Source organism: Micromonospora sp. NPDC023737 (genome assembly GCF_040639715.1).
Taxonomy (GTDB): Bacteria; Actinomycetota; Actinomycetes; order Mycobacteriales; family Micromonosporaceae; genus Micromonospora.
Window position 1 is genome coordinate 113,602 of the sequence record NZ_JBFAAL010000006.1, and the last position, 57,671, is coordinate 171,272.

The 57,671-nt window shown below is 70.4% G+C and carries 29 protein-coding genes and 1 pseudogene (2 of these 30 only partly in view); 14 read left to right on the top strand and 16 right to left on the bottom strand.

What is annotated here, in order from left to right; all coding sequences use genetic code 11:
* The 3 genes from AB0F98_RS15960 to AB0F98_RS15970 all read left to right on the top strand — a co-directional run.
* Positions 1-777, top strand: partial view of a DEAD/DEAH box helicase gene (locus AB0F98_RS15960; RefSeq protein ID WP_357735099.1) — the 3' portion only. The gene continues 651 nt to the left of window position 1, outside the view; the window shows 777 of its 1,428 coding nt (coding positions 652-1,428); its start codon lies beyond the left edge, outside the window; the stop codon is at positions 775-777.
* Between the two features lie 183 nt (positions 778-960).
* Positions 961-1,164 carry a cold-shock protein gene (locus AB0F98_RS15965; protein ID WP_189047677.1) on the top strand — a complete coding sequence of 68 codons (204 nt, stop codon included), beginning with the start codon at positions 961-963 and terminating at the stop codon, positions 1,162-1,164.
* Positions 1,164-2,030: a 50S ribosomal protein L11 methyltransferase gene (locus AB0F98_RS15970; RefSeq protein ID WP_357735104.1), complete on the top strand. Its 867-nt coding sequence runs from the start codon at positions 1,164-1,166 to the stop codon at positions 2,028-2,030. The genes AB0F98_RS15965 and AB0F98_RS15970 overlap by 1 nt, the downstream gene beginning before the upstream one ends.
* A 166-nt stretch (positions 2,031-2,196) precedes the next feature.
* On the opposite strand, the gene AB0F98_RS15975 is transcribed toward AB0F98_RS15970, so the two are convergent.
* From AB0F98_RS15975 to AB0F98_RS15990, 4 genes are all read right to left on the bottom strand, one after another.
* Complete coding sequence (locus AB0F98_RS15975) at positions 2,197-3,051, bottom strand: NAD(P)H-binding protein (protein WP_357735698.1); 855 nt, start codon at positions 3,049-3,051, stop codon at positions 2,197-2,199.
* A 351-nt stretch (positions 3,052-3,402) separates the two neighbouring features.
* Positions 3,403-3,738, bottom strand: coding sequence for a hypothetical protein (locus AB0F98_RS15980; RefSeq protein WP_357735107.1), 336 nt, complete (start codon positions 3,736-3,738; stop codon positions 3,403-3,405).
* A 14-nt stretch (positions 3,739-3,752) separates the two neighbouring features.
* Entirely contained in the window at positions 3,753-5,873 is a 2,121-nt protein-coding gene (locus tag AB0F98_RS15985; protein WP_357735110.1) for a UvrD-helicase domain-containing protein, read from the bottom strand.
* Positions 5,874-6,548: 675 nt separating this feature from the next.
* Complete coding sequence (locus AB0F98_RS15990) at positions 6,549-7,007, bottom strand: VOC family protein (protein ID WP_357735113.1); 459 nt, start codon at positions 7,005-7,007, stop codon at positions 6,549-6,551.
* A gap of 279 nt (positions 7,008-7,286) precedes the next feature.
* Here AB0F98_RS15990 and AB0F98_RS15995 point away from each other — a divergent pair, with 279 nt between their 5' ends.
* The 3 genes from AB0F98_RS15995 (at position 7,287) to AB0F98_RS16005 (ending at position 11,615) form a co-directional block, all read left to right on the top strand.
* On the top strand, positions 7,287-9,134 hold the full coding sequence (locus AB0F98_RS15995) for a glycoside hydrolase family 15 protein (protein WP_357735116.1): 1,848 nt from the start codon (positions 7,287-7,289) through the stop codon (positions 9,132-9,134).
* 306 nt (positions 9,135-9,440) lie between these two features.
* On the top strand, positions 9,441-10,148 hold the full coding sequence (locus AB0F98_RS16000) for a VOC family protein (protein WP_357735119.1): 708 nt from the start codon (positions 9,441-9,443) through the stop codon (positions 10,146-10,148).
* Positions 10,149-10,310: 162 nt separating this feature from the next.
* A complete protein-coding gene (locus AB0F98_RS16005; RefSeq protein WP_357735122.1) occupies positions 10,311-11,615 on the top strand; it encodes an alpha/beta fold hydrolase in 1,305 nt (434 codons plus the stop codon).
* Between the two features lie 91 nt (positions 11,616-11,706).
* Here the strand turns inward: AB0F98_RS16005 and AB0F98_RS16010 are convergent, their stop codons facing one another.
* Genes AB0F98_RS16010 through AB0F98_RS16050 form a run of 9 tightly spaced genes read right to left on the bottom strand, consistent with a single transcriptional unit; the run spans position 11,707 to position 37,102 of the window.
* Positions 11,707-12,834 carry a pyridoxal-phosphate dependent enzyme gene (locus AB0F98_RS16010; protein WP_357735125.1) on the bottom strand — a complete coding sequence of 376 codons (1,128 nt, stop codon included), beginning with the start codon at positions 12,832-12,834 and terminating at the stop codon, positions 11,707-11,709.
* Entirely contained in the window at positions 12,831-18,695 is a 5,865-nt protein-coding gene (locus tag AB0F98_RS16015; RefSeq protein ID WP_357735128.1) for an amino acid adenylation domain-containing protein, read from the bottom strand. Before AB0F98_RS16015 ends, AB0F98_RS16010 begins: the two co-directional genes overlap by 4 nt.
* On the bottom strand, positions 18,692-24,148 hold the full coding sequence (locus tag AB0F98_RS16020) for an SDR family NAD(P)-dependent oxidoreductase (protein WP_357735131.1): 5,457 nt from the start codon (positions 24,146-24,148) through the stop codon (positions 18,692-18,694). The genes AB0F98_RS16015 and AB0F98_RS16020 overlap by 4 nt, the downstream gene beginning before the upstream one ends.
* A complete protein-coding gene (locus AB0F98_RS16025) occupies positions 24,138-27,794 on the bottom strand; it encodes an amino acid adenylation domain-containing protein (protein ID WP_357735134.1) in 3,657 nt (1,218 codons plus the stop codon). The genes AB0F98_RS16020 and AB0F98_RS16025 overlap by 11 nt, the downstream gene beginning before the upstream one ends.
* Entirely contained in the window at positions 27,791-30,943 is a 3,153-nt protein-coding gene (locus tag AB0F98_RS16030; RefSeq protein ID WP_357735137.1) for a thioesterase domain-containing protein, read from the bottom strand. Before AB0F98_RS16030 ends, AB0F98_RS16025 begins: the two co-directional genes overlap by 4 nt.
* On the bottom strand, positions 30,940-32,694 hold the full coding sequence (locus AB0F98_RS16035) for a beta-ketoacyl synthase N-terminal-like domain-containing protein (protein WP_357735140.1): 1,755 nt from the start codon (positions 32,692-32,694) through the stop codon (positions 30,940-30,942). The genes AB0F98_RS16030 and AB0F98_RS16035 overlap by 4 nt, the downstream gene beginning before the upstream one ends.
* Positions 32,691-34,625 carry a non-ribosomal peptide synthetase gene (locus tag AB0F98_RS16040; RefSeq protein WP_357735143.1) on the bottom strand — a complete coding sequence of 645 codons (1,935 nt, stop codon included), beginning with the start codon at positions 34,623-34,625 and terminating at the stop codon, positions 32,691-32,693. The genes AB0F98_RS16035 and AB0F98_RS16040 overlap by 4 nt, the downstream gene beginning before the upstream one ends.
* On the bottom strand, positions 34,622-35,992 hold the full coding sequence (locus AB0F98_RS16045; RefSeq protein WP_357735146.1) for a DUF6002 family protein: 1,371 nt from the start codon (positions 35,990-35,992) through the stop codon (positions 34,622-34,624). Before AB0F98_RS16045 ends, AB0F98_RS16040 begins: the two co-directional genes overlap by 4 nt.
* 15 nt (positions 35,993-36,007) lie before the next feature.
* The gene (locus AB0F98_RS16050) at positions 36,008-37,102 is read right to left on the bottom strand and encodes a potassium transporter TrkA (protein ID WP_357735149.1); all 1,095 of its coding nucleotides are present in this window, start codon (positions 37,100-37,102) and stop codon (positions 36,008-36,010) included.
* Between the two features lie 712 nt (positions 37,103-37,814).
* Here AB0F98_RS16050 and AB0F98_RS16055 point away from each other — a divergent pair.
* The 5 genes from AB0F98_RS16055 to AB0F98_RS16075 all read left to right on the top strand — a co-directional run bounded on the left by AB0F98_RS16055 (position 37,815) and on the right by AB0F98_RS16075 (position 46,844).
* Positions 37,815-38,342, top strand: a complete 528-nt coding sequence (locus tag AB0F98_RS16055; protein ID WP_357735154.1) for a hypothetical protein — start codon at positions 37,815-37,817, stop codon at positions 38,340-38,342.
* Entirely contained in the window at positions 38,339-38,917 is a 579-nt protein-coding gene (locus AB0F98_RS16060; protein WP_357735157.1) for a thiamine pyrophosphate-dependent enzyme, read from the top strand. Before AB0F98_RS16055 ends, AB0F98_RS16060 begins: the two co-directional genes overlap by 4 nt.
* Before the next feature lie 490 nt (positions 38,918-39,407).
* Positions 39,408-42,113 (top strand): arabinofuranosidase catalytic domain-containing protein, encoded by a 2,706-nt coding sequence (locus AB0F98_RS16065; RefSeq protein WP_357735160.1) that lies wholly within the window; start codon positions 39,408-39,410, stop codon positions 42,111-42,113.
* 150 nt (positions 42,114-42,263) lie between these two features.
* On the top strand, positions 42,264-44,999 hold the full coding sequence (locus AB0F98_RS16070) for a beta-L-arabinofuranosidase domain-containing protein (protein WP_357735163.1): 2,736 nt from the start codon (positions 42,264-42,266) through the stop codon (positions 44,997-44,999).
* 282 nt (positions 45,000-45,281) lie between these two features.
* Positions 45,282-46,844: a family 43 glycosylhydrolase gene (locus tag AB0F98_RS16075; protein WP_357735166.1), complete on the top strand. Its 1,563-nt coding sequence runs from the start codon at positions 45,282-45,284 to the stop codon at positions 46,842-46,844.
* Positions 46,845-47,034: 190 nt separating this feature from the next.
* Here the strand turns inward: AB0F98_RS16075 and AB0F98_RS16080 are convergent, their stop codons facing one another.
* On the bottom strand, positions 47,035-48,024 hold the full coding sequence (locus AB0F98_RS16080; protein ID WP_357735169.1) for a LacI family DNA-binding transcriptional regulator: 990 nt from the start codon (positions 48,022-48,024) through the stop codon (positions 47,035-47,037).
* 741 nt (positions 48,025-48,765) lie between these two features.
* Between AB0F98_RS16080 and AB0F98_RS16085 the strand changes: the two genes are divergently transcribed.
* The 3 genes and pseudogenes from AB0F98_RS16085 (at position 48,766) to AB0F98_RS16095 (ending at position 52,814) form a co-directional block, all read left to right on the top strand.
* Positions 48,766-52,107: an alpha-glucuronidase family glycosyl hydrolase gene (locus AB0F98_RS16085; protein ID WP_357735173.1), complete on the top strand. Its 3,342-nt coding sequence runs from the start codon at positions 48,766-48,768 to the stop codon at positions 52,105-52,107.
* Positions 52,108-52,257: 150 nt separating this feature from the next.
* Positions 52,258-52,454: pseudogene (locus tag AB0F98_RS16090) on the top strand (hypothetical protein).
* Positions 52,455-52,511: 57 nt separating this feature from the next.
* Complete coding sequence (locus AB0F98_RS16095; RefSeq protein WP_357735176.1) at positions 52,512-52,814, top strand: hypothetical protein; 303 nt, start codon at positions 52,512-52,514, stop codon at positions 52,812-52,814.
* Between the two features lie 250 nt (positions 52,815-53,064).
* Here the strand turns inward: AB0F98_RS16095 and AB0F98_RS16100 are convergent, their stop codons facing one another.
* Entirely contained in the window at positions 53,065-56,028 is a 2,964-nt protein-coding gene (locus tag AB0F98_RS16100; RefSeq protein ID WP_357735179.1) for an immunoglobulin-like domain-containing protein, read from the bottom strand.
* A 626-nt stretch (positions 56,029-56,654) separates the two neighbouring features.
* A protein-coding gene (locus AB0F98_RS16105) for a S8 family serine peptidase (RefSeq protein ID WP_357735182.1) crosses the window boundary here: on the bottom strand, positions 56,655-57,671 show its 3' portion. 2,031 nt of this gene lie beyond the right edge of the window; 1,017 of the gene's 3,048 nt are visible here — the last part of the coding sequence; its start codon lies beyond the right edge, outside the window; the stop codon is at positions 56,655-56,657.

A 57,671-nucleotide genomic window follows, 5' to 3' on the forward strand; every position in this document is an offset into this window, starting at 1 on the left:
CCGGTCACCCACAGTGTCGACTCGGCGAAGTCCCCGGTCGCCGCGATGACCCACCACGTGCTCCGGGTGCGCCACGACGACCGGCTTCCCGTCCTGATCGACCTCACGGCCGCCCCGGGGCGAACGCTCGTGTTCACCCGCACCAAGCGGGGCGCCAAGAAACTGACCAGCCAACTGGTCGCTTCGGGCGTACCCGCCGTCGAGCTGCACGGCAACCTGGCGCAGAACGCCCGCACCCGCAATCTGGCGGCGTTCTCCGCCGGTGACGCCCGCGCGCTTGTCGCAACCGACATCGCGGCGCGCGGTATCCACATCGACGACGTGACTCTCGTGATCCACGCCGACCCGCCCGCCGAGCACAAGGCGTACCTGCACCGCTCGGGGCGGACCGCGCGTGCCGGAGCGAGCGGCACCGTCGTCACCCTGATGACCGACGACCAGGTCACCGACGTACGGAACCTCACCCGCCAGGCCGGCATCAACCCGACGATCACCGAGCTCAGGCCCGGCGACCCGCTGCTCACCGAACTCGCCCCGGGCGAGCGTCGCTTCGTGACGCCTCCCCCAGCGACGACGGCGCCACATCACGGGCGAGGCCACAGCGCAACGCGGCGCACGAATCCACGCGCGGCGGCAGGCGGATCGACCGCCGGCGCAACGCGCGGAAGGGGTTCGGAGAGCCGTCGCGCGAGTGCCGCCGAAACCACGTCCACGCCACGGGGCGCGGCGGCGTTCTCTGCCGGCACCCGAGTTGGCAGCCGGCGCGGTCAGCGCTAACCGCGAAGACACCGCGCGCCCGTGCTAGCCTCACCGAGTTGCAACCTTCGGTTTGTCGCATACTTTGCCAGCGCCTGGTGGGTATCTAACCCGCCAGGCGCTTTTGGTTCTGCCGGTTCTTCCGAACCAGCGGCGGCGGCAAGAGGACCGCAGGTGCTCCATTCGCTACTCGGAGGAGAAGACATGGCATTCGGCACAGTCAAGTGGTTCAACGCGGACAAGGGCTTCGGCTTCATCTCGCAGGACGGCGGCGGCGCCGACGTCTTCGCGCACTTCTCGGCCATCTCGTCGAGCGGGTTCCGCAGCCTGGAAGAGAACCAGCGGGTCGAGTTCGACGTCGAGCAGGGCCAGAAGGGCCTTCAGGCCGCCAACATCCGGCTGGTCTGATGTTGGCTCCGCCAAGCCGTGGCGACGAGATCTCGGCCGTCGCCACGGCGGTGGCTGAGACCACGGGCCGGCGAATGCCGGTTCGTACCGACAGCGGCGTCCTTCCCGGCCTCGAACCGCTGCTGTCGCAGGCGCTGTCCGCCCCCGCGTGCGCCGCCGGGGCCGGGGCCGACAGCATCGACCGGCTCCGGCTGGCCCCGGTGCCGCTGGTGCCGGAGGTGCGACTGGTCATGGCCGAGGACGCGATCCTCATCTGGGCACGACTCGAAGCCGCAGCGGGCCGGGTCCTCCCACCACCGTTCTGGGCGTCGGCCTGGGCCGGCGGTCAGGGTCTCGCGCGTTACATCCTCGACCACCCGGACACCGTGGCTGGTTGCCATGTCCTCGACGTCGCATCCGGCTCCGGATTGGTCGCCATCGCCGCAGCGATCGCCGGCGCCGCGAAGGTCACCGCCAACGACATCGATCCCTACTCGATCGCGGCGATCAACGCCAACGCCCACGCCAACGGCGTCGAGCTGACGCTGTCGTCGACCGACCTGCTCGACAGCGACGTCGACGGCGTGGATGTGGTGTTGGCCGGTGACGCGCTCTACCACCCGTCGGTGGCGGCCCGGATGCTGCCGTTCCTCGCCCGAGTCGCGACGAAGGGCACTCGGGTCCTTGTCGGCGATCCGGACCGGGGCCACCTGGCCCACGACTGGATGGAACGGCTGGCGACGTACGAGGTGCCGATCAGCGGCGCTCCGGAAGACGCGCAGCTGCAACTGACGAGCGTGCTCAAGCCGCGACGCGACAGCGTGGACAACCGGCGAGGCCAGGCCGGCCGCGGCTTCGGCCAGTTGATTCATCCAGCACATCCTTAGTGCCGCGATCGTCACGGCCCGTCTTGCGCAGGCATAACAACCTGCAGATCGATTCCTACTGTCTTCGAGGCGCGGCGGCGTACCGACGCCAACGCGAGCCGCCGCCGACACGTTCGATGCGGCGACGGAATGCGGTTCGGGCGGCGGCCGGCACCAGCCGCCGCGGCTACCCGGTCCAGCGGCCCTCGGCGGCGGTCCGGGCGACGTACTCCTCGAACGTCCTGGGTGGCCGACCGAGGACCCGTTCCACCCCGTCGGTGAGCGCCCCCGAGCCGTCCAGGCCGTCGCGGATGGCCACGCGGAGTGCCTGGTTCCTGCGCGCCACCTGAGGTGGCATCCCTCCGTCGAGCAACCGCTGGAGGTACGCCTCGGGTGTGATGTCGATGTATCGGATCGTGCGCCCGGTGGCCTTGCCGATGAGGTCCAACGCCTCCTCAAAGCCGATCGCCCGGGGACCGGTCAGTTCATAGATCTGGCCGTTGTGGCCGTCCTCGGTGAGCGTCGCCACCGCGACTTCCGATATGTCCTCCGCATCGATGAAGGACACCAGCCCGTCGCCGCAGGGCAGGTGAAGCGCCCCGTCGAGAACGCTTCGCAGCCAGATGCTCTCGCCGAAGTTCTGCGCGAACCAGGTCGGCCGGAGGAAGGTCCACTCGGCACCGGACCTGCGCACGGCGGCCTCCACGGCCCGGAACGGATGGTCGTCGTCTGCCACGCGCAGGCCGATGCCCGACAACATCACCATCCGCCGCACGCCAACGGCCGCCGCCTCGGACACGAACTCCTGGATGCGCGACACGCCCTCCGGAGTGAGCACCGGGTTGGGTGCCACAAGGTAGACGGCGGTGACGCCGTCGAGCGCGGGCGCCCAGGTCGTCGGGTCCACGAGGTCGAAGTGAACGTCGCCGCCGGCGCGGGCTGCCGACCGCACCGGCCGGCCGGCCGCTCTCAGCCGCCGGACGATGCCGCGGCCGGTCTTGCCGGTACCACCCACGACGAGGATCTCGCCAAGTTCGTTCATCACGCTGACAACCCTTCTGCCGGTCCATTCGGCGGTACGTCGACGAGCGCCGCGACCTTCCGGTGGCGTCGTACGTGTGGCCGCCGGGAGGCCGAGGCCTCGGGTGGGGGTCCGGTGCTTCCGGCGCGGTCGCTACCCGGAGATGAGCGTCGCCGCTGCCGGGACGGGCATCGGAACCGACGCCGAACGCCGTACGGCCGGCGATGCGAGGTTCGAGCAGCCGGCTGCCGGTGCGGCGAGGCCGGCCGCCGGGGCTGCCTCGGTGCGGGCGGACTTGCGAGCACGAACCGCGCGCCGCCGTGGGCCCAGCCAGTACCGCCACCGATACGGCAAGCCGACGGCGTCAGTTCGTCATTCGACGATGGACGGTTGGGGAACCGGGTGAGGCCGGATTCCGGGAAACGGCTGCTGCACGATCTGCCGGCCGATGCCCCGAGAACCGCCGGTGACGATCGCTACCCGCTGCGCCGTGCCCATGTCGAGCCTCCGTTGACCCATGTTTGTTCTGTTGACAGCACGAGTCTGCCCGCGCATCAGCATTACAACCAACGAATCATTTTGATCGGCCGCATCTCTATCGTTGATCCGGCGAATATCCGGATAACCGGAAGCAGCCTGCTCACGTTCAGAGAGAACGGGTTCCCACGTCCCCCTGCCGCGCACCCGGCATTCGGAGATTCTGTGCATCGGGGTGACGATCGCTAGGTGAGCACCAGCTGTCCGAGCTCCTGGGTGCATCGGGTGAGCGCTACGTAGAGCCCGTTCCAACCACGCGGCTCAGCGGCGATGCCCTCCGGGTCGACGACTAGCGTCGCATCCCATTCCAGGCCCTTGGACTGAGTCGCGGTCAGCACCGGCGCATCGTCCAGCACGGCCACGAGTTCGGCGATGCGGTCGGCGGGGGCGATGACGCCGACCGTGCCGCCGCGCCACCGCTGCTGCAGCTGTCGCAGAGCTTCGGTGGCGGCGTCGGCAAGCTCGGCGGGCGCGATGGTGAGCACCCAGGGGGCGATGCCGGAGGAACGTACCGCCCGTGGCGGCGCGTTGTGGCTGCCGGCTTTCTTCAAGACGGGTTCGGTGAGGTCCATGACCTCACGTGGTGTCCGGTAGCAGATGGTCAGTTCCGCAGCCGTCCAGCGGTCTCCGAAAGCGGCCTGCACCGCCTGTGCCCAGCTGGTGTGCCGGTGTGCTGCCTCCGCCTGGTCGATGTCACCGACCGCGGTGATGGAACGACTGGGACAACGCCGCAGGACCATCTGCCACTGCATCTCGGACAGCTCTTGCGCCTCGTCGATGACGACATGGCCGTACACCCAGTCGCGCTGCCGGCGAGCATGGTCGGCGACGAACTCGCCCTGTGGTTGCGGGGCTTCGACGTCGCCCAGCAGGTCGGCGACCGCGTCGAGCAGGGGGATGTCGCTCGATGCCCACGGTGTGGGCTCGGCCGAGACAGCGGTGATCTCCTCCGCCGACAACTGCGTCGCGAACCGGGCCAGCAGGGTGCGGTCGGTCAGGAGGTCACGCAGCAGGGTCTCGGCGTCGAGGGTGGGCCACCATGCCTCGATGAACCGCGCGATGGTGGCGTTCTCCGCGATGCGGTGACGAAGGTCCTCTATCTCCTCTTCGGAGAGCAATCCGTCGACGTCGCTGCCGCTGGGCCCGCTGCCGACCTGGTCATGCTGCATGCTCTTGTCGACGCGGGCGAGGATGTCCTCGAAGCCCTCTTCCATCTCGTTCATCAGCGCCTCGCGCTGCTCGACGACGGCTTCGGCAAGGATATGGTGCAGCTGCTCGGCGAACGCCTGGCGGGCGCGGTGGTACGGGCGTCCCTGCACCGCCGAGGCGAGCGCCTGTGCCACCGTTGTGGCTGCGATGACGTAGAACTCGCCCTCCCAGCGCAGCTTCAACTCACGGGGCCGGGGTAGCAGCGACGCGATGTAGTTTTCGAGCGCGGGCTGCCACAGGGCACGGCCCTTGATTTCGGCGAGAAGCCGGCTCTCGTCGCGGCCCACGCGGATGCCGGGCAGCAGGGTGTCGCAGGTCGCCGAGACGACAGCGGTCTCACCGAGCGCGGGCAGCACCTGGGCGATGTACTGGAGGAACCGCGGCGAGGGACCGAGGACCAGGACCGCCTGCTCGGCCACCTTCGGGTGGGCGAACAGCAGGTAGGCGACGCGGTGCAGGGCAACCACGGTCTTGCCGGTGCCGGGACCACCCTGAACGATCAGCGGGCCGGTCGCGTCGGCCCGGATGATGTCGTCCTGTTCGCGTTGCAGCGTGGAGATCGCCGTCGACATGCGGCCGGTGCGCCGCTGGTCCAGGGCGGCCAGCAGGGCTCCTTCGCCGACGAGTTCCGCCGTCGTGGTCCCGTCCAGCGGCTCGTCGTCCACGCCGACGACGACCGATCCCGTCGTGCGTACGTGGCGGCGCCGCGCCTGACCCTGTGGGTCGACAGCCGTCGCGGTGTAGAACGGCCTCGCTGCGGGGGCGCGCCAGTCCACCAGCAGCGGCTCACCGTCCTCGCCGTCGGCGCGGAGACCGACACGGCCTATGTGTCGAACGGTGCCGTCAAGGCCGTCGAGGCGGCCGAAGACCAGACCTTCCCGCGCTCGCCGCAGCTCCTCGTACTGCCGGCGGAGCATGCGCAGCCGCGCCCGTCCCAACGCGTCCAGGGCGTCTGAGGAAAGCTCGGCCTGCAGGTGGTCGGCAAGCGTGTCGCGCCGGGCGAGGGCCAGGTCGAGAAACTCCTGTTCCTCGGCGACTGCGGATCGGCGTGCGACGCCCTCGGCCGTCGAGGTTGACGATTCGCCGTTTGGTGTCATTTCGCTGACGCCAGCAGTGCCGTTGTCAAGAGCAGAATTCCGGCGCATCCGCAAATCCTTGTATTGGTGCCGTCCCTCGGCCCGGCTGACCGCGGGGATTCCGGCGGCAAGCATAGGGGTGACTCCTCCTCGTCGGCCAGGAAACCTGTCGGCGGAGATGGGAATCTCAACACCTTGCAGTTCGGGGACAGTTTGTGGCCTCACCCCATCTTGATTTGCCTATTGACAGTTCAGTCCTTGTCTGACCTGGATGTCGACGGTGACGGTGCTCGTGGCGGCACTCGACCATCGTGTGGATGTCGGCCAGGCCGGGACCACGGATGATTCGACCCAGCCGCAGGGGGCACCTCCTGCGACTGTCGGCGCCGGCGGCCACCCCCACGGTGCTGCGGCACCTCGCCGGACTCCCGAACTGGCCCGCGAATCCGCCACGAAAGTGGCCCACACAGCAGGGACGCCCACGCCGCCGGCGAGTCTACGGAACGGATCATCCCAGCTCGACGCCGGTAGCGAGTCGAAGCGCACCGTTTACCCGGTCCGCTCGGCGCCGAAGCCGGTGGAAGATCAGGCACCCGTCGTTGTTGGGCGGGGTTTCAGCCCGGAACCGGCGATTGGCCATGATCTTCGCTGGCGGTCGTCGCGATCAAGGAATGGCCCCGACTCGGGGAAATCGGCCTAGCCGAGCTGCCGGCGAGATTCTCGCTCCATCATCGCGTTGAAGCGTTCATCGCGCTCCCCTTCCGGGCGGCGGGCGGTGTAGACGATCCGGTAGCCGTCCGGGTCGGTCAGCTGCAGGTCGCGAGTGTTCCACGGCGTGTCGGCCGGTCCGTCCACCACGCCACCGCCGTGCGCGCGAGCCCGCTCAGCGATCGCATCCAACTGCTCGGCCGTGGCCATGAAGCTCACGGTCCAGTCACCGCCAACCGGCGGCACTCCGCTGCGCAGCAGAATGTCCTGGTACCGCCAACGGCGAAGATGCACCAGTACCGGCGCGCCGTCGGGGCCGGGCAGCGTAAATAGTGAAATGAAGTCAAGCCCGTTGACGTACCAGTCGACGGTGCGGTCAAGATCCGCGACCGTGAACGTGACGAACGCCGGCATGCCGTAGATGTCACGCGTGACCTCGGTGTTCATGTCATCCATGCGGCGACCATAAAGACTGACGTGACGTGAGGCTCAAGCACGGCGTGCGGAGGGCGACCAGGCCGGGAGTGCTGCGGCGGCGGCAGGTGCTGCGGCGCCCACCAGGTCGACCGCCGTGACGCCTGCCGGCGCGTCCCAGACGGCACCATCGAGACCGACCGCGGCCACATCACCGAACGCGCGAGAGGGTGGCTGACCACGAATCGGGCCGAACTCGACAAATCGTCGCCTAGGTTACTGCCCAGGAGACTGTCGAGACCGGGGGGCGACGTGGAGAGCTATCCGGCGATCGAGGATCACGGGCTCATCGGCGACCTGCAGACCGCCGCGCTGGTGACGTGCGACGGAACGGTCGACTGGTTCTGCGCACCGCGCTTCGACTCGCCGAGCATCTTCGCCGCGCTGCTCGACCGCGAGCGGGGCGGCTACTTCCGCGTCGCCCCGCACGACGTCCAGTACGTCACCAAGCAGCTCTACCTGCCCGGCACGCCGATCCTGATCACCCGGTTCATCAGCGCGGACGGCGTCGCCGAGGTGACGGACTTCATGCCGGTCACCGGCGAGCGCGCCACCGACTCGCACCGCCTGGTCCGCATGGTCAACATGGTGCGAGGCACCATGCGCTTCCGCGTGGAGTGCCGACCCCGGTTCGACTACGCCCGGGAGAGCCACGAGCTGGAGCGCCACCCGACCGGTTACCTGTTCCGCAGCCCGTCGTCGACACTCACCTTCAACCCGGTCGACCCGGTGCGGCAACTGTGGGCCCAGACCGGGGACGTCCGCATCGAGGGCGGCGACCTGATCGCGTACGGCACGCTCAACGAGGGTGACACCGGCGGGGTGGTCCTGGAGACGGGCGGCACGGAACCCCGGTTCTTCCCACCGGACGAGGTCGAGGGCATGCTCGAGTGGACCCGCGACTACTGGCGGCGCTGGGTCGAACGCTCCCGCTACACCGGTCGATGGCGCGAGATCGTCGAGCGCTCGGCCATCACGCTGAAGCTCATGACGTACGCGCCGACCGGCGCGATGATCGCCGCGCCCACCGCCGCGCTGCCCGAGCTGATCGGCGGCACCCGCAACTGGGACTACCGCTACACCTGGGTACGCGACACGTCGTTCTCCGTGCACGCGCTGCTCGGCCTCGGCTTCACCGAGGAGGTCAGCCGGTACATGAACTGGCTCGACGAGCGGATCCGCGAGGCCGGTGACCACCAGAATCCTTTGAAGATCATGTACCGGGTCGATGGTTCCTCGGATCTGCACGAGGAGGTGCTCGACCATCTGGAGGGGTACCGAGGGTCGAGCCCGGTGCGGATCGGCAACGGCGCGGCCGACCAACTCCAGCTCGACATCCACGGCGAGGCCCTGTACGCCATGCATCTCGCCGACGAGCAGGGCATCCGCGTCTCGCACCAGGTGTGGAAGAGCACCGTCCGGCTCGTCGACTGGCTCTGCGAGAACTGGGACCAGGCCGACGCCGGCATCTGGGAGAGCCGCCACCACCCCCGCAACTACACGTTCGGCCGGGTGATGTCCTGGGTGGCGATGGACCGGGCGATCCGCCTCGCCACCCGCACCGGCCGCCCCGGCGACATCAAATGCTGGACCGAACAACGCAACCGGATCTACGACCAGGTCATGGCCCGTGGATATCACCGGGGACGCGGCAGTTTCGTGCAGGCGTACGACGAGAACATGCTGGACGCGGCGCTGCTCGCCATGCCGGCGGTCGGCTTCGTGACGCCGAGCGACCCCCTCTGGCAGTCCACCCTCGACGCCATCGAACGCGAACTGGTCTCCGACAGCCTGGTCCACCGGTACGACCCGATCCACTCCCCCGACGGCCTGCCCGGGCACGAGGGCACCTTCAACATGTGCACGTTCTGGTACGTCGAGGCGCTGGCCCGCGCCGGTCGCCTGGACGACGCGCGGCTCACCTTGGAGAAGATGTCCACCTTCAGCAACCACCTCGGCCTGTACGCCGAGGAGATCGCTGCGACCGGCGAGCAGATCGGCAACTACCCGCAGGCGTTCAGCCACCTCTCCCTGATCAACTCAGCGCTGACACTGAACGACCTTCTTGACGCCGAAGCCGACGCCCGGCGACGCCGGTAGCGCGACCGCAGCCCGAGACGATTGCGAATGGCCGCCGCTAGGGAAGCTGCAGCCTCGACGCCGCGTAAGGTCCGCCCACCGGTCATGACCAGGATGAGCAGGAAGCTTCCCCACTTGGCGGGACCTTGCCGTCGTAGGCACTGACCGCCCGCCGAGCACTCCCGAGTGACGGCAGCCGAAACCGCCCGAGGCGATCCGAACGGTGGGGTGGGGTTGTTGGAAGGTACCGGCAGGGCAGGGGCAGGTTCGCCTCGCCCGCCGACTAATCACCTTGCTGCCCTACCGGCCGCTGCCTACCGTGTGGTGATGACCTCGCGACTGCTGACAGTGACCTTCGATGCGCAGGACCCGGCCCGCCTGGCGCAGCTCTGGGCCGGGATGCTCGGCCGGGAGGTCATCGAGGACACCGGTGGCACCTTCCTGCCCGGCGGGGACACCCAGCTCGGCCTCCGGTTCGCCTCGAACGCCGAGCAGCAGGAGGGCCCGAGCCGCAGCATGCACCTGCACCTGACCAGCGCCCGCCCGGACGACCAGGAACACACGGTGGCGAAGGCCCTGGGGCTCGGCGCCAGCCACCTCGACGTCGGACAGCGCCCCGAGGAGGGACATATCGTCCTGGCAGACCCCGAAGGCAACGCGTTCTGCGTGATCGAATCGGGCAACAAATTCCTCGCCGGATGCGGCCCGCTCGGGGAACTCGCCTGCGACGGCACCCGCGAGGTCGGCCTCTTCTGGAGCGAGGCGCTGGGCTGGCCGCTGGTGTGGGACCAGGATGAGGAGACTGCGATTCAGTCACCGCACGGCGGCACGAAGGTCGCCTGGGGAGGCCCACCCGTGCACCCGAAGAAGGTGCCGAACCGGCAGCGCCTCGAACTCACCCCGCACGGTGGCGACCAGCAGGCGGAGGTCGACCGGCTGATCTCCCTCGGAGCCACTCGCCTCGAGGTCGGCGAGGACGGCACCGTCGTGCTGGCCGATCCCGACGGCAACGAGTTCTGGGTGCGAGGAAACTGACCACAGCGCGGTCGGGCTGTCGTCCCGGAGGGAGCCCACGTGCGGGCAACTCGAACAGGACGCTGGACAGGCATCGTCGTGGCCGGCGCTCTGTGCGCCACGCTGGGCTCCGCGGCACCGCTCGCCCCGATGGACCCTGGGTTCACCGCGGCGATTTCATCGATGAGTACGCCCGTCCGGACGGCACCCCGGCTCGCGGAGCCACAGCCCTGTGCCGACATCACCGGCTTCACCTGCTCGTACCTGACCGTGCCGCTGGACCGTCACGGAGGCACGCCGGAGACGCTTCGGTTGCGGGTCGCCACCGCCGACAACACCGCCGCACCTCGTGGCGTCCTCCTGCTGCTCACCGGCGGGCCGGGACAAGCGGGTGCCAGCCTGCTTCCACGACTTCGTCAGCGCTTCGCTCACCTGCTCGACGACTACCGGCTCGTCATGATCGATCAGCGGGGCACCGGCGCGGACGCGCTCACCTGCGAGCCGCTGCAGGCCGAGGTGGGCGCATCCGATGTCACCGTGCCGACACCCGAAGCGGTACGGGCGTGTGCGCACCGGCTCGGAGCAGACCGTGACTTCTACACGACCGCGGACACTGTCGCCGACCTGGAGGACCTGCGCCGGGCACTCGGCGTACCACACTGGACGCTCGACGGTGTCTCCTACGGATCGTTCGTCGCACAGCACTACGGGCTGACGTTTCCGGACCGGGTAAGCCGGATGGTGCTCGATTCGGTCGTGCCGCAGGACGGACCCGACGCGCTGTACGCCGCCAGCCTGCGCCGCACCGGGTGGATGCTGCGCCAGGCATGCCAGGAACAGAGCTGCGGCTTCGACCCGGCCAAGGCATTGGCCGACGTCGTACGCCGCCACGGCAACAGCGTCGGCGTCTTCAACCTGATGGTGACCGCGAGCATCACAGATCCGAAGCTCACCGGCGCGGGCTTCCCCCCGGTGCTGGCGCTCCTGCGCCGGGCCGCCCAGGGGGATCCGGCCCCACTCCGCGAGGCCGTCGCCGAGTTGCGGAGCGGCGGCGGCACGTCCGCCGAGCAGTACAGCGCGGGCCTGCACCTGGCGACACTCTGCGCGGACCTGGTGCACGCACCGTGGGGAGACTCGACGACGACGCCGCAGCACCGGGAACTGGCCATCGACGAGACGGCGCGGAAGCTACGTACCGATCAGGTGTGGCCGTTCGAGCCGCGGACGGCGGTCGGACACGGTGTCGTTCAAGGCTGCCGGCACTGGCCGCCGTCCCGCGCGAACCCGCAGCCACCGAACCCGCACCTGACCATGCCCGTGCTCCTGATCAACGGTGATCGGGACCTCTCCACACCACTCGAGTGGGCGGCCGCGCAGGCGGCCCGCACGCCACGGGGCAAGCTGGTGACCATCCCGGGGATGGGTCACTCGATCCAGGGCCGCAACCCGGTCGGTGATCAGGCCGTGCGTGACTTCCTGCTGTCCTGAGCCGCCCCCACGTCCATCGCCCGGCGCGGGCTATTCGGCCACATGTCCCGCCACACCTCGTCGACGTGGGCGAGGCAGTCGACGCGACAGGTCACAGCGTCTTCAGACCGGAACCGGTCAGCGGCACCACCACCTGGGCGCCGGCGATCTGATCGCGCAACAGCGGCAGGGCAGCCACCGCCACGGCGCTCGTCGGCTCGACCGACAAACCGGCTCCACGCAGATGCCGCTGCGCCGCGCGCACCTCCTCGTCGGCGACGACGACCGCCGCCCCGCCCGTGTGCCGCAACACCCGGAGAAGCTCGTCGCCGCGCACCGGCCGGCTGGTCAGGATGCCCTCGGCGATCGTCACCCCTTCGTCGACGGCGACGGGCCGCGGCCAGCCCGCACGCCACGCCTTCGCGACGGGCGCGCAGGCCATCGACTGCACGGCGAACATCCGGGGCACCGCGGCCACCAGCCCGGCCCGGCGCAACGCGGCGAACCCACGGGCCAACCCGAGGAACAGGTTGCCCTGCCCGACGGGGCAGACCACGGCGTCGGGCCCCGCGCCACCCAACTGCTCCCAGATCTCCCACGCGCAGGTCGACTGGCCGCTGAGGAACAGCGGGTTCCAGCAGTGACTGGCGTACGCGGCGACGCGGGTCTCGCGCCGGCAGACGGCGGCCGCGGCACCCCGACCGCCCACCACCTCGACGACCTCGGCGCCCATCTCGGCGATCTGGCGTTTCTTCCCCGCGCCGGCGTGCGCGGGTACGAACACCCGGGCCCGTATCCCTGCCGCCACCGCGTACGCCGCCAGTGATGCGCCCGCGTTGCCCGACGAATCCTCTACGGCCTCCTCGACGCCCACCGCGCGCAGGTGGCTGACCACCACCGCGGTCCCCCGGTCCTTGTACGACCCGGTCGGTGCCAGGAACTCCAGTTTCGCCAGGAACTCTCCCTCCGGCACGGCGACCGGCACGAGCGGTGTGCCGCCCTCACCGAGGGTGACCGGCGGTACGGCCGGCAACATGGCCGCGTAGCGCCACAGCGACCACGTGGTGCTGTCGATCGCCCGTGGATCGAACTCCGGTGCGGCGGCCAGCTCCCAGGGTGCCTCGCAGTCCGGGCACCGCCACAGCGCCGGGTCGGACGTGACGTGTCCGTCGGCGCACCGGAGACCCACCGGCGGCGCTTGCCGGTGAACACCGCGCAGGTGGGCGGTCGGCGACGTCACCGGACGGCCGATCCGATCGGTTGCCCGCTCGCCAGCGCCCGCCGATCGATCTTGCCGTTGGGTGTGCGGGGCAGCTCGTCGAGGACGCGGAACTGCTCGGGCACCAGGAAGTCCGGGACGCGAGCCCGCAGGTACGCCCGGACGTCGTCGAGGTCCACATCGGGGCCGCTGACCACGGCGGTCAGCCGGACCGGCTCACCACCGGCCAGGACCGCCGCGTCGCGGACCGCGGGGTGCCTGCGCAGCAGCCCTTCGATCTCGCCGGGCTCCACACGCTGGCCGCGGATCTTCACCTGGTCGTCGATGCGGCCGTGGAACTCCAACGCACCATCGGCACGCACGCGGCCCTGGTCACCGGTCCGGTACATCCGGGCGCCCGGCTCGTCGTCGAACGGGTCGGGCAGGAACCGGGAGGCGGTCTCCGCCGGCCGGCGCAGGTATCCCCGCGCCACCCCGACACCACCGATGTAGATCTCGCCGATCTCACCGGTCGGGACGGGCTGGAGCGCGTCGTCCAGCACGCGGACCCACGCGCCACCGATCGGGCGGCCGAGCGGGACCGGGTCGGGCACCGGAGCGCCCGCCGGCACGACCAGGTACGTGGTGGTCATCGTGCATTCGGTCGGCCCGTACTGGTTCACCAGCCGTACCCGCGGCCCGAAGATGCGGCGTGCCGCGACACAGTCGGAGGCGTGCAGCCGCTCTCCGGCGAAGAGCACCAGCCGCACCGATGGCGCGGCACCGGTGGCGAGGTCGGCCATGCCGCGCAGCAGGGTCGGCACGACGGCGAGCAGGCAGGTCACCCGGTGCCGGCGGATCAGCGACAGCATCGCCGCGGGGTCCTTCGCCTGATCGGGGCCGAGCAGCACCACCCGCGCGCCGACGCTCAGCGGGCCGAACAGGTCGCGTACCGAGGCGTCGAAGGCGAGCGAGGCGATCTGCAGCACCGTGTCGGCGGCGGTGACCTCGTGCTCGCGCATGATGTACCGCAGGTGGTTGACGACCCCCCGATGATGGGCGAGTACCCCCTTCGGCGTGCCGGTGGAGCCGGAGGTGTAGACGACGTACGCGGGGCTTGCCGGCCCCCCGACCGCCCCGAGCGGTGCGGTTCCGCCGGCCGGCGCGGCCTCGGCGAGCAGGGTCGCCTCGCCCACGACCGGGCACGACGGCGAGATCCCGGTCAGCTTCCCGTCGCTGAGCAGCAGCCCGGGCTGGGCGCTGTCGAGGATCGACGCCAGCCGTCCCGCCGGCTGGGCGGGGTCGAGGGCGACGTACGCGCCGCCGGCCTTGAGGACCGCGAGCGCCGCCACCACCATCGCCACCGACCGGTCGATGGCGATCGCCACGAACGTCTCCGGGCCGACTCCCCGAGCCCGCAGTGCGGTGGCGAGCCGCCCGGCCCGGGTGTCGAGTTCGCCGTACGTCACCCGCTCGGTGCCGGCGATCAGGGCCGTCGCGGATGGTGTACGCGCCGCCTGGGCGGCGATCAGCTCGTCGAGCCGGGTAGCCGACGCGTCGGGCTGCGGCTCCGCCGGTTCGGGTCGCCGTAGCTGCTCCACGCCGATGAGGTCGTCGGGTGGCGCGTCGGGCACCTGCTGATCGAACCGGGCTAGGGACGGCACGAGCGTGGCCGTCGCGGTCAGTGCCAGCATGGCCAGCGCCAGTGCCAGGTAGAGCAGGCCGATCCCGCGGCCGGGGCCGGTTCCGATGATCGTGCCTATGGTCGAGGCTAACGGTCCGCCTTCCACCATCAATGGCTCGAGCAGCCGGCCGCCCAACGGGCCGACGACGGCGTACCCGATCGGCAGCGTGCCCCAGGCGATCATCTGGTTGAGCGCGAAGACCCGGCCGTGGAACCGCTGCGGGACCTTCACCTGCACGATCGTGGCGTAGATCCCCTGGGTGATCGAGAGGGCCAGGCCGGCACCGAAGAGCCCGGCGGCGACCAGGAGAAGCGCCGGGCGCAGGCCGACGAGGAGATAGCAGGCCGACATGGCGGCGGTCGCGATGAGCACGCCGGTGGCACGCCGCCGGGTCGGACCGCCCCAGACGATCACCACCAGCCCGCCGATCGCCGCGCCCACCCCTTCGGCGAACGCGACCTGACCGACCTGCCCGAGCGTGCCGAACCCCAGGACCAGCGGCGGCACCATGATCAACGCGGCGCCGAGGAAGACGTTGAGCGCGGCGAAGAACAGCAGCATGCTGCGCAGTCCGCGGATGCCCCAGGTGAAGCGCAGGCCGCCGAGGAGCGCGGCCAGCAGTGGTTCGTCGCGGATGCGGCCCAGGGTTCGGGGGAAACGCACGACGAGAAGTACCACCAGGGCGAACGCGTAGCTCAGCACATCGAGGAGCACGATCCCACCCAACCCGAGCAGCCCGAGCAGCCCCGCGCCGAGCAGCGGCGCCACCACGTTGGCGAAGCCGGTGGCGAGCTGGTTGACGCCGTTGGCGTGGCCGAGGTACGCCTTCGGCACCAGCTGGGGGGTGGCGGCGAGGAAGGCGATGCGCTGGAACGCCGCCGCCGTGGTCAGGCAGACGACCAGCACGTAGAGATGCCACACCCGTAGCTCTCCGCCCCAGTACAGCAGGCCCATCAGCAGCTCGGCCAGCCCGGCCGCCAGCCCGGCGCAGAGCATCACCCGGCGCCGGTCGAGCCGGTCGACCAGGGCACCGGCCAGTGGGGAGACCAGCAGGGTGGGCACGATGCCGAGTGCGGCGAAGAGAGCGAACGAAACGTACGAGCCGGTCTCGAGGTAGATCCAGACCGGGATCGCCCACTGGGTCACCGCCGAACCGCTCAGCGAGGCGAGTTGACCTGCCGCGACGGCCAGGTACGTGCGCAGGTTCCGCGGTGTGTCGGCGACGTCGGCCGTCGGCGCATCGGCGGCGGCCGTCGGCGCGTCGCCGTCGGTTTCCGCCGCCACGGCGCTGGTCGGATCGGCCACGGGTGCGCCTGAAGCGGGAACACGATGCACCGCCTCCGCCCGCCAGCCCACCTCCGGGCCGCCCAGACCGCTGAACCCGCCCGCCGCGATCGCCCGGTGGACGCCGGTCAGGATGCCGGCCAGTTCGTCGGCCCGGTGACTCAGGAAGTAGTGCCCTGCCTCGTCGATCACCACCACGGCCGTCGTGTCGGAGACGACCTGCCACTCGCGGAACCGTTCCTGGTGGAACTCGGTCACCCGGTCACGTTCCCCGACCACCGAGATCACCGGTGCGCGCAGCCGCGGACCAGGCTCGGCGAGCAGGCCGGTGTAGAACTCCTCCGCGGCCTGACCGTCGCGGCGCATGTTCGCCACGATCCGGTCGGCCTGCGCCGGTTCGAGCTCCGACAGGTCGACGCCCATGCCGGTCAGCCAGTTGGCGTACACCCGGTTGCTCGCCAGCCCGTCGAGTCGGCGCAACAGCGTGCTCAGCACCCCCTTGGCTCTTGCCGCCGGGAACACGGCCCCGAGGTACAGCGCGTCGACCGGACGTCCGGCCGCCTCCAATCGGCGGGCCAACGCCACCGCGACCGCCCCACCGACCCCGCAGTGCCCGTACAGGACGATCGGGCCCGGCACCCGGTCCAGGATCTCCGCCAGGCAGGCGTCGACCAGCTCGTCGAACGGCAGCGCCGCCTCGTCGAGCCCCACGTCGTGGCCGGGGATGGCGACGGCGTAGAGCGCGTGGCCGGGCGGCAGCGCGTCGGCCAGCGTCTGGTAGACCGCGGCGCTGCCACCCCCGTAGGGCACACAGACGTAGGAGACTGTCCGTTCCCCGGGTGGCGTCAGCTCGTGCAGCAGTTGGCGGCCACCTTCGTGCGCACCGTCGAGGAGCGACGCGAGCCTGCGGATCGTCCGGCAGGTGACGACGTCCATCACCCCGATCTGGCGGGCGCGGCCGGCGGTGAGCGGGCGCAGCTGGGCCACCAGCCGCACCGCCAGCATGGAGTGCCCGCCGACGGCGTAGAAGTCGTCGTCGACGTGCACGTCGGCGACCCCGAGCACCTGCGCCCAGATCGCGGCGATCGCCTGTTGGGTGGCGGTGCTCGGCGCCGTCTGTCCGACCGGGGCCGGTTCATCGACCGGGGCGGTGCCGTCGTGCGGCGGCTCGGCGGGCGGTGGGTCCACCGACCCGGGCGCCGCCGGAAGAGCGGCGAGGTCGATCCCGCCGTCCGCGGCGCGCGGCAGGACCGGCACCTGCACCAGGTCGGGCGTGAGGTGCGCCGGCAGCACCTCGGCGAGCGCCGCCCGTACCTTGGCCAGGTCACCCGCGGGCCGGGCGACGTATCCGACCAGCCGGGGACCGGTGGGTGTCTCACGTACCACCGTCGTGGCGTCCGCGACGCCGGGCGCGGCCCGCAGCGCCGCCTCGATCCGGTGCCGCCAGCGCAGCGTGTTCAGCAGTGGCCGGTGGGCCGCCGGTCCCAGCACCTGTACCGTGCCGTCCGGCCGCCGCAGGCCGAGGTCTCCGGTGGGCAACTCCCCCACCACACCCACCGGCACGGGCTGACCGGCCCGGTCGACGACCCGCAGGCCGTCGACCCGCCCCCACTCGTCCAACTGTGTCCGCTCGGCCTGGTCGAGCAACGCGAGCGACCACAGCGGCGTGTCCGGCGTCCGGACCGCCGCCGACAGCAGGCGCAGGTAGCGGGCGACGAGCGTACCGGCGGTCGGTGCGGTGAACAGCCCCGCGTGGTACTCCAGCCGGACGTACCGGTCGGTCACACCGAGCATCAGATCGTCGCGGGCCACCCCGTTGCCCGTGCCGGTGCCGATGTCGGGCAGATAGTTGAAGCCGAGCTGGTAGAGCGGCGGCACGCTGGGATCCCGGCGCGGCGCGACCGCCTCGACGACCTTCTGGAACGGGGTGTCCTGGTACTCCCACGCCTGCCGCAACTGCTCGCGCACCCGGTCGACCAGCGCCGCGAAGCGGGGATCGCCGGACAGGTCGAGACGGAGCACGAGCGTGTTCACGAACATGCCGATCAGGGGTTGTACCTCGGGCAGTTCCCGTCCGCCGACGGGCACGCCGACCACGATCTCCTCGTCGCCGGAGAGCCGGTGCGCGAGGGTCGCGTACGCGGCGAGGAAGACCATGAAGGGGGTGGCGCGTAGCCGCCGCGCCAGCCCGGCCACCGCGGCGGCGAGCCCGTCGGGCAGATCGACGGCGACGTCCGCGCCCGGTGCGGGCCCGCGTGCCGGCCGAGGCCGGTCGGTGGGCAGCGTGTGGACGAACGGTGCGCCGTCCAGCACCGACCGCCAGTGGCGCAGGTGCGCCGCCAACGTGTCACCGCTGAGCTGATCATGCTGCCAGGCGGCGAAGTCGGGGTACTGGATCGCCAGCTCGGGCAGCCGCGCCGGGATGTGGTCCACGAGCGACCGGCACAGCTCGTTCAGTTCGGTCCGCAGGTTAGGAATGGACGCCCCGTCGAAGATGGCGTGGTGGGCCACGAGGACGAACCGCCACTCGGCCTCGGCCAGCCGCAGCAGGGTCGCCCGCCACAGCGGTGGCGCATCCAACGGGATCGGCCGTACGGCTTCCGCGTCGACGAGGACCGTCAACGCCTCCGGTGGCTGCCCCCGCAGGTCGACCTCGGCCACCTCGACTTCGACGCTGCCGTGGACCACCTGGCACGGCTCGCCGTCCACCGCCCGCAGCGACGTCCGCAGCGCCTCGTGCCGGGACACCACCTCCCGGAACGCGCCCACGATCTCGTCGGCGGACAACGGATACGGCAGGTGCACCGAAGTGATGATGTTGAAAGCGGGTGAGTTCGGCTCGACCTGGTCGACGAACCACAACCGCTCCTGCCCGTACGAGGCGGGCACCACCCACTCGTCGTCCGGCGTCGGGTGCTTCTGCCCCTCGCTCATCGGCTCGGCCTGGCCAGACGCGGAATGGTCGTCGGCGCGGCCGTGGATGCGGCGGGTGCGGCATCGTCCGCCCTGGACACCAGCTCGGCCATGGCGGCCACGGTGGACGCCGCGAAGAGGCTGCGCATCGGCAGTTTCACGCCGAGCGCGGTCCTGACCTGCCCGATGAGCTGCACCGCGACCAGGGAGTTACCGCCAAGTTCGAAGAAGTCGTCCTCGGCGCCGACCTGCTCCACACCGAGCACTCGCCCCCACACCTCGGCCAGGGCCGCCTCCAGCTCGCTGCGCGGCGGCACGTAGTCGGTGCCGGCGGGACGCTCCTGCGGCGGTACCCCGTCCGGCTGCGCCTCGACGGTGTCCACGGTCAGCTCCCGCGCCGCGCGCAGCGCCTCGTCCAGCGGCCGAGCCGAGACCACGACCTGCGGCCCGAGGTCGGCGGCGAGCAGCCGGTGCAGTGCCTCGACACCGTCCGCCGGCCGGATGCCCGGCCCGCTGTCCGGTACCCCCGTGGTGCGCCGTGCCGCCCCGCCCGTCGGGGCCGCACGAGCGGAGTCGGTCAGCGCGGCGGCGTCGACCCGGCGCAGCGTGAACTCGCCGATCTCCACGACCACCCGGCCGGTCTCGTCGAGCAACGTCACGTCGGCGACCAACTCGTCGAGGTCGTAGGCCCGTGGCACGACATGGCTGAACAGCCGTTGCGGCAGTGGACCCCACACCCGCACCCGGCCGTACGCGAACGGCAGGTAGCCGTGCGCGTCGCCGAGCCACCCGAAGGAGACCGCCTCGTCGAGGACGGCTGGGTGCAGCGGCCAGCGGGACAGCTCCGCACGGACCTGCTCGGGCACCGTCAACTCCAGCAGCGCTTCCACCGGCCCGGAGCCGGTGGCCGCCGTCACGCCGACGCGGCGCAGGCAACGCCACCGCGGTCCGTACCGCAGGGCCGAACCGGCACGCTCGGTGTCCGGGTCGTACGCCCGTTCCTGGGCGCACCGGGCGCGCAGCGCGACGAGATCCCGCACCGGCGGTGCGGCAGCCAGCCAGGTGGCCTGGCCGCGGGCGTGGCTCAGCGTCCCCGCCGCACCCTCGCTCGCCACCTCGACCTCGGATCCGCTGGGCCCGCCGTCGACGACCACCCGCACCGCGACCTGCTCTCCGTCGGCCACGGACAGCGGCTGCAGCAGGGTGACATCGCGCAGTTCGACGGCGTTTCCCGGACCCGGCGCGGGAACCGCCGCCGCGAACGCCGCCCGAACCAGTTCCAGGTGGCCGGTGCCGGGCACCATCGGCACCCCGCCGAGCCGGTGTTCGTCCAACAGCCAATGGGTGCGTGGCGAGAGCGGACCGGACAGGACCGCTTCACCGTGCTCGCCGATCTGCCGCCGGACCAGCACCGGATGGTCCACGACGGCGGCGCCGGCACCGAGCATCCGCGCGAACGCGGCCGGCACGGTGGTCTCCGCCGCCATGCCGACCTCGCGCCAGGCACCCCAGTTCACCGCGATCACCCGGCCCCGCCAGCCGTGGTCGCTCTGCGCGTACGCGTCGAGGAAGCTGTTGGCGCCGCAGTAGTCCACCTGCCCGAAGCCGCCGGTCAGTGCGGTGACCGACGAGCACAGCACGACGAAGTCGAGGTCGAGGTCGCCGAAGACCCGCTGCAGCGCGAGCGTGCCACGCAGCTTCGGGGCGAGCACCTCCTGCGCCACCGTGCGCTGCTTGACCTCGGCCATCCCACCACCGGGCAGGCCCGCCGCGTGGACGATGCCGTCGATGCGGCCGAAGCGGCCCAGCGCCTCGGCGTGGACCCGCCGCAGGTCGTCGACGTCCGCCACGTCCGCAGCGCGGACCAGCACCTCCGCCCCGGCCTCCTCCATCGAGCGGACGGCCGCGATGGCACGACCCACCCGCCCGGGCGCGCCGTCGTACGCGGCCCACTCGTCGCGCGGCGGCAGCCCGCTGCGGGACAGCAGCACCAGACGTGCCTTGGCTCGCCGGGCGAAGTCCTCGGCGATGGTGATGCCGATTCCGCCCAACCCACCGGTGATGAGGTAGACACCCTGCTCCACGAGGGCAGGTGAGCCGCCGGCCGGCACCTTCACCTGCTGGTGGTCGGGTACCCAGCGGCGCCGTCCGCGCAGCGCAACCAACTCCTCGCCGGCGTCGTGCAGCAGTTCCGTGACCGCCTCCGCCGGCTGATCCACGTCGATGTGCCGCACCGTGAGGGTGGGCAGTTCCCGCGGTACGACCTTGGCGATGCCGGCGACCGTGGCGTGCTCGGGACGGCTGAGGCCGCTGCCCGTCACGTCGAGCGCACCCGAGGTCACGATGTCGAGCCGGGTCGGTCCGGCCGCGGCGGCCAGCGCCTGGACCAGGTGCAGCAGGCTGAAGAACCCGAGGTCCTGGGCCTGCCAGGCGGCCTGCGGGTCACCACCTGCCGGGACGGCGCCGGCGGTCCAGGCGTGCACGACCCGCTCAGGCGTCGCTCCGTCGGCGGTCAGCCCACCGACCAGCCGAGCGTAGTCGGCCGGGTGCCCGGGCCTGACCCGGAACCCGGAGGCGTCGTGGGCGTATTCGGTGCCGGGCCGTACCTCCACCACGGCGGCGCCGCAGCCACGCAACGCGTCGGCGACACCCTCACCGTCGGTGAACACGAGCCACCGCCCGGTGCCGGGTTCGGTGGCCGGTGCGACGTCGGGCGGGCGGACCCGCCAGGCCGGCACGGTGAACCACTCGTCGACCGGCACCTCCCCGCGGCGCGGGCGGGGTACGACCGCGGCGGGTGTACCCCGCTCGACCCAGTGGCGGCGGCGCTCGTACGGGTAACCGGGCAGCGCCACCCGCCGGCGCGCCGGTGCGGTGCCGCCGGTGGGGCCCTGCGACGCGGCGAACCGCTTCCGATCGACGGCGACGCCCTGGGTCCAGAGCCGAGCGACGGCCGAGTACAGGGTGGCGCAGTCGCCCTGTCGCTCACCTGGCGCGGGCAGGCTCGTCAGCGGCGGTGCAGTGGTACGCGGCAGCTGCATCCGGACCAGCGAGGCGAGCTGACGACCGGGTCCGCACTCGACGAACGTCCACCCGTCCTCGGCGACCAGCCGCGCCACCGCGTCACCGAAGCGCACCGGCTCACGCAGGTGACGCACCCAGTAGTCCGGATCGGTCGCCTGCTCGGCGGTGATCCAGTCGCCGGTGCGGTTGGACAGGAACGGCACCGACGGGGCCTGTCGGGGTGTGGCGGCGACCTGCGCACGGAACGCGTCGAGGATCGGGTCCATCATCGCCGAGTGGAACGCATGCGAGGTGCGTAGCGCCTTGACGTTCACGTCGTCGCTGCGCAGCCGGGCAGCGAACTCCTCGACGATCGCGGGCGGGCCCGCCACCACGCAGATCCCCGGGCCGTTCACCGTGGCGATGTCGAGCCCGGCCGGCAGCATCGCGGCGATCTCCGGCGCGCCGCGGGACAGGGCGAGCATCGCGCCCGCCGGCACCGACGCCATCAGCCGGCCGCGGGCGGCCACCAGACTCAACGCGTCCGGCAGCGTGAACACCCCGGCGAGGGTCGCGGCCACGTACTCGCCGATGGAGTGGCCCAGCATCGCCGCGGGACGTACGCCCCACGACGCCCAGAGCGTGGCCAGCGCGTACTCCACCGTGAACAGGGCCGGTTGGGTGTATTCGGTCCGGCCGAGCACATCGGCGGCGTCGGGCGCCCGGCCGAGGATCAGATCGAGCAGGTCACGGTCGAGGTGGCCGCGCAGCACGCCGACGCACTCGTCCACGGCGGCGCGGAAGACCGGCTCGGCGTCGTAGAGCTCCGCGCCCATGCCGGGATGTTGCGCGCCCTGTCCGGAGAAGAGGAACACCACCCGCCGTCCGTCGGCGGCCAGGCCGCTGTGGCGCCGCTTGGGGTCGGTGAGCGCGGCGGCGGCGTCGGCCGGGTCGGTCGCCACCACCGCAGCCCGGTACGGGTGTTCGGTGCGGCCGACCCACAGCGTGTGCGCCACGTCGGCGAGGTCGACATCGGGATGCGTACGCAGATGATCTCCGAGCCGTTCGACCGCGGCGGACAGAGCCGTCTCCGTCCTCGCGGACAGGGTGAGCACCTGCGCCGACCGGGCCGGTGCCGGTTCTTCGGCGCGGGCAAACGCCGGCGCCTGCTCGACCACGAGGTGGGCGTTGGTGCCGCCGAACCCGAACGAGCTCACCCCGGCTCGGCGTGGCCCGGCATCGGACACCCAACTCGTCGGCGCCGTGGTCAGGTAGAACGGGCTGTTCGGCAGGTCGAGCGCCGGATTGGGGGCCTTGACGTTGATCGTCGGCGGGATCACCCCGTTCTCCAGCGCGAGCAGTGTCTTGATCAGCCCGACGACACCGGCGCCCTGACTGAGATGGCCGATGTTCGACTTGACCGAGCCGACGCCGCACCATTGCCGGTCGTCGCTGTAGCGCGCGTACACCTCGCGTAACGCCGCCAGCTCGATCGGGTCGCCCACCTCGGTGCCGGTGCCGTGCGCCTCCACGTAGGTGATGGTGCGGGGATCGATACCGGCCAGCTCGATGGCCTGCGCGACGACCTCCGCCTGACCGTCGACGCTCGGCGCGCTGAAACTCACCTTGCCGGAGCCGTCGTTGTTGACGGCGTTGCCGCGGATCAGCCCGTACACGTGGTCGCCGTCGGCGAGCGCGTCGGTCAGCCGCTTGAGAACGACCACCCCTCCGCCCGAGCCCCACATGGTGCCCGACGCCGCGGCGTCGAACGGCCGGCAGTGCCCGTCCCGGGAGATCACCCCACCGTCGAGGACCAGGTGCCCGCGCCCGTGCGGCAGCTCCACGCACACGCCGCCGGCGATCGCGGTGTCGCACTCACCTCCACGCAGGGCCTCACAGGCCAGGTGGGCGGCGACCAGCGAGGTCGAGCACGCGGTGTGCACGGTCAGGCTGGGCCCGCGCAGGTTCAACTTGTACGAGGTCAGCGTCGCCACGTAGTCGGGGAAGTTCCACATCGACAGATCCATGTGGAACTCGCCGGCTCCGCTCGGACGCAGATGCTCGTAGGCGTACGTCTCACCGCCGGTGCCCGCGTACACACCGACGGATCGACCGCCGGCGAACGGGTCGTAGCCCGCGTGCTCCAGGGCGCTGTGCGCCAGTTCCAGAAAGAGCCGATGCTGCGGGTCGGCCACCTGGGCCTCGCGGGCGCTGAGACCGAACAGCGGCGCGTCGAACGCGTCGTACTCGTCGAGAACCGGCGCGGCGGGCACGAAGTGCGGATCGTCGACCTCGTGCTCCGGCACGCCGAGGGCGAGCTGGTGCGCCCGGTCGAACCAGGTCACCGACTCGACCCCGGCCACCAGGTTGCGCCAGAACTCGTCGACGTCCTTCGCCCCGGGAACCCGGCAGGCCATGCCCACCACGGCGATCGGTTCGACGCCGTAGGACTGCGGCTGCTCACTCGACACTGGTTGCCCCCCTCACTCGACTCGCCGCCCTGGCCTCGCTCCGGTTGCGGATCCGTTCCCGCCGGGAGGTCGCCCGCTGTACGGCCAGATCGATCCCGTCCCCGCCGCCCGCACCGTCCAGGTACGCGGCGAGTTCCCGCACCGTGGAGTAGCGGAACAGGTCCACCAGCGGAACCTCCCGCCCCAACGCCTCGGTCAGCCGGTGCTGGACCACGGCCATCGCGAGGCTGTGCCCGCCGACCTCGAAGAAGGTGTCGGTGGCCTGCACCCGCGGCACGTCCAACGTCTCCCGCCACACCCGGGCGACCAGCTCCTCGGTAACCCCCGTCGGCGCGGCCGCAGCCACCCCGGACGGCGGGCCGGCGGGCGCCGCCACGGAATCAGGCCCTGACCGTGGGGGCGCACCCGACGCCGGGACAGCGCGCTGCGCGGCCCGCCACAGCGCGCCACCGGCATCGTCTCGGCCGGCCGCGGGCGCGCCGGTGGTGTCGTCGGCTGCCCCCTGGTGACCGATCGTGCCCGTCGGCGCTCCCGGCGCGACGGTGAGCCGATCGAGCAGATCCAGGTAGCCGTCGAGGAGCGCGGCGATCCGCTCCGCCGTGAACAGATCCGGGTTGTAGACGGCGTCGAGCGCCAGCACACCACCGCGTTCGACCAGGTAGACGGTGAGATCGAACGGGGAACCCGGCAGTGCGGCGGGCACTCGCTGCGCGGCGATCCCCGGCAGGTCGAGCGCCGGTTCGGCGAAGTTGAACACGTTGAACAGCACCTGCACCAGGGGCGAGCGGGTCGGGTCACGCGGAACCCCCAACACCTGGACGATGCGCTCCAGCGGCGCGTTGGGGTGCGCCAGCACCTCGAGCAGTTCCTGCCGGCACGCGCGCACGTGATCGGTGAAGCTGGCCGCGGGGTCCGTACGCAGGCGTACCGGGACGATGTCGACGAAGAAGCCGACGAGTTCGGCGACGGCGGCCAACCGCCGGTCGGCGACGACCGCACCGACGACGTGGTCGGCCCCACCGGTCAGGCGGCGCAGCGCCTGACCGAACGCGGCGAGCAGCACCGTGGCCGGCGTCGCGCCGAGCGACGCGGCCAGCCCGCGTACCCGCCCGTCGACCTCGGGTGGGAACGAGGCGGTGGCGAACTCGCCGCGATACGTCTGGGTGGCCGGGCGGACCCGGTCCGCGGGCAGGTCCAGCACGGTCGGGGCACCCGCCAGGTGCTCCTTCCACCAGGCGAGATCCTGCTCGCCACGCGCGCGGTCGCGGGCGGCACGCCACACCGCGTAGTCGGCGTAACCGGCCGGCAGCGGCCCGAGGCCGGCCGCGACGTCGCCCACCGGCCCGGTCGCTCGCGCCGCCGCGTACGCCGCGCCGAGCTGCGCGTAGAACACCGCCTGCGACCAGCCGTCGAAGACCGCGTGGTGGAACGCCATCGCGAACACGTACTCGTCGTCGGCGAGCCGGTACAGTTGCGCCCGCCACAGCGGGCCGGTCGCCAGGTCGAACCGGGTCGCCGCGCACGCCTGAAGTCCGCCGCGCAGCTCGGCTTCGCGCCGGTCCACGGTCAGGGTGGACAGGTCGACCACCGGCAGCGGGGCGTCGCCCGGCGGGTCACAGGTCACGTGCGGGGCGCCGGCGACCCGGGTGATGCGCCAGCGCAGCACGTCGTGCCGGCGCACGACCGCGGTCAACGCGGCGCGCAGCGCAGCCACGTCGAGCGGGCCACACAGCCGCTCCGCCATCGCGGTGTTGTATGCGGCCGAGTCGGGCGCGAGCTGGTCGAGGAACCACAGCCGGCGCTGTGCCGGTGAGAGCGTCGGCGGATGGCCCACCGTCAGCTCGGGCTCGGCGAGCGGCGTCACGGCGGCCACCCGGGCGGTGAGAACGCCAAGCGTGCGGGCATCGAAGACGTCCTCCACGGCGACTTCCCGGCCCAGTTCGGCGCGGAGCGTGGCGACCAGTCGCATCGCGGTCAGCGAGTCACCACCGGCGGCGAAGAAGTCGTCGTCGGGGTCGGCGGGAGCGCCGAGCACACGCCGCCACACGTCGGCGACGGCGGCTTCGAGGTCACCGGCCGCCTGGGCGCCCGGTGTCGCCGGCCGCTCCCCCGCACCGGCGGTGGCGACCTCACGCAGCCGGGCCGCGTCCCGCTTGCCGGCGGTGTTCAACGGCAGCGCGGGTACCCGGACGATCCGGCGTGGCACCATCACATCGGGAAGGCGTCGGCGAAGGTACGCCAGCACCTCGTCGTCGGACGGCTCGCCGACCGGCACCAGCACCGCGACGAGTTCCCGGTTCACGTCCGGCCCCACCGCGACGACCGCCGCCTCCCGTACCCGCCGGTGTCCGCACAGCACGTGCTCGATCTCGTCGAGTTCCACCCGCTGGCCTCGGATCTTGACCTGCCGGTCGGTCCGGCCGAGGAACAGCAACTCACCATCGGGCAGCTCTACGGCACGGTCACCGGTGCGGTAGAGCCGCGCCCCGGCCTCGCCGGAGTACGGGTCGGGCACGAACCGTTCCGCGGTCAGGCCGGGCCGACCGAGGTAACCGCGGGCCAACCCGACGCCACCGATCAGTACCTCGCCCGGCGTGCCGGCGGGCACCTGCACGCCATGCTCGTCGACCAGGTAGATCCGGTGGTTGGGCAGCGGACGACCCATCGGCAACGGCCGGTCCCAGCGGCCGGTGGCGGTGAAGCTGGTGACGCAGACCGTGGCCTCGGTCGGTCCGTAGCCGTTGGAGAACCGGCGCACCGGCCGGTCTGCCGGTCCGGCCCACCGTTGCACCTGTGCCGGGTCGGGCGCCTCCACGCCGGTGAAGACCGTACGCCAGTGCGGCAGTTCCGTCGGGTCCAGCAGTGGCAGCAGGGCCGCCGGCACACAGCCCCAGGTGACCTCGTGCGCCTGAGCGAAACGGTGCAACCGGGCGGGGTCCACCCGGTCGGCGTCCGGCACCAGCGCGATCTCGCCGCCCACCACCAACGGAATGAACAGGTCCTGCACGGACGCGTCGAACCCCAACGACGCGAAGCCGAAGGCGCGGATCCGTTCGTCGGCGCCGGTGTGGGCGCCGAACGCGGTGACGTGGGCGACCACGCTGCGGTGGCTGACCACGACCCCCTTGGGTCGACCCGTGGAACCGGACGTGTAGAGCACGTACGCCGCGTTGTCCGGCAGCGCCGGGCAGGACGCCGGACCCACCGGCGCGGCAGCGGCGTCCTCGGCCAACGTCACGTCGACCAGCGTCACCGCCACGTCGGACAGCGCCTCGCGGCCGGCCGGATCCACCACCGCGACGGTGATGCCCGCGTCGGCCACGACCTCGGCGCGCCGCCGCCACGGATGCGCACGGTCCAACGGCACGTAACAGCCGCCGGCGAGAAGCACGCCGAGCACCGCGACCAGCAGGTACGGCCGGCGTTCCGCGCAGATGCCCACCGGCGTCTCCGGGCCGACGCCGAGCCGGCGCAGCGTCCCGGCGAGCACCGCCGCCCGTTCGGTGAGCTCGGCGTAGCTGAGCCGCTCGTCCCACTGCCGCACGGCGACCGCGTCACCGCGCCGGGCAGCTGTCGACAGAATCAGCTCCGCCAGGGTCCGCTCCGGATACGGCAGCCGCTCACCGGCGATGTCGCTGTTCGTCACTGGTTCACTCCCCAGGTGCGGGGCGGCGCGGGGTCGACCACCTGCAACCGCAGCTCGGACTGGTACCGGAGCCCGTCGGCGTCGGGAACCCACGCCTGATGCGGTCCAGGCAGCGCCTCGCTCACCACGAGCGCGACCCCGCCGCCGGCGCGCTGGCGCGCGGCCCGCACCATCGCGCACAACGACGAGGCGAACAGCGGGCTGGACAGATCCACGTAACAGGGTTTGATCTCGGTCGCCAGCTTCACGTAGACCTGTTCGGGTAGCCCGAGCGCGCGCCGCCACCGGCGGACCGCGAGATACCGCCCGAGGCTGCCGGTGGCATCGGCCAGCCCGCACTCATCGGCTGTCGTCCGCCACGTCTCCCGGACCACCACCAGCCGGTCGATCACGATCCGGGGGGTGTGCGTGGCCGTGCTGACCAACTTGAACGCCTCGGACGCGTGCATCGACAGCAGCTCGCTGAACATCTCCACCACCGGGGTGGGGGCCCGGCCGGCACCGTCCACGACCAGCTCGCCCGCCACGTCCCGGACCCGCAACGCGGTGATCGGCACGAGCCGGGCGTCGGCCCCCGGGGCGGGAAGGAATCCGAGCCGGGTGTCGGTGCGATGGTGCAGCCGGAAACCGACCCGGGCGGTGAGCCTGGGCGACGACGGCGGAAACAGCAGCCGTACCCGACCGGCGCCCAGATCGGCGGCGAGCCATTCGCGCAGCCGGTCGGGTGCCTCGTGGCCGGAGACGAACACGCCGCTGTCCAGGGTGGACCAGGCCGCGTGCATCTCGCCGAGGACGGCGAGGCAGTCCCCGCGGGCGAGCGCCGCCACGCTGTCCGCGCAGAACTGCAGGTCGGGGCTGTGGATCCGGCCGGCCGACCAGCCGGGCCGGTCCGCCGGGAACACCTCGGCGACCCGCTCGGCCAGGTCCGGCGTCCGCAGCCGCACCACGCTGGTGCCCGCCGGAACGTCGGTGAGGCCGGCGAGGGCCGCGAACCGTGCCGCCAGCTCCGCCGACACCGTGTCAACCGGCCGGTCACCCTCGCCGAACAGCAGGCCCTGGGCCAGGTACCACAGCTCGGCGAAGGGCACCTCCGCCGACCCGAGCTCCGCCGCGAGCTCCGCGTAGAGGTTCCGGAAGGCGGCACCGTACGCGTCGGCCAGCTCGACGGTCAGCCACCGCGCCACCTGGAGAAGCACACCGAGCGGGGCGGCGACACCGTCGAGCACCGACGCGCCCAGCTCGACGTCGAGGTCACGGACGGTGTCCTCGTAGCAGACCGACCGGCCCGCGTACGTCTCGCCCTCGCGGTGCACAGCGGGCGCGCCGGTCACCGCGACGAACTCGGCATGCAACACGTCCAGTGCGGCACGCAACCGACCGGGGTCGCCGGCGGCGTCGGCGACCGCATCCCGGGCGGCGCGAAGCCGGGCGTAGTCCGCCGCGACCGCCGCCCGAACCTCCTGGTCGCCGACGCCCTCGATCAGCTCCGTCAGCCGCGCTTCCGCGCGCGCGTCCATCGGCAGGTCGCAGCCCCACCACACCAGCCCACGCTCGACGAGTTGGTCGAGCACCAGGTACACGTCGTCCACCTTGCGCAGCCCCGACCCGCGCTGCGGTTCCCGCGCCACCAGCTCCGCCGCCACCTCGATCACGGGACGCCGCCCGTCGAGCAGACCGAGGACGGCGGCTTCGGCCGGGGAGAGCTCCACCGGCGGCGCCGCCGGCCGCAGGATCCGCTGGTCGCCGTCGCGCCAGAGGTGCACGTGCAGACCTGCCGGCAGCCACCGCCGTACGGCCGGATCGGCGGCGATCCGGTCACCGAAGGCGGCCAGCGCCCGCCACTCGAAGGCCACCATGCGCTCGCGGGTCAGCGCCGGGCCGGGGGTCACCGTGGTGGTGTCGGCGGCGGAGATGCCGACCCAGCAGATCGGCCCGAAGAAGCCGATCGTGTCGTTCTTCGCGGCGTACCGCTGCCAGTAGCGGGCGATGACCTGCTCCCGGGCGCGGCGCTTGTCGTGGCTGCGTTCGTCCGGCCCGCCCCGGCGCACCGCGTCGAGTGCGACCAGCGCGTTGAGGTTCTGCCACGTCACCGCCTCACGAAAGCGTGGATCACCGGCCAGTTCGTAGATCACCTCGCTGGTCGCGGCGACCGTGCTCGACAGGGCGGCGGCGAGTTGCTCTCCGGTCGCCGCGCCGTCGAGATGGGCGTCGGCGACGGCGGCCAGGTCGGGCGCGGACAGGCGCAGCATGTCCGCGCCCGGGAACCCGGCGGCCCGCAGGACCGCTTCGCGCCACACCGCCCACCCACCGTCGCCGAGCGGCACGAGATGCTCCCCCGGCGGGAGATCATCGGTCGGCGGGACGGGTCGAGCGGTTTCGCCCGCTCGGCCGGCCCCGGTGGCCTTCACCAGGTCGGCGGCGACGAGCGCGGCGACGTGGGGCGCCCGGTCCTGAAGGAACATGTGGCCGCCATCGATGGTGTGCAGAGCGAACTCCGCTGTGGTGTGTCGCGCCCATTCCCGCATCCGGCTCGGCCCTGCGTCGGCGTCGCCGCGACCGGCGAGGCACACCAGCGGCACCGGCAGCGGCTCCTCGTCGCGGTACGCGTACCGGCTCAGCCACCGCAGGTCGGCCCGGAGCACGGGTACGAAGATCTCGAGCAGCTCGCGGTTCACCCGCACGGTCTCGGGCAACCCACCCATGGCGGCGATGCGGGCCAGCAGCTCCGGCTCCGGTGCATCGGCCAGGTCAGCCATGGTCTTGGGTAGGTGCGGTGGCCGGGCCGCGCCGAGGTAGAGCCGCCGAGGCATCGGAGCCCGCCGCCGGCGCAGCTCGCGGACCACCTCGAAGGCGAGCAGGCCGCCGAGGCTGTGCCCGTACATCGCGAACGGTCGGTCGGCGCGTCGGCACACCGCGTCGACCACCTGGTCGAGGGTGAACTCCGGCGGCTCGCCGATCCGTGCCTCGCGGCCGGGGAGAGCCAGCACCTGCATCTCGACCGTGGCGGGCAGCGACGCCGGCCAGTCGCGGAAGCTGCTCGGGCCGGCACCGGCAGGTGGCAGACACAGCAGCAGTTCGGCGCCGTCCCGGCGGCCGCCCACCCCGGCGAACCACCGTACGGTTCCGGCCGGCGACGTCGCGGCCCTCACAGCCGACCCCCGGCGAGCTGTGCGGCGCCCACCCGGTCGATCCAGTGCCGTCGACGCTGGAACGGGTAGCCCGGCAGCGGCACCCGCCGACCCGATCCCACGGGCGGCTCACCGCCGGCACGCCACCCGCCGGCCCGCTCACGGAGCGCGACCGGCACCTCGGCCGGCAGGGACGGGACCTGCCCATCGGCGACGGTCCGCAGCCCCTCCGCCGCCTGTACGACGTCCCGGGCGACGACCGCCTCGCGGTGAGCCAGCCGCCGCCGGCCGGCGGCGAGGGTGAACGCCACGTCGGTGAGGGAGGCCGCGTCGGCGTTGGTGTCGCCGGGCTCGCCGGTGAGGTGGTCGGCCAGCCGGGCGGCGAGATCCCGCAGCGCCTCGTCGGTGGCGGCGCTGAGCGGCAGCAACGCCCAGTCGGTGCCGCCGGAAGACGCGAGCGGTGCCGGGGCCTGCTCGACGAGGACGTGCGCGTTGGTGCCGCCGAGCCCGAACGAGCTGACCCCGCCGCGGCGGGTACCCGTCCACGGGCGTGCGTCGGTGGTGACGACGAAGGGGCCACCCTCCAGGTCGACTCCGCGATGGGGCCGGGTGAAGTGCAGGGTTCCCGGGATCACGCCGTGGTGCACCGCGAGAACGGCCTTGATCAAGCCGGCTACGCCGGCAGCCGCGTCGAGGTTGCCCACGTTCGACTTCATCGAGCCGAGCACGCAGAATCCGCGCCGGTCCGTGCCGGACCGGAACACCCGGGTCAGCGCCTCGATCTCGATCGCGTCACCGACTGCGGTACCGCTGCCGTGCCCCTCGAGGTAGCCGAGGTCGTCCGGGCGCCAGTCGGCCGCGGTGAGCGCCTCGGCGACCACCGCGCTCTGACCGACGACCCCGGGCACGGTGAAGTCGCCGCGATCGGCGCCGTCGTTGTTGACCGCCCAGCCGGGGAGTACCGCGTAGATGTGGTCGCCGTCGTGCACGGCGTCACCGAGGCGCTTGAGGACGACCGCCCCCGCGCCGTTGCCGAAGACCTGCCCGGTGGCGTCCGCGTCGTACGGCCGGCACACGCCGTCGGTCGCGAGCGTCCCACCCGGCCGGTGCCGGTAGCCGGCCTGATGGGTGGAGACCACCGACGCCCCACCCGCAACCGCCATGTCGCACCGGAAGTCGAGCAGGCTCTGCGCCGCCTGGCACACCGCGACCAGTGAGGAGGAACAGGCGGTCTGGATCGCGACGGCCGGTCCGCTCAAGCCCAACGCGTACGCGACCCGGGCCGGCAGGTAGTCGCTGGAGGCGCCGGCCAGGATGTCGTCCCAGTCGTCGCAGAATCCGCCGGTGGGCCCCACCGCGGGGTTGCCGAGCAGGTGGTGACGCAGGTACCGGTTGGCGCCGCAGCCACCGAAGACACCGACCTGGGTAGTGGCGTCGACCCGGCCGTAGCCGGCGTCTTCCAGCGCCCACCAGGCGACCTCGAGGAAGAGCCGGTGCTGTGGATCGAGCAGTGCCGCCTCGTCGTCGCGGTAACCGAACAGCGCGGCGTCGAAATCGGTGAGCCCGTCGAGGTGGCCGAACGCCGGCACGAAACTCACGTCGTCGACGACGTCGGCCGGCACACCGGCGGCAAGCACCTCGGCCCGGGAGAACCGGCGCACCGAGTCCTCGCCCGCGCAGAGGTTGCGCCACAACGCCCTGGTGTCGGCGGCACCCGGGACCCGGCACCCCAGACCGATCACCGCGATCCGGTCGTCATCGACGCTGATCATCGCCTCTCCCCCGTGCGGGCCGCACGGCGGCGGCGCATCCGGTCGGCGACCCGGGCCAGCCCCGCGTCACCACCGGCCGTGGCAGCAGGCGCGCCGACCGCCGCACTGTCGGGGGCGGCGTTCGCGGGCGTGCCGACCGTGCGCAGGTATGCGGCGAGCGCGGTCACCGTGGACAGCTCGAACAGCCGCGCGAGCGGCACCCGGTGCCCGAGGCCCGTTTCGAGCCGCTCCTGCACGAGTGCCAGCAGCAGGGAATGCCCGCCCAACTCGGTGAAGCTGGCATCGCGGTCGACGTGGGGCAGGCCCAGCACATCGGCCCAGATGGCGGCGACCGCCCGCTCGACGGGGTCGGCCGCCGCCTCCGCCTCCGCTTGCGACACCGGCGGCGTCGGCAACGCGGCGACGTCGAGTTTGCCTGTCGCTCCCATCGGCAGTACGTCGAGCAGCGCCACCGCGCGGGGCACCATGAAGTCGGGCAGGTTCGTGGCCAGCGCGCTGCGCAGGGCAGCCGGGTCGAGTGGGCCAGACGCGGCGGTGTCGCAGCCGGCGGCCGGCTCGGTGCGCGCGGGCACGACGTACCCGATGATCTCCGTCTCCCCGCCGTCGGCCTCTCCGGCGCGGGGCCGGGCCACGACGGCGGCCTGACCGACCCTGGGCAACGCCGCGAGCTGCACCTCGATCTCACCAAGTTCGACGCGATGACCGCGGATCTTCACCAGCCGGTCGGCGCGACCCAGGAACTCCAGGCGACCGTCCGGCAGTCGCCGGGCGAGGTCACCGGTCCGGTAGGTACGCGTGCCGTCACACTCACCGAAACGCTGCGCGGTCAGCCCCGGCAGCCGCCAGTAGCCGAGCGCCACGTGCGGGCAACGCACCACCACCTCACCGGTGTCACCGGCCACGCCGGACTCGTCGATCAGCAGCACCTCGATGCCGTCCAACGGGTAGCCGATCGGCACGACCGTGCGGTCGAGCGCCGCGTCGGCGGGCAGGTGGTACTGCGCCGCGAAGCTGATCTCGGTGGTGCCGTAGCCGTTGACGAACACGGCGTCGGGACTGAAGTGACGCCGAGCCAGCTCCACGTCGTGGCGGGTGACCTCCTCTCCGCCGAGGAGCACCGCCCGGATGTCGGGCAGCCTGCCGCCCTGCCCGAGGCTGGCGCTCAGGTAGCGGTAGACGGTCGGCGTGGAGTGGTAGATGGTGACCCGGTGCCGGGCCAGGGCTCGCGCCAGGTGGCCGAGCCCGTGCGTACGGATGTCGACCGGGACCGCGGCGGCACCCGACAGGATGGCACCGAACGTGTCGGTGATCGCCATGTCGTAGCCGAACGATGTGAGCACGCTGGTCCGGTCGTCGGGTGTGATCGCGAAGTTGCGCACATGGTTGGCGATGCCGAAGAGCACGTTGCGGTGGCTCTGCACCACACCCTTCGGCGCACCGGTCGAGCCGGAGGTGTACAGCACGTAGGCCGGGTCGTCCGGCTCGGCGGGGCTGGTGAGCGCGGCGAGCACCGAATCGAGATCCGGGGCGTCGTGGTGGTCGGCGACCTCGACCACCCGCAGGCCGGGCCGGTCCGCAAGCGTCACCAGCTGCTCGGCCCGCTCGGCGTGAGCGGCGTCGACGAGCAGCACGTCGGCGGCGCTGTCGGCGAGGATGCCCGCCAGCCGGCCGTCCGGGAAGCTCGGCTCGAGCGGCACGTACGCCCGGCCGGCCACCAGCGCGGCCAGCAGCGCGGTGACGGTGGTGACGCCGTGCCGGCACAGCAACGCGACCTGCCCTCCGCGGGCCGACCCGATCGTGGTCGCGGTCGCCGCGACGGCCGCGGCAAGTCGGCGGTACGTCACCTCGGCGTCCTCGGTCAGCACCGCGGGACGGTCCGGATGCCGGCGTACCTGCGCGGCGAAGGCCGCCGGAATGGTCTCGCCCGTCATCGGCCGGCCCCCACGGCCAGCGCGATGTCGTCGAGCGTGGAGACCTCGACGTCCGCCTCGGCCGGGACGAAGTCGCTCCCGCCGTAGCAACCGCTGCCGTGCAGGACGATCTCGTGCCCTGGCGGGACCAGCCCGCGGTCGATGGCGTTGAGCACGCCGGTCAGCCCCATGACGATCGACCACTCCCGCAGCTGCTCCGGATCCGCCGGAAGGTTCGGGCTGTCGCCGTCGAACCAGTCCCGCAGCATCGGGTAGCGCGTCAGGCACTCGCGCCGCGACACGACGATCCCGTCGCCGCCGAACCGCCGGATGAGCTGGTTCATCGCCGGTGAGGTGGCCGGCTCGTGCGTGTAGAAGGTCGGGTCGAGCACCTCGGCCGGGTCGTCGGTCGCCGCCGGGAACCGCGGGTCGGCCTCCTGCACCGACACGCCGCTGACCGGATCGCGCCGGTACGGGGGCATCTTCGTCCGCGAGAAGCTGCCGCACCTGAGGTTGAGCACCATGTCGGGTGTGCCGAGGTGCTGGACGAGCAGGAAACCCGGGCGGTCGGTGGGCAACGCCCGGCCGTCCGCCTCGAGCACGTCCCGGCCCAGGTTGTAGCCGAGCAGACCGTACGCGCTGGACACCGAGTGGGCGTGCCAGCGCGGTCCTGCCGCCGAGGTGGGCGACACGTCCGCTTCGAAGGCGGCACGGGCCGCGTCGGCCACGAGGTAGTTGCGCAGGTCCAGCGAGTACCAGAGGTTGACCCCGTGCCGGTCGTACGCTTCGGTGGCGTACTTGTCGACGAAGGCACGCCCGAGGGTCTTGACGTCCTGCGGGGCACCGCCGACGTAGCGCAGCAACGGGTTCGCCGCCCGCAGCGCCGGGTCGGCGGCGAGCCGGTCGTGGCGGAACTTGTGGCGCGTGGATTCCGGGGCGAGCACGACGACGGAGAGCTGATCGGGCCTGACCAGACCGGTCTCGATGGCCCGGCCGACCGCGTCACGCAGCGCGATGCCCTTGTTCGCCGACGTGGGGGTGAAGATCCGGATCGGCTCACCGGTACGCCGGATGTGTTCGACCGCTCTCGCCACCATCACCAGCGAGGCGAAGGTCTTCGTCGTCCGGGTCCCCGGGTTACCGGTGAGGTCGAGGAACTGGATGGGGTGGCCACCGTAATCGCCCAGCCGGCGCCACCGAGCGGTCGCCGGCGCGAAGAACTCCCGGACGTCGTCGGCCAGCGCCGGCAGCTCGAACGCCGGCGCGAAGGCCGGCGTCCCGGACGCGCCCGCGGGTGGCGGCGCGCACCGGGCAACGGCGGCGGGGATCAGGTCGTAGTAGTCGATGACGAGGTTACGACTGGTCGCCGTCGACGCTGTCGAATCCATCTGCGTTCATGCTCCTTAGATCGGGCCGCTCCCGGCGGCTACGACCGGAGCCGCCGGGACGAGCCGCAGCCGTCGTCGTAGCTCGGTCAGCCGCTCGAACGCCTCGTCGAGCGCGGCGACAGGCCATCCCGCCGCCAGTTCAGGCAGGTACGGCGCGAGCACCTCGATCGCCCGCGGCGAATATTCGACCCGCCCGTCGACCACCTGCACGCCGTCGTCGCGGCCGACCCGCAGGTTCCACGAGACCGCCTCGGCACGGGTGATCCCGGGCGGGAGGCGCATCGCCACGGATCCACCGGACACGGCCACCGGGTATCCGCCGGGGAGCCCGAGCGGCCCGGGAAGGCTGGTGTGCAGCTCGGCACCGGTGACGAGGGCGATCAGCAGTCGAGCGGCGGCGTGTCCGGCGATGCCGTTGAGCTCGCGCCGGTCCATCGCCCGCGCGGGGCTCAGGAGACCTGTCACGTCGGGCACCGGACGCCCCGCGTGCCAGGCCCGCACCTCGTCGTGCGGACGCCCGGGCTCGGACAGGTGGACGTGGTGACCGAGCAGGGCAAGGTCCTGCTGGTCCGCTTGGCCGAGGGCGGCCTGTAGGCAGGCGGCGAGGGTCGACACGTTGCCGATGCCGCACGTGATCGGGACGCCGAGAGCGGCCAGGAGCGGGTTAGCGACATCGGGAAAGCAGCCGTTGACGACGAGCGTCCGTGGGCTGGCCTGTGCGGCGGCCCGAGCGAGCCGGACGATCAGGGCGGTTTGCAGGGGCAGGGTGACTCCGAAGCCGGCCCGCGCGATCAGATCCGTCCACATCGACGGCATGGTGGTCTTCTCGTACGGGCTCTGCGCCGACGTGCAGCAGACCAGCACGCCGGGCTGGAGTCGGGCCAACGCGTCGACCTCGTCGTGCAGTGACTCGGCCGCGAAGGTGACCGCGAAGGCACCGGACACCGCCGCGCGGACCTGGCAGATCCGTGCGAGCTCACCGGCCGCGTCGCCCCTTGCGAGCACCGTGACCCGGATCGGTCGTGCCGGTGCCGGCAGTGCTGCCAGCGAGTAGCACACGGAGCGGGCCAGTGAACCACTGCCGACGACTGCGATGTGTGGATCGATCATCGAGGCGATGGCGATAAGATCGCTGCGCGCGATGGGTCGTTGATGATTATCGCGCGAAAGAACGGCCCAGCCATTTCGGCCTCCCCTAAGACCAACCAGCGTGCCCGCGAGGCGCGGGCTGCCAGGGCGGCCAGCAGAGGACGTCGTCCCCATTGGAGGCCGCTGGGTGGTGATGATGCCACGAGATTCGCATGCCTGGTAGCCCGCCTCGACATACGTAATAAGGACGGCCGAAGTCCACCCAGGTGCCATTTTTGCACAGATCGAGATATTTAATTTGGTGATATACACCCCTTGCCTGCCTCGTCCGGATAATCCACACCGATCCTTCGGTTCGGGAACTTGTCAGCGGCAATGGGTGTCTCGTCTGGGCATCGATCCGGCGCACCGCCCGACCCGGCGAACCCGCTGCCGGGGCCCCCTGCCACCGCCCGCTCCGGTCTGCCGGCGACCGCGCGATCCGCCGACAGTTCCTGGCAACCAGCGCCTCGGACACGGCCACCGCATTGCATCGGACCCGCAGCCGCACCACGCCGTTCCGGCAGCGCACCGAGATCACCCCCTTCGGGCGACCTATCGCCCGAGATTCGGGGCGGTAAGGTGCCGAGACGGCGGGGCCGACGCAACTTGCCCACCATCACCGCATGAATGAAAACCACGCAGCTCCCATAACCAGCTATAGGCCACGAGCCGGCCCGGATTGGATCGCGAGATGACCGTGGAAGTGACAGCCCGCACCGGCCTCCAGGTGGCAGATACGGTGGCGACGAGCCTGGCGATACGCGTTTCCGGGCCGTTCTACTTCACGCCGGACGGTCTGCAGGCGCCACTGCTCAAACGGCTCGCCGAGCTCGTCCCCACCAAGAACGTCGTTCGTGAGGACACCGCGGTGGCGATGGCGGCGGGAGCCTGCCTCGCCGGGCGTACGCCGGTGGTGCTGATGCAGAATTCCGGCCTCGGGCAGAGCGTCAACGCCCTCGCCTCCCTGGTGCTCCCGTACCGGCTCGCGATGTTGCTCGTGGTCGGGATGCGGGGCACGGAGCTCGACACCACCGAGGAGAACCTGGTCATGGGAGCCATCACCGAACAACTGCTGGCAGCCATGGGGATTCCGGCACACCGATGTGGTGAGTCGGATCCGGAAAGCGACGTCACGGCCGCACTCGCTGATGTCGACGCGGGACGGACCGCCGCGCTGTTGATCAAGCCGGGCCTGTTCGGATGGGCTGCCGCCAAGTGACCTGCAAGAGGCAAGCGATCGCGGCGATCCTCGATGCCGCCGCCACCACCCCGGTGATCTGCACGACCGGGTACACCTGCCGCATCGCGCAGAGCCTGGGCCACCGCCCGCACAACCTCTACCTGACCGGATCGATGGGATTGGCGGCAGCGGTCGGCGCCGGAATCGCCGCGGCCATCGACCGCCCGGTCATCGTCATCGACGGCGACGGCAGTGTTCTCATGAACACCTCGGTCCTGTGCACCATCGGCGCCATGCCCGAACTCCCCCTCACACACGTCGTCCTGGACGACGGCCGGTACGCGTCGACGGGCGGGCAACCCACCAGCTCCGAACGACACGACCTCGCTGGCCTCGCCTCGGCGGCCGGCTACCCGTACGTCTTGTCGACCAGCGAGCCGGCTGAGCTCGCGGCGACCGTCGCGCGACGGACCACGGGGCAGGCCGGTCCGCTGTTCCTGCATTTCCGGCTGTCGGCATCCGTCGAGGACCCGGGGCCGCGGATCGCGGAAGCGCTGCACGAGCACGCGGCGGGATTCCGGCGAGCGGTGCTCGGCCAGTCCGCCGCAGGGTGAGTTCTGCCAACCCCGACCGCGGCTCCCCCACCGTCGATCACCGTCTTTCCGACCCCGAGCACGACCGGGTACGCCCCGCCGAGGCCTGACGACCCAATGGGAGCGCGACCATAGTGCCAGGCGTTAACGTCGATTGACACCAATGTACCGGCGATGTTTCAATGAATTGACCGCCGTGTGTTAACGCTAACATTCATGCCACAACCCGCTAATCATGTCGAACACCTGCCCACCGAAGGGCTGCTGCACCCTGCTCTGATAGGCGAACACCAGCACCCCAACTCACGCTAGTTAGCGGTAACAGCAATACCTGCAGATAGCGCGGAACAGAGCGCTTCCCACCTGATGCGATTCCGCCCGCGGTAACAGAAACCCCCACCACCGCGACCGCCCACCCGACGGCCCGAGGAGCACCGCCACCGGGCGTCGCCGGTGGGCACCGCAAGCGCCCGTCCCACCCTCAGGACTCGCGAAGAGGAGCTGTTGCGACATGGTCAGAGCCCCCGCACGCACACGAACCCTCGCCGCGCGTACCGCCGTGGCGCTCGCCCTGGTCGGCGCGACGCTGACGATGGCGCAGGCGGCGCAGGCCACGAAGCCGGCCGCGCCGCCCAGGGCAGAGGGACCATGTGACATCTACGCCGCGGGTGGCACCCCCTGCGTCGCCGCGCACAGCTCGACCCGCGCCCTGTACGCGTCCTACGACGGCCCGCTCTACCAGGTCCGGCGCACCTCCGACGACGCCGTCAAGGACATCGGCGTGGTCGCCCCCGTCGCGCTGCCGTTCGCCGACGCCGGCGGATACGCCGACGCGGACGCCCAGGACACGTTCTGCGCGAAAACACTCTGCCTGATCACCGTCATCTACGACCAGTCCGGTAACGGCAACCACCTCTACCAGGCACCTCCCGGCACCTTCCGCGGCCCCGACGTGGGCGGCTACAACACCCTCTCGATCGCCGACACGGCGCCGATCACGATCGGCGGCCACAAGGCGTACGGCGTCTACATCATCCCGGGCATGGGGTACCGCAACAACGACGCCTCGCACCTCGCGAAGGAGGACGAGCCGGAGGGGATCTACACGGTCTTCGACGGCACCCACTACGACAGCGGCTGCTGCTACAACTACGGCAACACCTCCACCAACAGCCGCGCGGTGGGCACCGGCACCATGGAGACCGTCTATTTCGGCACCGCCACCGCCTGGGGGCGCGGCACCGGCCCCGGCCCATGGATCATGTCCGACATGGAGGCCGGACTGTTCTCCGGATACAACGCCCGGCAGAACGACGCCACCCCGACCATCGACTCCTGGCGCTTCGTGACGGGGGTGGTCAACGGCGGTGGCGGCAACCAGTGGGACCTGCGCGGCGGCAACGCACAGCAGGGCCCGCTGACCACCTACTACAGCGGGATCCGCCCCGGCTCCCTCACCAACAGCAACTACTTCCCGATGCACCGGCGGGGCGCCATCCAGCTCGGCAACGGCGGCGACAACGGCAACGGTTCGGCCGGCACCTTCTACGAGGGTGTGATGACGAGCGGATACCCGACCGACGCCACCATCGACGCCGTCCAGGCCAACGTCGTGGCCGCGAAGTACGACGTGCAGCGGCTCAGCCTGTCGCGGGCCACCACGTTCACCCCGGGTACGGCCCAGGAGGTCACCCAGACCTTCACGAACACCACGGGTTCCAGGGCGGTGGGCGTCAAGTTGAGCCTGTCCACGCCGGCCGGCTGGACCGCCGTGGTCAAGGGCACCGACGACACCTCAGTAACCTTCGAGGACCCGGTCGCGCCCGGCGCGAGCGTGAGCGCGACCTTCACCGTCACCTCGACGAGGACCAGCGCCGGCTACCTGACGGGCCGCGCCCAGTGGACGAACCCGACCCGCGGCGGCCGGCAGTCGACGGTCACCAGCCAGGCGGTGCGCAGCGCCCTCCCGGTCCGGATCAACGAGGTCCGGTTCCGCACCAGCAGCAACGCGACAGATCAGTTCGTCGAGCTCTACAACGCCTCCGCCGACGAGGTCGACCTCTCCAACTGGACCCTGACCAACACCCCGAGCGGCTCGGCCGCCGTCACGCTGGCCACGATCCCAGCCGGGACGAAGCTGGCGAGCGGCGACTACTACCTGCTCGGCCTCTCCGGCTCGGGGCTGGCGGCTCCCACCGCCGCCGGTGCGACCACCGTCAACGTCCGGAGCACCACCGGCCTCGCCGTCGGCCAGCAGATCCAGGTCGGCACCGGCTCAACCCGGGAGACCCGTACGGTCGTCGGCGTCGGCTCGGCGGCCAGCGCCGCGACCACCCTGTTCGTGCCGGTCACCCACGGCTCGATCACGATCCCCGCCGGGTCCACCACCATCCCGGTCACCAGCGCGGCCGGCTTCACCGTCGGTCAGCAGATCGGCATCGACACGGGCGCTGGCTACGAGCAGGCGACCGTCACCTCGGTCGGCAAGGCGGCCACCCAGACTACCCTGTCGGCACCGGCGGCCGCGGGCGCGACCAACCTCAAGGTCGCGGCCAACGCCAACCTGACCGTCGGTGACACCCTCACGGTGGACGCTGGGGAATACAAGGAGACCGTCACGGTCGCGGCCATCGGCACCACCGGCGCCAACGGCACCGGCGTCGACCTGACCGCGCCGCTGCGGTTCGCCCACCGGTCCGCCGTCGACCTGGCCGGCCGCGGTACCGGCGTCAGCTTCTGGCCGCCGACCGCCCGGCCGCACAGCAGTGGCGTGTCGGTGCAGGCGCTCGGGGCCGGCGTCGCTCTCGACCAGCCCCTCGCCAACGACCACCCGACCGGCGCGCCCGTGGTCGGTCCGCAGATAACCACGGCGGGCTACCAGGGGTCTCCGGCACCCGACCAATGGTTCGGTGGCAGCCTCTCGGTCAGCGCGGGTTCGGTCGCGCTGCGGGACGCCAGCGGCTCGGTGGTCGTCGACGCCATCGTCTACGGCTCTCAGCAGAGCAGCTCGAGCGGTAACGGCACCATCACCAGCCCCGAGCTCGCCGTCCTCGAGGCCGACCAGGCCGGCGGTGGCTGCATCGCGGTGGTGGCCGGCGCGGCCGCCAACCCGGGTCGCAGCAACGCCCGCTGGCTCGACGGCAGCGACACCGACAGCCTCTGCCGTGACTTCGTCACGACCACGGTCCCCACGCCCGGCGCGGCCAACATCAGATAACGCCGCAACTTCCGGTGTCCGCCCGACACGGCGGGCCCCGGAAGTCTCGGACCAGTGCGGTGCGCACCGCGTCCGCACCCCCGGCCACCGGTCCCGCCCGGCCGATGGGCCGGTGGAAACCCGCCCTCTCCCCAACCCCCAGGAGGCATCGTGTCATCGGGATCGCTCAGTCGACGCCGGCTGTTGCAAGCCGCCGGTATCGCCGCCGCCTCGGCCACCGGAACCTTCGCCCTGGGCACCGCGGCGATCGCGGCCGTACGACCGGCGCGGCCGGACGTCGGGGCCGGCGCTCTCCCGTTCGACCTCAGCCAGGTCCGCCTGACCCCGAGCCGCTGGCTGGACAACCAGACCCGCACCGTGAACTACCTGCGCTTCGTCGACGTGGACCGGCTGCTCTACAACTTCCGTGCCAATCACGGCCTGCCCACCGGCGACGCCGCGCCGAACGGTGGCTGGGACAGCCCGACGTTCCCGTTCCGCACCCACATGCAGGGGCACTTCCTGACGGCCTGGGCCCAGGCGTGGGCGGTGCTCGGCGACACCACCTGCCGGGACAAGGCCGACCAGATGGTGGCCGAGCTGGCGAAGTGCCAGGCCAACAACGCCGCCGTCGGGTTCACCCCGGGATATCTGTCCGGATTCCCGGAGTCGGACTTCACCGCCCTGGAGGCACGGACGCTGCGCAACGGCAACGTGCCGTACTACTGCATACACAAGACCCTGGTGGGTCTGCTCGACGTCTGGGTGCACATGGACAACACGCAGGCCCGCGACGTGCTCCTGGCGCTGGCCGGCTGGGTCGACGAACGCACCAGCCGACTCACCACCACCCAGATGCAGGCCATGCTGGGTACCGAGTTCGGCGGCATGAGCGCCGTCCTGGCTGACCTCTACCAGCAGACCGGCGACGACCGCTGGCTCACCGTCGCCCAGCGCTTCGACCACGCCGCCGTGCTGAACCCGCTCGCCGCCAACCAGGACCAGCTCAACGGGCTGCACGCCAACACCCAGGTACCGAAATGGATCGGCGCGGCCCGGGAGTTCAAGGCCACCGGCACCACCCGCTACCGCGACATCGCCAGCAACGCCTGGGACATCACGGTCGGCGCCCACACGTACGCCATCGGCGGCAACAGCCAGGCCGAGCACTTCCGGGCTCCGAACGCCATCGCCGGCTACCTGCGACAGGACACCTGCGAGGCGTGCAACACCTACAACATGCTCAAGCTGACGCGAGAGCTGTGGCTGCTGGACCCGGACCGGGTCGCCTACTTCGACTACTACGAGCGGGCTCTGCTCAACCATCTCATCGGTCAGCAGAACCCGGCCGACGAGCACGGGCACATCACGTACTTCACGCCGCTGAACCCGGGTGGCCGCCGGGGTGTGGGGCCGGCCTGGGGCGGCGGCACCTGGAGCACGGACTACGACTCCTTCTGGTGCTGCCAGGGCACCGGCATCGAGACCAACACCAAGCTGGCGGACTCCATCTACTTCCACAGCGGCAGCACCCTGACGGTGAACCTGTTCCTGCCGTCGCGGCTGGTCTGGTCGCAGCGCGGCATCGTGGTGGAACAGCACACCTCCTATCCGGTCAGCGACACCACCACCCTCACCGTCCGCGGCAACGTCAGGAAGTCGTGGACGATGCGTATCCGGATCCCGGCCTGGACCGACGGGGCCAGCATCCAGGTCAACGGCGCGGCGCAGGACATCGCCACCACGCCCGGGACGTACGCCAGCCTCACCCGGTCCTGGGCGCCGGGGGACGTCGTCACGGTCCGCCTGCCGATGCGGGTCGTGGTGGAGGCCAGCAACGACAACGCCGACATCGCCGCGATCACGTACGGCCCGGTGGTGCTCTCCGGCAACTACGGTGACGCAACCCTGAGCGGCCTGCCGTCGCTCGACCCCGCCTCGATCACCCGCGCCGGCTCCGACGCGCTCGCCTTCACCGCCACCGCGAACGGAAGCACCGTCGACCTCGGGCCGTTCTACGACGCCCACGGGCACAACTACACCGTCTACTGGGCCACCGGCCCGGGTGGCGAGAGCCCGCCGAGCTTCCGCCTCGTCAACGCCGCCACCGGCCTGGTCCTGGGCATCCGGGACATGTCGCTGGCCGACGGCGGGCTGGCACTGCAGTGGGGCGACACCGGGACCGCGGACCACGACTGGCAACTCGTGGTCGACGGGAACGCCCTCCGGCTGCGCAACGTCAACAGCGGCAAGGTCCTCGGTGTGGAGAACATGTCCACCGCCGACAACGCCCGTGTCCTGCAATGGAGCGACAACGGCACCGCCGACCACCTGTGGACCGTGGTCGACGTCGGCGACGGGTCCCACAAGCTGCGAAACGTGCACACCGGCAAGCTGCTCGCCGTTCTCGACGGCTCGACCGCCTGGGGCGCGCAAGCGGTGCAGGACAGCGACAACGGCACGCCGGACAACCAGTGGCGGTTCGTGCCCAACGGCGTCTGCCGCATCCAGAACCGGGCCAGCGGGCTGGTGCTCGGAGTGGCGGACATGTCGACCGCCGACGGCGCGCCGGTCGTCCAGCGGGGTGACACGGGCGCCGCCGACCACCGCTGGACCGCCGTCGTGGACACCGGCGGCTACCTGCGGCTGCGCAACACGCACAGCGGCAAGGTCCTCGGCGTCGAGGGGGACGCCGGCAGCGACGGCGCCCACGTCGTGCAGTGGGCCGACAACGGCGCCGGCGACCACCGGTGGCGGCTGCGCTACGGCACCGACGGCTACTTCCGGATCCAGTGCGCCGTCGGCGGCCGGGTCCTCAGCGTCACGGAGGCCTCCACGGCCACCGGAGCGCAGGTCGTGCTCGAGGACGACAACGGCGCCGACGACCACCTCTGGCGCTTCGTCTGATCTGGCTGACACACCGGCGCACCGGGTGTCGGCGGCAAGGAAGTTGTCCCCGTTCGGAGTTTCGGCAACCCAGAGAAGGTTAGGAGCCCAATGGCTATCGAGAGAACCGCTGGAGTGAGTCGACGAAGTGCAGCGGCTATCGGCCTCGCTCTCGCGGTAGGAGTAGGGATTGGCCAACTGACACCGATCGTGCCGGCCGCGGCGGAGAAGCCCGCGCCGCCGGCAGCGCCGGGCGGCGGACCACAGACCCCGTCCGCCAAGGTGCCGCTGGCCGGTGTCGACATGACGCAGACGTACGTGAACCCGGTCAATCTGCCGGGGATGGCGGTCCGCAACATCGTGGGGACGATGCCGCCGACGGACGCGAATGTCGCGAACACCTCGCAGATCCCAGCCAGCTTGAACCAGGAGACGTGGACGGCGGCGTCCGGGCGGACTCTCGCGAGCCGATCCACCGTCGGTTTCAGCAGGATCTCGGAGAACTCGGCCCGGACCGGGGCGGACTGGTCCGCGCTGAACGTCGACGGGACCATCTACCTCTACGCGTCCGGTGCCATGCAGAACGCGCCGAACAACAACCGCACCGTCTGGTCGACCACCGACTACCTCACCTGGACGCCCCACCAGATGAACCTGGGCGTGGTCGCGCCGACCGTGGCGCAGGTCGGCGACAAGTTCTACATGGCCGGCAACAACACGCCGGTCTATCAGGCGGACTCGCCCACCGGGCCGTGGACCAGCATGGGGAGTTTCCTGCGCCCGAACGGCCAGACCCTGAGCGTCGGCGACGTGCAGTTCTTCCTCGACACGGACGGTCGGCTGTACCTGACGTACAACATCGGCTCGCCGATCATGGGCGCCGAGCTCGACCCGAACAATCCTCGGCAGCTGATCAGCGACTCGGTGGTGCTGTGGACCTTCGACCCGCGCCAGGAGTGGCAGCACATCGGTGACAACAAGGCGACATACACGCATGGGTACGTGGAGGGTTCGCAGCTGTTCAAGGTGGGCGACACGTACTATCTCTCGGTCGCGTCCGGCGGCACCGAGTTCACCACGTACTCGACCGGGGTCATGTCGTCGGACAAGCCGCTCTCCGGGTTCAAGGAAACGCAGCAGAACCCGATCGGCTACGGCGACAACCACCCCAGTGCGGTGTATCCGAACGCCGGGCACGGCAGTTTCGTACTCGACGAGTCCGGCAACCTGGTGTTCTTCTACACCTACGTCATCGCCTACGAGGAGTTCTTCGAGCGGCGGCTGGGAATGGACGTCTGCAACGTGATTCCCGCCGGCCCGAAGAAGGGCACGATCGATTGCGAGTTGTCCAACACGCCGCAAATGGCCCCCGGGAAGAAGATCTCGGGCCGGGACGACGTCGGGCTCTACAACGTGGCCACCAACAGCCAGGCGTACTGGACGAGCAGCTACGCCCCGGGGCGCAATCCGTACTACGGAGGGGACCGCTCCCTGTCCACCTGGTGGGAGCCGGCCGACAGCGACACCGCACCCACGTACATCAGGGGCTTCGGGACGATCTTCTACATCTCTGCTGCGCAGATCCAGTGGAAGGAGCTCGGGCGCGCGTTCACGAAGGACAACGCCGTCCAGTACACGCTGGAGTACAAGGACATCGCTACGAACACGTGGCTGCCGCTGGTCGACCGGAGCACGAACACCACCGCGTACACGGCTGACTACGTCACCTTCGACCGAGTGCTGACGAACGCAGTCAGGCTGAAGATCCTGGGTACCACCGAGAACGTCAAGGTCGGAGTCCACGAGCTCAACGTGTTCGGGGAGAACCACACCCTGGCCGTCTCGAAGGGCATGATCAACCCATAGTCTGAAGGTGGTGCGCCCGATGTAGCCCGGCTTGCCGGCTGGGAGCGGGTTGCTGAGCTATCCAGGAAGGAGCGGGCGAGATCAACCGATTTCGCCCGCTCCTTTTTGTGGCTCATCTCAGCACGCCTCGGGGTGCTTGTGGCAAACCGCGTTGGGACGGTTGTGCGACCTCTCGGCGGTGTTGCGGGCTTCAGGTCCGGGCTGCGGGTCCGGTCGAGCCGCGCACGATGAGCTGAGTGGGAAGCAGCCTGCGGGAGCTGGCCCGGCCTTCCCGATCGTTGAGAAGTTGAACCAGTAGCTCGACGCCCGACCTGCCACACTGCTCCTTGGGCATGTCTACGCTGGTCAGCGGCGGGCTCACCAGGCCTGCGGTGGGGATGTTGTCGAACCCGACGACGCTGATGTCGGCGGGCACGTTCACGCCGCGGGTGTTGAACCCGCTGAGGAGCCCGAGGCCGATCATGTCGTTGAACGCGATCACGGCGGTGACCGAGGCGGCGAGGATCTGGTCGGCGACCGCGATGCCACCTTCGAGGGTGGGTGTCACGTTGCCGGCTTCGACGACCTCGAGGTCCATTCCCGTCGCCACACTCCTGATGCTGCGGAGACGCTCTCGGTTGACCCACGAGCTGCGGGGGCCGGCGACGTACGCCACCCGCCGGTGGCCAAGCGCGGCGAGGTGGGTGATCGCCTGACGGATGCCGTCGGCGCTGTCGAAATTCACCGATGGCAGGTGGCCCACGCGGCGGTTGACGAAGACGACTGGGGTGTCGCCACTGACGGACCGCAGGTCCTTGTCGCTGGCGCGCGGGGAGCACAGCAGGAAGCCGTCCACCTGTTTTGTCATCGTGCGGATGAGCTCGAGCTCGGCGGCCGGGTCCTCGTCGGTGTCGGCGAGGAGCACCGCGAGATCGAACTCCCGCGCCCGGCGCTGGACGGCCTTGACGACCCCGGGGAAGAACGGGTTGGCAATGTCGGGCAGCACCAGGCCGATATTGCCGGTACGGCCGGTGCTGAGGCTGCGGGCGACCCGGTTGGGCCGGTAGCCCAGCTGCGCGGCGGCTTGGTGCACGCGCTCCCGGGTGGCGGGGCGCACCTGGTCCGGCGCGGCCAGGGCGCGACACACCGACGACTGCGACACCCCGGCCAGCCGGGCGACATCCTTGATCGTCGCCGCCATGTGGCTCTCCCTCGCGCTTATCCATCCAGCATGGCACAGCCAGCCAGGAACACTGCCCAGACCGCAGGTGCTGGAACCGATTCCAGTGTTTGTCAGTAGCCGTTGTCAGGCCGAGAACCCTACCACGATGTCTGTTGATGAATTCACCACTCTGTGCTCGGGGTATTGACAAACGTTGTGGTTTCGGGCCACTGTTGGAATCGGTTCCAGAACGTTTCACCCCACCCACTTCACCTCCACCCAACCAGTCCAGCCATGACCTGCCCGAGATCGCCACGAGTTCGATTTCCAACGTTCCGGGCCAATCCCCGTCGCGGCTTAACCACGCACGACATCCCCGGACGGCGCAGTCCGATCGGTTCGATCGCATCGAACCCAGGCGGCCGGACCATCCACCCTGTCCTCAGGTGGGCGTACAGCGCATCCCGCCGTTCGCGCGGCGCCGGGTGGCGGCATCGGGCTCCACGGCCCCGACCGATCAGTTCGGTGGGTCCGCCGTCGACGGGGCCCACGGTGCTCGACAAAGCGGGTGACCAGTGATCGAGGGGAGGCGATAACCGATGGCGATGAAGCGTTCGCGCTAGCACCGATCGGAGTCTTCGCCACTCGAAAGAGGGAATGCAAATGAACGTACTTTCGAAGTCCAGACTGAGGCGGAAGCTTCTCGCCCTGTTCATAGCTTCCACCACGGTCGCCGCCAGCCTGGTGGTTTCCTCGCCATCACCCGCCTCCGCCACGTCCTTGGACGACAACTACAACGGTTCGCAGATGTGGCTGCACTACGTGCCTGTCAGCAACCCGGGCCTGCTGCGTCAGTACCGGCGTGTTGCCTCGACCGTCATCGTGGAGAACGTTGACGAGAACAAGGTGTACCGGCACACGACGGATCTGAGTATGGAACCGGGCTCCACCGAGAAGCTGGTGGAGAGCAGCCTGGAAGCGGCGCGGGATGAACTGGAGAGGGGTCTCGGCACGTTGCTGGACCAGCCGGTAACGGTGCGGGCCACCTCGGGCGGCGACATCCCTGACGGCTCGGTCATCGTGGGAACCCCGGACAGCTCGTCGGCGGTGGCGCAGTTCGTTCCCGCCGGCGACCTTGCCTCGGTCGGCGACGAGGGATACGTCGTCCGTTCGGTGTTGAAGGGACGCAGCAACGTTACCGTCATCGCCGGCAACACCGAGCTCGGCGCCCTGTACGGAACCTTCGCCTTCCTGCGGCTCATCCAGACGCAGCGGCCCGTCCAGAACCTCAACATCTCCGAGTCCCCGAAGATCAAGCGCCGGGTCCTGAACAACTGGGACACCGAACGCCTCTACGCTGGTAACAACGCGACCGGGACCGGCGGGTTGAACGGCGAGAACGGCCAGATCTTCGACTTCGCCGCCACTGGCACCAGCGCCGGGCGTAACCTGCCCGTCATCCTTGACCGCTACATCGTGGCGGCGCGGGCGATGGCGTCGGTCGGGGTCAACGGCATCACGATCAACAACGTCAACGCCGATAACGTGTACCTGACGACCAGGAACATTGCGCAGGAGGCGGCGCTGGCCGATGCCCTGCGCCCGTACGGCATCAAGCTGGCCGTGTCGATCAGGTATACGGCGCCCACCGACAGCCGGTTCGCGCCGGACACGTTGACCAACAGCCAGTTGGATCCCTACAGCCCCGCGTTCCGGGGATGGTGGACCCGCAAGGCGCAGCAAATCCAGGCGTCCATTCCGGACTTCATGGGCTTCACGGTGAAAGCCAACTCCGAGGGTCAGCCGGGACCCCAGGACTTCGGCTACGACCACGGGGACGGCGCCAACGGCATCGCGGCGGCGGTGGCGCCGCTGGGCATGACGATCTTCTGGCGTACGTTCGTGTACAACGCCGAGGTGGACAACGACCGGTTGAAGCGGGCCTACTTGGAGTTCGGCTACATCGACGATGAGCCCCAGCCTGACGGAACGACCGGACGCATCGCGGACAACGTGTTCCTGCAGACCAAGAACGGCCCGCTGGACTTCCAGGCCCGGGAGCCGTTCCACCCGATGTTCGGCCGGATGGAAAACACCAACCAGGCCATCGAACTGCAGATCACCCAGGAGTACACCGGCCAGAACAAGATGCTCACCTACCTCGCGCCGATGTGGGAGGAGGTGCTGAAGTCCGACACCTACGCCACCGACAAGGACGGAAAACTGCTGAAGGACCGTCTGGTGGGCAACATCGTGGACGGCACGGCCCAGCACCATCCAGACACCGCGATCGTGGGGGTGGCCAACCTCGGCAACGCCGAGAACCTGACCGGTCACCACTTCTCCCAGGCCAACCTGTTCGCGTTCGGACGGCAGGCCTGGGACTGGACCCTCAAGTCTGAGGACATCGCCAAGGACTGGACCCGGATGACCTGGGGCAACGACGGCCACGTCGTCTCCACCATCGTCAAAATGATGATGGGCTCCCGGGAAGCCCTGGTGAGCTACCAGACACCACTGGGTATTGGACACCAGTTCACCGGCAACCACTACGGCCCCAACCCGGCGGAGTGGACCACCCGGGACGACTGGAGCCCGGTCTACTACAACAAGGCCGACAGTGCCGGCCTGGGCTTCGACCGCTCCCCCACTGGTAGCAATCTCGTTGCCCAGTACTTCCCCACGCTGGAAAAGCAGTACGGCAACATCGACACGGTCCCGGAGAACCTCATGATGTGGTTCCACCACGTGCCGTGGGACCACACGATGAAGAGCGGCCGGACCTTCTGGGACGAGCTGGTCTACCGCTACCAGATGGGCGTGCAGTACGTGACTTGGATGCGCGAGGCCTGGGACTCACTGCAGGCTTATATCGACGTTCGACGCTTCAGTGAGGTGCGGGCCAAGCTGGCGACCCACGAGGTGGACGCGGGCACGTGGCGCGACACCAGCGTCAACTACTGGAAGGAGTTCAGCGGCAGGGACATCCCCGTGGACGGTGGTCCGCTTTCGGCGAAGATCGCGGTAAACGGCAAGGAAATCGGCGGGTTCAACCTGTCCGCCGCCTCCTACACGATCCCCGTGTCCGCTGGCGCGTCGCCGACCATCAACGCCGTGAAGACGGCCGACCCCGCCGCCCGCTACGAGATCATCTCTCAGGCGGACAGCGTCCCCGGTCAGGCCATCGTCAAGGTCGCGAAGGAAGACTTCTTCGGTCCCATTGTGAAGAACTACGTCTTCAACTTCGTACACGACACGACGCTGAAGAACCTCAAGGTCAACGGCAAGGACTTGGCTTCCTTCAGGCCGGACGTCCTCAGCTACAACGCGCTGCAGGCGGCGGGCGTGGAATCCGTCGCCAAGGTGGAGGCCGTCGCCAACGATCCGGCCGCCACCGTCACCATCGACCAAGCGACCACCCCCACCGGGCAGGCGAAGATCACCGTCACCAGCAATGGCGCGTCGTCGGCCTACACGGTCAACCTCAGAACCGCCATCACCGGTAGCGACGAATTCGAATCATCGCAACTAAGCCCCCAGTGGCACTGGGTACGGCCAGACGACAGCAAGTGGCGCCTTGCCGACGGATCGCTGGCCATCACCTCTGAACAAGGCGACTTGCAGGGTAACACCAACACGGCGAAGAACATCGCATTGCAGGACGTGAGCGGCGACTGGACCACCAACTCGAAGGTCGTCTTCTCGCGACCGCTAGCCAACAACAACGAACAGGGCGGCATCATCGCCTACGCCGACGACAACAACTACGTGAAGCTGGCCTGGGAGATGAGCAACGCGACGGCGGCCACCAACAAGCTTCGCGTCGTGCTCCTCCGCGAACAAAACGGCACGGCGGCTACGGTGCAGATCACTGGAGCCGACGCGCAGCAGATCGTCGGCGCAGACGGCGCCATTTGGTTCCGGCTCACGAAGGCGGGGAACACGTATAAGACGTACTATTCAACCAACGGGAGTGTATACAGATACATTGGATCGACGACGCTGAACGTCGAACCGACGGGGGCCGGGCTAGTGGCCTTCAACCGGGGCGGGACCTCCACCGATCTCAACGTCGCCTACGACTACTTCCGCATCGCGAGCCAGGGCGAACGGGTTCCGTAGCCCTCCGCTGGCGTCCGAGTACCCGCTGGACGAATGCGACGGCGGACTCGGTGACATCGGCCGGCCTGTGACGGCCAGGAGGTGAGCGGGTCGGCGTGCGTCAGCACGTCGACCCGCTCACCGTCATCGAGCAATACGTACGGTCGGAGGGTGGCCGTGCTGCTGCGCGGCGGGCCCGGTGACGGCCAGGTGGTGCCCGGCGGCGGGGAAACCGTCGCGTGGCAGGCCTGCCTGTACGAGATCACACCCGAGTACGGCCACCGCGATGGCCGCGATCTGCGGGTATACCGCCATCGCGCCGACTGCTGCGAGCCGTACGGCCGGGGTCCGAAGATCGCTGCGAGTGACCAGCCACGTCGGGCCTGTTCGCTCGGCAAGTAATCGGACGTATGCACGATCACTGCGTGGAGGAGGCGACCCGAAGGTGGTGGAACGGAAAAGGACGCCTCGCGCGCCGCGACGTGTGGCTCGTCCGCCACACGCGCTGGAAGGTCATCGCCCGCGCCGGGGACACCGAGATGGGAGCGGTGCTGCGGTGGGAGTTCAAGACGGAACGGGAAGCCATGCTCATGGTTGATTGTCTTCTGCGTGCCGGCACCGCCGGTCAGTGGCGCGAACAAGAATCCGGGGCGCCACCGCCGGGCGGCAACGACGACATGAGCACCGCTCCGACCAAGCCCGCCTCTGGGACACGGCGCGCCGAATGACATCTGGCAGCGCTTCCCCGGCATGGGTCTGTCTGTAGTCATCGAGGGCCCAGAGGCGTTCAGGCGGCGCTGGTCTCCTTCACTGGGAGCCGTGAAGGAGACCAGCCGCGCGCTTAGCGGGGACGTCCAGTAGGGGGCGGGCGAGATCAACCGATCTCGCCCGCTCCCTTTTGTGGCTCGTCTGAGCACGCCTCGGGGTGCCTCCAAATCCGAGTGCAAGAGGTGGACGACCTGTGGATCAAGATCCTTTCTATGCTCGCTGCCGCACCGTTAACGTCTGGTAATTGGCGGCGTAGGGCTGGTAGGTCGGGTTGCCGGAGTAGGAGACGTGGACCCGGTACGTGCCGCGCTTCAGGTCGGCGGTCGGCAGCGCCACGACGGCCTTGCCATCCGCCAGTGGCACGACCTGTACGGCGCCGCCGAAGGTGACGGTGACCTCACCGGTCGGGGTCGGAGCCTGCTGCTTCTGCCCGCCCGCCGGCCGAACGGTCACGTTCAGGCTGAACGTGTCCCCGCGGACGACCGATGCCGGCGCCGCTTTCGCCTGGACCTTGACGGCGGCCGACCCGGACGGTACCTCGAACGACGCCGCACCCTCCGACGCCTCCAGATAGTCGAAGCCGAGGTACTCGGCCTTGACCGTCCGGGCGCCCGCAGGCAGGTCCGTCGGCAGCGTGACCGTGGCCGCGCCGTCGTCCAGGTAGGCGAGCTTCGACCACGAGCCGGTGCTGAACCGCACCTGACCGCCGGTCTCGAACCCGTCCGCTGCCTTGACCGTTGCGGTGGCCGTGGTTGTCCGGGCCCCGCTCGCGTACGGCTCGACAGCCACCTCGGTGCTGGTCGTGACGTCGCTGTTCGGGATCTTGCGGATGTCGTTCCACTCACGGAGGGTCAGCGGGATCACGGTGCCGTGGCGCGGACGGACGACACCCGCGTTGGTCATCGTGATCGCCTTGGCGTTCCAGGTGGGAGCTTCGATGTTCTCGTGGCACGCGGCCTGGTATCCACCACCGTTCGTGTACCGGTCCCCCCAGAGGTAGAACTGGCCCGGGCAGGAGGTGTCACCAGGGTTGGCCTTGAAGATGACCGGCCCCTCGTACCCCTGGTTGGCGGCCCAGGTCGTGCGTCCCAGAGCCGGCGCGACCAGCGTCCAGTTGTCGATGTTGCTGTCCAGGAAGTCGGTGTGCTTCTCCGAGAAGATGTCCGAGCCCTGGTTGCCGGCTTCATTCTTGGTCACCCGGTAGTAGTAGTCACCGACCCGGATCGCGGTCGTGTCGATCCGCGACCTGGGGGCCGGGTTCTGCCAGACCTTGGGCTCGGAGAACGTCTGGAAGTCGCGCGTCGTGGTGTACCACATCTGCGCGTTCCCCTGACCGGTACGATTCACGGGGTCGTTCCACAGCGACTGTGCCCAGAACACGGCGTAGGCGCCGATCTCGTCGACCCACAGCGACTCGGGCGCGAAGGCGTTGCCCGCGTTGTCGGGCGCGACCTTCACGTGCCGCTGAGGAGTCCAGTTCACAAGGTCGTGCGACTCGAACACCTCGATGTACTGGGTATCGTTGATGGCGTATCCGCCCTGGTCGTACCAGTTCAGGTCGGTAGCGATCATGTAGTACGTGTCGCCGTCGGGTGAGCGGACGATGTGCGGGTCACGAAGGCCCTGGTCGCCCAACTGGGAGATGAGCGACGGCCGGCCTCCGGTCAGACCGGTCCAGTCCAGAGCGGTGTTGCCGTTGGACGTCGCGAACATGATCTGCTCGCCGTCGGCGATTCCCTCGCCCTTGAAGTACCCCATGAAGTAACGCTCGTACTCCTCGGACCGGGGCATGGCGGTGATGGTCACCGGGAACGACTTCGTCTGCGAGGCCGAGCCCTTGGTGATGGTCGCCGTCAGGGTGGCGGCAACATCCGGACGGCCGAAGGACGGGCGGGTCACCTCACCCGTCGGGGTGACGAGCTCGGTGCTCGACTTCCAGCTGATCCTGGATCCGAACTCGCCGTTGGCGGGGAGGTTGAGGTTTCCGCGCACGTCGTCGGTGTCGTACAGGGCCAGGTCGAACCTGTCGCGGTCCACCGCCTGCGCGTCGTCGAACTCGGCCTTCACCACGATGGGGATGTCCCGCGTCGTGACCTCGTCGACGCCCTTGCGGACAGTCGCCGTGAGCGTGGCCGTCGCGTCCGGTCGCCCCTGGGCGGGGCGGGTGATCCTGCCGGTCACCGCGACCTTGCGTGCGCTGGCGACGGCTGGCGGGGTGTAGACCGCGACGACCGACGGATCCGAACTCCTCCACGTGATGGCCGAGCCGGCCACGGAGCCCACCTTCGGCAGCGTGATGTCACGCACGATCGCGCTGGTCAGGCCGAGATCGATGGCGTCGGCGTCGGCGTGAACGCCGGTGGAGACGGTCCTCTCCGCCAGGGCGAGCGTCTCGTCGAGGCTCACTGCCCGGTCGTAGACCCGGAAGTCCCGGATCGTGCCGCGGAACGAATAGTGGCCCGAGTTCTGCGAGCGTGCGAGGAAGTTGCAGTTGGTCCCCGCCGCGTTCACCGAAGGCGGCGTGGTCAGGTTCGTCGACGTGGCGTGCAGCACGCCGTCGAGGTAGAGCCTGCCGGTCCAGCTCGTGCCGTTCGTGTTCAGCGACTGAGTGTAGGTGACGTGCGTCCATGCTGCCTCGGGCATGCGGACCCGGTTCTGCTGGAGGTTCGTCGAGCCCACCGCAACGCGGAACCGCTGGGTGTTCGACGCGAAGATGGAGCCCTGGGCACCGGTGTCGACGTCGCACGAGCCGGACTTCGCGCCGAAGCCCCACATCTGGTGCTCGCCGACGTTCGCCGGGTCGATCCACACGTCATAGTCGACGGTCAGATTCGACATGCCGGCGGTGATGTCTTTCGGCAGGGCCACGTACGCGCCGTCGAGGGCGCTCTCGTAGGAGTCGGGGTTGAACCTGATTCCCTCCCCGGTCAAGGTGGCCTTCTGCGGATTCACGAGCGTGGCGTTCGCCGCCGAGCCCGCGCTGCCCGAGTTGACCAACGTCGTCCCACTGGTCTCGTCGAGGGCGAAGTGGTGCACCAGACTCGCGTCGAGCCCCTCTGCGGCCGCGTGCGAGGGCGTCGGTGCGAACGAGATCGAGAGAAGCGCACCCAGCGCCAGGCCCGTGACACCTCTACCCTTCCGGGTCAGCCTGGGACGCGACCTTGGCTGTCGCATTTTCAATTGATTCTCCTTAATCGGGCTACTGCCGGTCTCCTCTTAAGTGGACGGAGTTGTTAACGTTAACAATGGCCACTGGCCGGGGTCAACGAGACGATCTGTCACGGTCCGAGGTCCTGGAGTTTCGCCGCCGGTCGGGATCCTCGTGTTCACATCCGGCCGGCCGCTACGAGCAGGCGGGCGCGTACTCACGCAATCTCCGCGCCAGTACTGCCACAACGATCAGGCAACACCAATTTGACCCAGCGACGATCAAAGGCTCATCGACCAGCAAAAATCCGTCGGCACCCGACGGCTGCTTGTTCGATTCTGCCCAAGAGCTCACCAGGCCGGCCCCGGCCACAGGCCGTCGGTGGCACCCGAGTTGGCCTCACCAGAGCGATGCCGATGCCATCGCGGCGCGGATCAGAGCCGTGCGCAACGGACCAGGAACACCTCGCTGCCACGATTCGGCCCCGTGCGACAGCCCGCACCGACGAGGTACAGGGCAGCGAAGCGCGGCCGAGGCCGTCCTACCAGCGCCTTCCCGACGGAATGACGCCGGCCCCAGATACGGCAGGGCGGGTCGGCCGGTGCCTGCGCACCTCGCCGACCCGCCCCGCCGTGGGTGCGGAACGTGCAGATTACGACCGCACTGCGATCGGCAGCGTCTTGAGCGGGCCGTCACCGTTGCCCAGCACCAGCGCGCCGATGTAGAGGCGGCCCGGGGTGAGCCCGGACCAGCGCAGCGTCAGATCCGCCTCGGCACCCGCCTGCACGGAACGGTTCTCGGGGGCGATGGTCAGCTTGCCGTCCGCGCTACCGGGCGCACCGGGCAGCAGAGTGGTGATGGTGTAGGTGTTGTCCTCCTGGCCGACCGGCATGTTGAGGGTGTAGAGCTGCTCGATGACCAGCGTGTAGTCCCCGGCACCGGGCAACACCACGTTGGCACCGGTCGGGCCGCCGTAGACGACGGTCACCACCTTGCCGGCGCTGTCGTAGACGTCGATCATGAAATCCGCGCAGGGAGGCAACGGGTCAGCACCCCAGTCGATTTCGGTGCAGCCCGGGCTCGCCCCGGTCACCAGGATCTGCGGATTGACCGTGCCGGCCGGTACGTGCACCGTGCCCCGGTAGAGCGACGCGGGCAGCGGTACCGGCAGGTTGTCCGGGGAGCGGGAGTCCCAGAGCGGCACATCGCCGTGCAGGGTGGTCGTGGTACTGGTTCCCGCGGTCAGGCCGATGGGCTGCGCGGCCAGGACGCCCCGGTAGCCGACCTGCGCGGTCATCGCGAAGCTGCCGGAGGTGCCGGTGCCGGTGATCTCGTCAGGGGCGATCAGCCCGGTGTTGTGTACGACCAGCGGGATCTTGACGTGGTGCTGGAACTGGTCGCGCCAGGTCAACGAGCCGTCGGCCCAGGTGTCGAACGCGCCGGCCCTGTTGGTGATCTCCACCTTGAAGCTCGCGGTCCGGCCAGCCCGCACGTAGAGCTTCGCCGGGGTGACCTTGACCGAGTAACCGGCGGGTGCCCGCACGTCCGAGGTGTAGGTGCTGGCCCGGTCACTGACGTTGGTCACGGTACGGGTCACGGTCTGCGTACCGACCATGTTGCCCATCGCGATCGACGGGTAGTTCAGCTGGTTCGTCTCGATCGCACCGGT

Excerpts from the sequence above, each read along its gene's own strand:
- AB0F98_RS15965 (WP_189047677.1), top strand. The coding sequence starts at position 961 with ATGGCATTCGGCACAGTCAAGTGGTTCAACGCGGACAAGGGCTTCGGC.
- AB0F98_RS15970 (WP_357735104.1), top strand. The coding sequence starts at position 1,164 with ATGTTGGCTCCGCCAAGCCGTGGCGACGAGATCTCGGCCGTCGCCACG.
- AB0F98_RS15975 (WP_357735698.1), bottom strand. The coding sequence starts at position 3,051 with ATGAACGAACTTGGCGAGATCCTCGTCGTGGGTGGTACCGGCAAGACC.
- AB0F98_RS15980 (WP_357735107.1), bottom strand. The coding sequence starts at position 3,738 with ATGCACAGAATCTCCGAATGCCGGGTGCGCGGCAGGGGGACGTGGGAA.
- AB0F98_RS15985 (WP_357735110.1), bottom strand. The coding sequence starts at position 5,873 with ATGACACCAAACGGCGAATCGTCAACCTCGACGGCCGAGGGCGTCGCA.
- AB0F98_RS15990 (WP_357735113.1), bottom strand. The coding sequence starts at position 7,007 with ATGAACACCGAGGTCACGCGTGACATCTACGGCATGCCGGCGTTCGTC.
- AB0F98_RS16000 (WP_357735119.1), top strand. The coding sequence starts at position 9,441 with ATGACCTCGCGACTGCTGACAGTGACCTTCGATGCGCAGGACCCGGCC.
- AB0F98_RS16005 (WP_357735122.1), top strand. The coding sequence starts at position 10,311 with ATGAGTACGCCCGTCCGGACGGCACCCCGGCTCGCGGAGCCACAGCCC.
- AB0F98_RS16015 (WP_357735128.1), bottom strand. The coding sequence starts at position 18,695 with ATGAGCGAGGGGCAGAAGCACCCGACGCCGGACGACGAGTGGGTGGTG.
- AB0F98_RS16035 (WP_357735140.1), bottom strand. The coding sequence starts at position 32,694 with ATGATCAGCGTCGATGACGACCGGATCGCGGTGATCGGTCTGGGGTGC.
- AB0F98_RS16040 (WP_357735143.1), bottom strand. The coding sequence starts at position 34,625 with ATGACGGGCGAGACCATTCCGGCGGCCTTCGCCGCGCAGGTACGCCGG.
- AB0F98_RS16045 (WP_357735146.1), bottom strand. The coding sequence starts at position 35,992 with ATGGATTCGACAGCGTCGACGGCGACCAGTCGTAACCTCGTCATCGAC.
- AB0F98_RS16050 (WP_357735149.1), bottom strand. The coding sequence starts at position 37,102 with ATGATCGATCCACACATCGCAGTCGTCGGCAGTGGTTCACTGGCCCGC.
- AB0F98_RS16055 (WP_357735154.1), top strand. The coding sequence starts at position 37,815 with ATGACCGTGGAAGTGACAGCCCGCACCGGCCTCCAGGTGGCAGATACG.
- AB0F98_RS16065 (WP_357735160.1), top strand. The coding sequence starts at position 39,408 with ATGGTCAGAGCCCCCGCACGCACACGAACCCTCGCCGCGCGTACCGCC.
- AB0F98_RS16075 (WP_357735166.1), top strand. The coding sequence starts at position 45,282 with ATGACGCAGACGTACGTGAACCCGGTCAATCTGCCGGGGATGGCGGTC.
- AB0F98_RS16080 (WP_357735169.1), bottom strand. The coding sequence starts at position 48,024 with ATGGCGGCGACGATCAAGGATGTCGCCCGGCTGGCCGGGGTGTCGCAG.
- AB0F98_RS16100 (WP_357735179.1), bottom strand. The coding sequence starts at position 56,028 with ATGCGACAGCCAAGGTCGCGTCCCAGGCTGACCCGGAAGGGTAGAGGT.